The organism is Vibrio mediterranei, assembly GCF_013364395.1.
Lineage (GTDB): Bacteria > Pseudomonadota > Gammaproteobacteria > Enterobacterales > Vibrionaceae > Vibrio > Vibrio mediterranei.
In genome coordinates this window covers 688592-745711 of record NZ_JABXGK010000001.1, presented here as the reverse complement: position 1 = coordinate 745711, position 57120 = coordinate 688592, and the positions used below count along the sequence as shown (strand labels likewise).

Annotated in this window: 61 protein-coding genes, 13 tRNA genes and 1 pseudogene (2 of these 75 only partly in view); 43 read left to right on the top strand and 32 right to left on the bottom strand. The window is 44.6% G+C overall.

The genetic code is table 11. The features are described 5' to 3' along the window. On the top strand, positions 1-59 hold the 3' portion of the coding sequence (locus tag HOP38_RS03705) for a hypothetical protein (RefSeq protein WP_006074295.1). It extends 349 nt beyond the left edge of the window; 59 of the gene's 408 nt are visible here — the last part of the coding sequence; the start codon falls outside the window, past its left edge; the stop codon is at positions 57-59. A gap of 225 nt (positions 60-284) precedes the next feature. On the opposite strand, the gene HOP38_RS03700 is transcribed toward HOP38_RS03705, so the two are convergent. Next, a tRNA-Pro gene (locus HOP38_RS03700) sits at positions 285-361 on the bottom strand. Between the two features lie 255 nt (positions 362-616). On the opposite strand from HOP38_RS03700, the gene HOP38_RS03695 reads away from it, so the two are divergent. The 3 genes and pseudogenes from HOP38_RS03695 to rluF form a co-directional block, all read left to right on the top strand. Further along, complete coding sequence (locus tag HOP38_RS03695; protein WP_038229728.1) at positions 617-757, top strand: DUF3149 domain-containing protein; 141 nt, start codon at positions 617-619, stop codon at positions 755-757. Between the two features lie 139 nt (positions 758-896). Further along, positions 897-1478: a DNA endonuclease SmrA gene (gene smrA, locus HOP38_RS03690; protein ID WP_006075558.1), complete on the top strand. Its 582-nt coding sequence runs from the start codon at positions 897-899 to the stop codon at positions 1476-1478. Positions 1479-1554: 76 nt separating this feature from the next. Next, positions 1555-2421: pseudogene (gene rluF, locus HOP38_RS03685) on the top strand (23S rRNA pseudouridine(2604) synthase RluF); the annotation flags it as partial. A 182-nt stretch (positions 2422-2603) separates the two neighbouring features. Here rluF and ybaK read toward each other — a convergent pair. The 8 genes from ybaK to hemA form a co-directional block, all read right to left on the bottom strand. Further along, on the bottom strand, positions 2604-3080 hold the full coding sequence (gene ybaK, locus HOP38_RS03680; protein ID WP_006075556.1) for a Cys-tRNA(Pro) deacylase: 477 nt from the start codon (positions 3078-3080) through the stop codon (positions 2604-2606). Between the two features lie 117 nt (positions 3081-3197). Further along, the gene (gene ushA, locus HOP38_RS03675; RefSeq protein ID WP_038223381.1) at positions 3198-4862 is read right to left on the bottom strand and encodes a bifunctional UDP-sugar hydrolase/5'-nucleotidase UshA; all 1665 of its coding nucleotides are present in this window, start codon (positions 4860-4862) and stop codon (positions 3198-3200) included. Between the two features lie 373 nt (positions 4863-5235). Next, complete coding sequence (gene kdsA, locus HOP38_RS03670) at positions 5236-6087, bottom strand: 3-deoxy-8-phosphooctulonate synthase (protein WP_096993838.1); 852 nt, start codon at positions 6085-6087, stop codon at positions 5236-5238. Positions 6088-6104: 17 nt separating this feature from the next. Beyond that, complete coding sequence (locus HOP38_RS03665; RefSeq protein ID WP_006075552.1) at positions 6105-6914, bottom strand: SirB1 family protein; 810 nt, start codon at positions 6912-6914, stop codon at positions 6105-6107. A 3-nt stretch (positions 6915-6917) separates the two neighbouring features. Beyond that, the gene (locus tag HOP38_RS03660; protein ID WP_006075551.1) at positions 6918-7301 is read right to left on the bottom strand and encodes a SirB2 family protein; all 384 of its coding nucleotides are present in this window, start codon (positions 7299-7301) and stop codon (positions 6918-6920) included. Between the two features lie 33 nt (positions 7302-7334). Beyond that, positions 7335-8183, bottom strand: a complete 849-nt coding sequence (prmC, locus tag HOP38_RS03655) for a peptide chain release factor N(5)-glutamine methyltransferase (RefSeq protein ID WP_198558244.1) — start codon at positions 8181-8183, stop codon at positions 7335-7337. Between the two features lie 9 nt (positions 8184-8192). Beyond that, entirely contained in the window at positions 8193-9281 is a 1089-nt protein-coding gene (prfA, locus tag HOP38_RS03650) for a peptide chain release factor 1 (RefSeq protein WP_038229716.1), read from the bottom strand. A 27-nt stretch (positions 9282-9308) separates the two neighbouring features. Continuing rightward, positions 9309-10568: a glutamyl-tRNA reductase gene (gene hemA / locus HOP38_RS03645; protein WP_198557432.1), complete on the bottom strand. Its 1260-nt coding sequence runs from the start codon at positions 10566-10568 to the stop codon at positions 9309-9311. A 172-nt stretch (positions 10569-10740) separates the two neighbouring features. Here hemA and lolB point away from each other — a divergent pair, with 172 nt between their 5' ends. From lolB to HOP38_RS03560, 17 genes are all read left to right on the top strand, one after another. Further along, positions 10741-11361: a lipoprotein insertase outer membrane protein LolB gene (gene lolB, locus HOP38_RS03640; RefSeq protein WP_198557431.1), complete on the top strand. Its 621-nt coding sequence runs from the start codon at positions 10741-10743 to the stop codon at positions 11359-11361. 11 nt (positions 11362-11372) lie between these two features. After that, the gene (gene ispE, locus HOP38_RS03635) at positions 11373-12245 is read left to right on the top strand and encodes a 4-(cytidine 5'-diphospho)-2-C-methyl-D-erythritol kinase (protein WP_198558243.1); all 873 of its coding nucleotides are present in this window, start codon (positions 11373-11375) and stop codon (positions 12243-12245) included. A gap of 27 nt (positions 12246-12272) precedes the next feature. Then, the gene (locus HOP38_RS03630) at positions 12273-13223 is read left to right on the top strand and encodes a ribose-phosphate pyrophosphokinase (protein ID WP_031495558.1); all 951 of its coding nucleotides are present in this window, start codon (positions 12273-12275) and stop codon (positions 13221-13223) included. A 121-nt stretch (positions 13224-13344) separates the two neighbouring features. Next, entirely contained in the window at positions 13345-13935 is a 591-nt protein-coding gene (gene pth / locus HOP38_RS03625) for an aminoacyl-tRNA hydrolase (protein WP_038229709.1), read from the top strand. A gap of 10 nt (positions 13936-13945) precedes the next feature. Beyond that, on the top strand, positions 13946-15037 hold the full coding sequence (ychF, locus tag HOP38_RS03620; RefSeq protein ID WP_031495560.1) for a redox-regulated ATPase YchF: 1092 nt from the start codon (positions 13946-13948) through the stop codon (positions 15035-15037). Between the two features lie 293 nt (positions 15038-15330). Beyond that, positions 15331-15407 (top strand) — tRNA-Met (locus HOP38_RS03615). A gap of 38 nt (positions 15408-15445) precedes the next feature. Beyond that, positions 15446-15530: transfer RNA gene (locus HOP38_RS03610), tRNA-Leu, on the top strand. Positions 15531-15564: 34 nt separating this feature from the next. Further along, a tRNA-Gln gene (locus tag HOP38_RS03605) sits at positions 15565-15639 on the top strand. An 82-nt stretch (positions 15640-15721) separates the two neighbouring features. After that, a tRNA-Met gene (locus HOP38_RS03600) sits at positions 15722-15798 on the top strand. Between the two features lie 83 nt (positions 15799-15881). Beyond that, positions 15882-15966: transfer RNA gene (locus tag HOP38_RS03595), tRNA-Leu, on the top strand. A gap of 35 nt (positions 15967-16001) precedes the next feature. Further along, a tRNA-Gln gene (locus HOP38_RS03590) sits at positions 16002-16076 on the top strand. Between the two features lie 51 nt (positions 16077-16127). Continuing rightward, positions 16128-16212, top strand: a tRNA-Leu gene (locus HOP38_RS03585). A gap of 35 nt (positions 16213-16247) precedes the next feature. After that, a tRNA-Gln gene (locus HOP38_RS03580) sits at positions 16248-16322 on the top strand. A gap of 51 nt (positions 16323-16373) precedes the next feature. Further along, positions 16374-16458 (top strand) — tRNA-Leu (locus HOP38_RS03575). Between the two features lie 41 nt (positions 16459-16499). Then, positions 16500-16576 (top strand) — tRNA-Met (locus HOP38_RS03570). A 58-nt stretch (positions 16577-16634) separates the two neighbouring features. Continuing rightward, positions 16635-16719, top strand: a tRNA-Leu gene (locus tag HOP38_RS03565). 194 nt (positions 16720-16913) lie between these two features. Then, a complete protein-coding gene (locus HOP38_RS03560) occupies positions 16914-17936 on the top strand; it encodes a lactonase family protein (protein WP_198557430.1) in 1023 nt (340 codons plus the stop codon). 1 nt (position 17937) lies between these two features. On the opposite strand, the gene HOP38_RS03555 is transcribed toward HOP38_RS03560, so the two are convergent. Continuing rightward, positions 17938-19092 carry a 2-octaprenyl-3-methyl-6-methoxy-1,4-benzoquinol hydroxylase gene (locus tag HOP38_RS03555; protein WP_124940732.1) on the bottom strand — a complete coding sequence of 385 codons (1155 nt, stop codon included), beginning with the start codon at positions 19090-19092 and terminating at the stop codon, positions 17938-17940. Positions 19093-19386: 294 nt separating this feature from the next. Between HOP38_RS03555 and miaB the strand changes: the two genes are divergently transcribed. From miaB to crr, 9 genes are all read left to right on the top strand, one after another. Beyond that, positions 19387-20811 carry a tRNA (N6-isopentenyl adenosine(37)-C2)-methylthiotransferase MiaB gene (gene miaB / locus HOP38_RS03550; RefSeq protein WP_006075471.1) on the top strand — a complete coding sequence of 475 codons (1425 nt, stop codon included), beginning with the start codon at positions 19387-19389 and terminating at the stop codon, positions 20809-20811. A gap of 117 nt (positions 20812-20928) precedes the next feature. Then, complete coding sequence (locus HOP38_RS03545) at positions 20929-22020, top strand: PhoH family protein (protein ID WP_006075472.1); 1092 nt, start codon at positions 20929-20931, stop codon at positions 22018-22020. Then, positions 22020-22484 (top strand): rRNA maturation RNase YbeY, encoded by a 465-nt coding sequence (gene ybeY, locus HOP38_RS03540; protein ID WP_006075473.1) that lies wholly within the window; start codon positions 22020-22022, stop codon positions 22482-22484. Before HOP38_RS03545 ends, ybeY begins: the two co-directional genes overlap by 1 nt. Before the next feature lie 87 nt (positions 22485-22571). Then, on the top strand, positions 22572-23468 hold the full coding sequence (gene corC, locus HOP38_RS03535; protein WP_006075474.1) for a CNNM family magnesium/cobalt transport protein CorC: 897 nt from the start codon (positions 22572-22574) through the stop codon (positions 23466-23468). A 43-nt stretch (positions 23469-23511) separates the two neighbouring features. Next, the gene (gene lnt / locus HOP38_RS03530) at positions 23512-25017 is read left to right on the top strand and encodes an apolipoprotein N-acyltransferase (RefSeq protein ID WP_198557429.1); all 1506 of its coding nucleotides are present in this window, start codon (positions 23512-23514) and stop codon (positions 25015-25017) included. A gap of 202 nt (positions 25018-25219) precedes the next feature. Beyond that, positions 25220-26188 carry a cysteine synthase A gene (gene cysK / locus HOP38_RS03525; RefSeq protein WP_006075477.1) on the top strand — a complete coding sequence of 323 codons (969 nt, stop codon included), beginning with the start codon at positions 25220-25222 and terminating at the stop codon, positions 26186-26188. Between the two features lie 298 nt (positions 26189-26486). Further along, entirely contained in the window at positions 26487-26744 is a 258-nt protein-coding gene (locus tag HOP38_RS03520) for an HPr family phosphocarrier protein (RefSeq protein WP_006075478.1), read from the top strand. Between the two features lie 136 nt (positions 26745-26880). Then, positions 26881-28608 (top strand): phosphoenolpyruvate-protein phosphotransferase PtsI, encoded by a 1728-nt coding sequence (gene ptsI / locus HOP38_RS03515; protein WP_038225348.1) that lies wholly within the window; start codon positions 26881-26883, stop codon positions 28606-28608. Positions 28609-28649: 41 nt separating this feature from the next. Then, the gene (gene crr / locus HOP38_RS03510) at positions 28650-29159 is read left to right on the top strand and encodes a PTS glucose transporter subunit IIA (protein ID WP_031494205.1); all 510 of its coding nucleotides are present in this window, start codon (positions 28650-28652) and stop codon (positions 29157-29159) included. Between the two features lie 92 nt (positions 29160-29251). Here the strand turns inward: crr and yfcE are convergent, their stop codons facing one another. The 5 genes from yfcE to HOP38_RS03485 form a co-directional block, all read right to left on the bottom strand. Further along, positions 29252-29803: a phosphodiesterase gene (gene yfcE, locus HOP38_RS03505; protein ID WP_006075628.1), complete on the bottom strand. Its 552-nt coding sequence runs from the start codon at positions 29801-29803 to the stop codon at positions 29252-29254. Positions 29804-29866: 63 nt separating this feature from the next. Further along, positions 29867-30271, bottom strand: a complete 405-nt coding sequence (locus tag HOP38_RS03500) for a CBS domain-containing protein (protein WP_006075627.1) — start codon at positions 30269-30271, stop codon at positions 29867-29869. Continuing rightward, complete coding sequence (locus tag HOP38_RS03495; protein WP_006075626.1) at positions 30268-30618, bottom strand: P-II family nitrogen regulator; 351 nt, start codon at positions 30616-30618, stop codon at positions 30268-30270. The genes HOP38_RS03500 and HOP38_RS03495 overlap by 4 nt, the downstream gene beginning before the upstream one ends. Then, positions 30608-31417 (bottom strand): DUF1538 domain-containing protein, encoded by an 810-nt coding sequence (locus HOP38_RS03490; RefSeq protein ID WP_006075625.1) that lies wholly within the window; start codon positions 31415-31417, stop codon positions 30608-30610. The genes HOP38_RS03495 and HOP38_RS03490 overlap by 11 nt, the downstream gene beginning before the upstream one ends. Continuing rightward, positions 31414-32148 (bottom strand): DUF1538 domain-containing protein, encoded by a 735-nt coding sequence (locus tag HOP38_RS03485; protein ID WP_124940727.1) that lies wholly within the window; start codon positions 32146-32148, stop codon positions 31414-31416. Before HOP38_RS03485 ends, HOP38_RS03490 begins: the two co-directional genes overlap by 4 nt. Before the next feature lie 234 nt (positions 32149-32382). Between HOP38_RS03485 and HOP38_RS03480 the strand changes: the two genes are divergently transcribed. The 5 genes from HOP38_RS03480 (at position 32383) to HOP38_RS03460 (ending at position 37026) form a co-directional block, all read left to right on the top strand. Beyond that, positions 32383-33297, top strand: a complete 915-nt coding sequence (locus HOP38_RS03480; protein WP_198557428.1) for a TIGR01777 family oxidoreductase — start codon at positions 32383-32385, stop codon at positions 33295-33297. A gap of 63 nt (positions 33298-33360) precedes the next feature. Next, positions 33361-34188, top strand: a complete 828-nt coding sequence (locus HOP38_RS03475) for an SDR family oxidoreductase (RefSeq protein WP_006075622.1) — start codon at positions 33361-33363, stop codon at positions 34186-34188. Between the two features lie 376 nt (positions 34189-34564). Then, the gene (locus tag HOP38_RS03470; protein WP_124940725.1) at positions 34565-35419 is read left to right on the top strand and encodes a co-chaperone YbbN; all 855 of its coding nucleotides are present in this window, start codon (positions 34565-34567) and stop codon (positions 35417-35419) included. Positions 35420-35641: 222 nt separating this feature from the next. Beyond that, on the top strand, positions 35642-36577 hold the full coding sequence (locus tag HOP38_RS03465) for an SPFH domain-containing protein (protein WP_006075698.1): 936 nt from the start codon (positions 35642-35644) through the stop codon (positions 36575-36577). After that, the gene (locus HOP38_RS03460) at positions 36574-37026 is read left to right on the top strand and encodes an NfeD family protein (RefSeq protein ID WP_198557427.1); all 453 of its coding nucleotides are present in this window, start codon (positions 36574-36576) and stop codon (positions 37024-37026) included. The genes HOP38_RS03465 and HOP38_RS03460 overlap by 4 nt, the downstream gene beginning before the upstream one ends. A gap of 27 nt (positions 37027-37053) precedes the next feature. Here HOP38_RS03460 and HOP38_RS03455 read toward each other — a convergent pair whose 3' ends face one another. From HOP38_RS03455 to HOP38_RS03445, 3 genes are all read right to left on the bottom strand, one after another. Further along, a complete protein-coding gene (locus HOP38_RS03455) occupies positions 37054-37377 on the bottom strand; it encodes a hypothetical protein (RefSeq protein WP_164491450.1) in 324 nt (107 codons plus the stop codon). A gap of 88 nt (positions 37378-37465) precedes the next feature. Next, positions 37466-38659, bottom strand: a complete 1194-nt coding sequence (locus tag HOP38_RS03450) for a DEAD/DEAH box helicase (RefSeq protein ID WP_006075679.1) — start codon at positions 38657-38659, stop codon at positions 37466-37468. Between the two features lie 103 nt (positions 38660-38762). After that, a tRNA-Arg gene (locus HOP38_RS03445) sits at positions 38763-38839 on the bottom strand. A gap of 205 nt (positions 38840-39044) precedes the next feature. Between HOP38_RS03445 and folD the strand changes: the two genes are divergently transcribed. Next, positions 39045-39908 (top strand): bifunctional methylenetetrahydrofolate dehydrogenase/methenyltetrahydrofolate cyclohydrolase FolD, encoded by an 864-nt coding sequence (gene folD, locus HOP38_RS03440; RefSeq protein WP_038225364.1) that lies wholly within the window; start codon positions 39045-39047, stop codon positions 39906-39908. Positions 39909-39963: 55 nt separating this feature from the next. On the opposite strand, the gene HOP38_RS03435 is transcribed toward folD, so the two are convergent. Continuing rightward, positions 39964-40941 carry a lytic murein transglycosylase gene (locus HOP38_RS03435; protein WP_031494242.1) on the bottom strand — a complete coding sequence of 326 codons (978 nt, stop codon included), beginning with the start codon at positions 40939-40941 and terminating at the stop codon, positions 39964-39966. Positions 40942-40965: 24 nt separating this feature from the next. After that, the gene (locus HOP38_RS03430) at positions 40966-41241 is read right to left on the bottom strand and encodes a YcgL domain-containing protein (protein ID WP_006075752.1); all 276 of its coding nucleotides are present in this window, start codon (positions 41239-41241) and stop codon (positions 40966-40968) included. Between the two features lie 180 nt (positions 41242-41421). Between HOP38_RS03430 and minC the strand changes: the two genes are divergently transcribed. The 3 genes from minC to minE are packed head-to-tail and all read left to right on the top strand — an operon-like array spanning position 41422 to position 43185. Further along, positions 41422-42084: a septum site-determining protein MinC gene (minC, locus tag HOP38_RS03425; protein ID WP_031494241.1), complete on the top strand. Its 663-nt coding sequence runs from the start codon at positions 41422-41424 to the stop codon at positions 42082-42084. A gap of 21 nt (positions 42085-42105) precedes the next feature. Then, positions 42106-42918: a septum site-determining protein MinD gene (minD, locus tag HOP38_RS03420; RefSeq protein WP_062463132.1), complete on the top strand. Its 813-nt coding sequence runs from the start codon at positions 42106-42108 to the stop codon at positions 42916-42918. A 3-nt stretch (positions 42919-42921) separates the two neighbouring features. Further along, positions 42922-43185 carry a cell division topological specificity factor MinE gene (gene minE, locus HOP38_RS03415; RefSeq protein ID WP_031494240.1) on the top strand — a complete coding sequence of 88 codons (264 nt, stop codon included), beginning with the start codon at positions 42922-42924 and terminating at the stop codon, positions 43183-43185. A 45-nt stretch (positions 43186-43230) separates the two neighbouring features. Here the strand turns inward: minE and rnd are convergent, their stop codons facing one another. The 8 genes from rnd to HOP38_RS03375 form a co-directional block, all read right to left on the bottom strand. Beyond that, entirely contained in the window at positions 43231-44349 is a 1119-nt protein-coding gene (gene rnd, locus HOP38_RS03410) for a ribonuclease D (protein WP_031494239.1), read from the bottom strand. A 74-nt stretch (positions 44350-44423) separates the two neighbouring features. Next, positions 44424-46124, bottom strand: coding sequence for a long-chain-fatty-acid--CoA ligase FadD (gene fadD / locus HOP38_RS03405; RefSeq protein ID WP_006074292.1), 1701 nt, complete (start codon positions 46122-46124; stop codon positions 44424-44426). A gap of 168 nt (positions 46125-46292) precedes the next feature. Further along, on the bottom strand, positions 46293-47159 hold the full coding sequence (locus HOP38_RS03400; RefSeq protein WP_198557426.1) for an alpha/beta fold hydrolase: 867 nt from the start codon (positions 47157-47159) through the stop codon (positions 46293-46295). 2 nt (positions 47160-47161) lie between these two features. Beyond that, positions 47162-47710: a Slp family lipoprotein gene (locus HOP38_RS03395; RefSeq protein ID WP_006074290.1), complete on the bottom strand. Its 549-nt coding sequence runs from the start codon at positions 47708-47710 to the stop codon at positions 47162-47164. Between the two features lie 34 nt (positions 47711-47744). Continuing rightward, a complete protein-coding gene (locus HOP38_RS03390) occupies positions 47745-48062 on the bottom strand; it encodes a hypothetical protein (protein ID WP_006074289.1) in 318 nt (105 codons plus the stop codon). Positions 48063-48107: 45 nt separating this feature from the next. Then, a complete protein-coding gene (gene tsaB / locus HOP38_RS03385; RefSeq protein WP_006074288.1) occupies positions 48108-48809 on the bottom strand; it encodes a tRNA (adenosine(37)-N6)-threonylcarbamoyltransferase complex dimerization subunit type 1 TsaB in 702 nt (233 codons plus the stop codon). Then, positions 48799-50769, bottom strand: coding sequence for a DNA repair helicase YoaA (locus HOP38_RS03380; RefSeq protein ID WP_198557425.1), 1971 nt, complete (start codon positions 50767-50769; stop codon positions 48799-48801). The genes tsaB and HOP38_RS03380 overlap by 11 nt, the downstream gene beginning before the upstream one ends. A gap of 146 nt (positions 50770-50915) precedes the next feature. Beyond that, positions 50916-51113 (bottom strand): hypothetical protein, encoded by a 198-nt coding sequence (locus HOP38_RS03375; RefSeq protein WP_031494254.1) that lies wholly within the window; start codon positions 51111-51113, stop codon positions 50916-50918. Positions 51114-51383: 270 nt separating this feature from the next. Here HOP38_RS03375 and purU point away from each other — a divergent pair, with 270 nt between their 5' ends. Next, on the top strand, positions 51384-52217 hold the full coding sequence (gene purU, locus HOP38_RS03370) for a formyltetrahydrofolate deformylase (protein WP_006074285.1): 834 nt from the start codon (positions 51384-51386) through the stop codon (positions 52215-52217). Between the two features lie 108 nt (positions 52218-52325). Here the strand turns inward: purU and HOP38_RS03365 are convergent, their stop codons facing one another. The 3 genes from HOP38_RS03365 to HOP38_RS26135 all read right to left on the bottom strand — a co-directional run bounded on the left by HOP38_RS03365 (position 52326) and on the right by HOP38_RS26135 (position 54035). Next, complete coding sequence (locus HOP38_RS03365; protein ID WP_051647398.1) at positions 52326-53135, bottom strand: hypothetical protein; 810 nt, start codon at positions 53133-53135, stop codon at positions 52326-52328. A 162-nt stretch (positions 53136-53297) separates the two neighbouring features. Beyond that, on the bottom strand, positions 53298-53900 hold the full coding sequence (locus HOP38_RS03360) for a VOC family protein (RefSeq protein WP_038225376.1): 603 nt from the start codon (positions 53898-53900) through the stop codon (positions 53298-53300). A 3-nt stretch (positions 53901-53903) separates the two neighbouring features. Next, positions 53904-54035 carry a hypothetical protein gene (locus HOP38_RS26135; RefSeq protein WP_256200724.1) on the bottom strand — a complete coding sequence of 44 codons (132 nt, stop codon included), beginning with the start codon at positions 54033-54035 and terminating at the stop codon, positions 53904-53906. A 42-nt stretch (positions 54036-54077) separates the two neighbouring features. On the opposite strand from HOP38_RS26135, the gene argS reads away from it, so the two are divergent. The 3 genes from argS to HOP38_RS03345 all read left to right on the top strand — a co-directional run bounded on the left by argS (position 54078) and on the right by HOP38_RS03345 (position 57023). Further along, positions 54078-55811, top strand: coding sequence for an arginine--tRNA ligase (gene argS / locus HOP38_RS03355; protein WP_198557424.1), 1734 nt, complete (start codon positions 54078-54080; stop codon positions 55809-55811). Between the two features lie 110 nt (positions 55812-55921). Next, positions 55922-56350 (top strand): HIT family protein, encoded by a 429-nt coding sequence (locus HOP38_RS03350; protein WP_038225377.1) that lies wholly within the window; start codon positions 55922-55924, stop codon positions 56348-56350. A gap of 169 nt (positions 56351-56519) precedes the next feature. Then, positions 56520-57023, top strand: coding sequence for a YqhA family protein (locus HOP38_RS03345; protein WP_198557423.1), 504 nt, complete (start codon positions 56520-56522; stop codon positions 57021-57023). Between the two features lie 50 nt (positions 57024-57073). Here HOP38_RS03345 and HOP38_RS03340 read toward each other — a convergent pair whose 3' ends face one another. Further along, positions 57074-57120: the 3' end of a FeoC-like transcriptional regulator gene (locus HOP38_RS03340; RefSeq protein WP_006074279.1), read on the bottom strand. It continues 184 nt past the right edge of the window; the window shows 47 of its 231 coding nt (coding positions 185-231); its start codon lies beyond the right edge, outside the window — the gene reads right to left on this strand; the stop codon is at positions 57074-57076.

Genomic DNA, 57120 nt, shown 5'->3' with positions numbered 1-57120 from the left:
CCGTGCTGGGCTTGGAAGGCGTCGTAGCAAAACTCGGCAGCAAAGCTAGACTAGCTTAAAGAAGTTTTTGATACTCAGAAATGCAAAAAACCTCGCTAAAAAGCGAGGTTCTTTTGAAAGTAAAAAGCCCCGCTATGAAAGCGAGGCTTTTTGAAAAATGGTCGGTGAAGAGGGATTCGATGGGACTGGCCATCCAGCCCCTGACCCGCATGGGTTCTTCTCCACTACTAAAATTATGCTTAGAAAGTAAAAAGCCCCGCTTTGAAAGCGAGGCTTTTTGAAAGTGGTCGGTGAAGAGGGATTCGAACCCCCGACCCTCTGGTCCCAAACCAGATGCGCTACCAAGCTGCGCTATTCACCGAGATTGTTGTCTTGAGTTTTGCTCAACAACGGATGCGTATATTAATGATAAATTCATTTGAAGCAAGGCTTTTATAACAACTTTCTTTGCATTTGAGTTTGATTGCTCATCATATCGCCAGAAGCACGAAAAATGTGACCAAATACACACAGTGACATACAGGTTATTAACACTCAAAGTACAATTGATCCAGATCAGTGTTCATTTTAACACCAAAAGTTAACTTATCCCTGTCGTCAATACTTTGGAGGAAACATGGACTTTTGGCTTGATCTCCTATTTGGTAATGCAGTGGGCTTATCTTCAATGCTAGTTATCTTTGCAGCGCTGGGCTTGATGCTGTTTTACGGTGGTTTCTTCATCTACAAAGTAATGAATGACAAATCTCCTCACTAGAATCGCTTAGCTTCTATTTCGAATAGAAAACCGCTATGCACCGGAGTGGATCGCCTGTTCACTCCGGTTTTTTATTGCTCTCACCTATTGCTAATATTCGTATATACTCCAGTTAAAATGGCTTATCCGAGATGAAGTTATGTCTCAAGACGATGATCTGGATCTATTCCAACAGATGATGGGCGATGTGAAGCCGATTCACAGCGACACCGTTGAACTTAAAAAGACCCACCAAGTGTCTGACGCGCATTTGGCCAAGCGAGAAGCAGCACTCTGGCTTTCTGAGCAAGACCCTGAGTACCTTTCAATTGATTACGCTCCGATGATCAAACCAGACGACTTAATTGAGTTTAAGCGTGATGGCATGCAGGAAGGTGTTTACCGCAAACTGAGACTGGGTAAGTATCCGCTGCAAGCAAAACTCGACTTACACCGGAGAACGCTTAAAGAAGCACGCGATGAAGTGGTGAAGTTTCTGCAACAGTGTATGCGTATGGACATCCGCACTGTGCTTATTGTACATGGGCGCGGCGAACGCTCTAACCCACCAGCATTAATGAAGAGTTATCTTGCACATTGGCTAACTCAGATAAAAGATGTTCAGTGCGTTCATAGTGCGCAGCGGTTCCATGGAGGAAGTGGTGCGGTCTACGTTATGCTAAGAAAGAGCCAAGAAAAGAAGCTTGAGAATCGAGAGCGTCATCAAAAACGTACGAGTTAAGTGACTTACCGCTCAGTTGAGTATAAAATACGCGACCTTAATTTTGTGTCTGACCAATATAGAGTGAATACTGCGCATGCCTAACGCTGCTGAAGGAAAACGCCTTAACAAATACATTAGTGAAACTGGCTTTTGTTCTCGTCGTGAAGCTGACAAGCTGATCGAACAACAACGTGTCACTATTAATGGCAAAATTCCTGAGATGGGAACCAAAGTGTTGTCAGGAGACAATGTTGAAATCGACGGTAAACCAGTTCGCAGCAAAGAGAAACCAGTCTATATTGCGTTGAACAAACCAACGGGTATCACATGTACAACCGAACGTGATGTTCCGGGCAACATCGTTGATTTCGTTGGCCATCACAAACGTATCTTCCCAATTGGTCGACTAGATAAACCGTCCGATGGTCTTATCTTTTTGACTAACGATGGCGACATCGTTAACAAGATTCTCCGTGCGGGTAACAATCACGAGAAAGAGTATGTAGTACGTGTCGACAAACCTGTAACTCGTGATTTCTTGAAAAAGATGGGCTCAGGTGTTGCGATTCTGGACACAGTAACTCTGCCTTGTCGTGTCGAGCAGGAAACCAAATTTTCTTTCCGTATTACCCTAACTCAAGGGTTAAACCGTCAAATTCGCCGTATGTGTGAAGCACTGGGTTTCGAAGTGTTAAAACTTCGCCGAGTCCGCATTATGAACATCTCTATTGATGGAATTCCCAATGGCAAATGGCGCTACTTAACTGATCAGGAAGTGGCTGAGATTCACCGCCTTTGTGAAGGTTCAGTGAGTACGGAAGAAGCATCACGCAAAGATGCTAAAGGTCGTCATATCACTAAGGCTACCGATGCTAAGCTGCATGACGCTCGAGCAGAAGCAAAGCGTGAAAAAATGAAAACCTTCTCAGGACACGGTGCAGATGAGTTTCGTCGTAGCCCGAATAAAAACAAACGTCACAAGCAAGAGCAAGGACGTTCAGATAAGGCTCGTAATCACCACGGTAAGACGCAAAACCGTAAACCGGTCGCTGCTAAACCAGATTCATCTAAGCCAAGTAAGCCGAGAACGCGCGTTGGCGGTACCCTATCTCTCAAGAAATAGTCAGTGTAAATGAGGCCTGCTTAGGCCTCACATAAATTGACAAACTTCGCTCGCGTTAGCATCGCCAAATCACTCGGTGCTAACTCAATCTCCAAACCTCTTTTTCCAGCACTGACGCACATTTGCACTCTCGCTTCCGCTGAGATATGAATAAAGGTCGGTAACAACTTCTTTTGACCAAGAGGGCTGATGCCCCCCAACACATAACCCGTGGTTTTTTGTGCGATATCTTTATCTGCCATCTCTGCTTTTTTCCCACCAGCCGCCTTTGCTGCGAGTTTTAGGTTTAGCTTTTCTTCAACAGGTATCACCGCTACAGCGAGGTTTTTCGGTTCTCCATTAATGGCGAACAGTAGAGTTTTAAATACGGATTCAGGATCTTGTCCTAACGCTTCGACCGCCTCTAAACCATAACTTTCATGCCTTGGGTCATGGTCATATTGATGAACGGTATGAGTGATTTTTTTCTTTTTGGCAAGGTTAATAGCCGGTGTCATAACGTATCCTTGGTAGTCGCTACCGTTAACGTCGACTCTTGAGATTAGAGTCGTCAATATAGAAAAGCGGCGCCGAATGGCGCCGCTCTATTTTATCTACTAAACCGGAATAAAAGTCTAGTTCTTATAGATGATTTCGCCTTTAGGCTGATACTTGTTCACATCGATTGGGCTGTTTGCTTCTAGGTACTCTTTAAGTACTTCCGCATCCACAAAACCAGTGTTTACGTGACCAGGGTGACCTGTAAGCTTCGGATAACCGTCACCACCAGCTGCGTTAAAGCTTGGTACAGTGAAACGGTATGTTGCTTTAGGGTCTAGAGGCTTACCATTGATAACAACATTCGATACTGCATCTTTACCCACTGTCATTGAAATGCCAGCGAATTGAGCGTAAGCACCAGAATCTACAGGTTTCGTTGCTACTACGTTCAAGTAATCGACAACTTCAGCACCTGTCATATCGGTGTAAGTAATAATGTTGCCAAATGGCTGTACGATAAGTACATCTTTGTAAGTCACATCACCTTCAGCGATAGAGTCACGTACACCACCAGAGTTCATGACGGCAAAGTCAGCTTTAGCACGTTCCATGTGAGCCGTACCAATTAGACGACCTAGGTTAGTTTGCTGGAAGCGAACAACATTACGGTCACCCTCTAGCTTGCCGTTCGTTTCGGCAATTTTCGCACCTAGTTGCTCTTGGCCTTTTTCCTGGAATGGCGTTAAGAATGCCACCATTTCTGCATCTTTCTTGATTTCATCTTCAACAAGAACACGTTGCTTCTTGCCATCGATCTTAACTTTCTTCTTAAGGTTTACAGGGATAAGGTCATAGCTGACCATATCTAGCTCACCATTTTTGAACTCGTAGTCGGCACGGCCAACGTACTTACCCCACTCGTACGCTTGCACAATCCAAGTGCCGTTTTGGATGTCAGGCTTACATTCATCACTTGGCTTGAAGTTCTTCTTAACGACGTTAGGACCTTCCATACAAACCGGCTCTTGTGAGTGACCACCCACAATCATGTCTAAGTCGCCTTCATCAAGGTAACGAGCAAGCGCAACATCACCTGGGGCGTTTACACCACGCTTACCATTTTCGTAGTGACCCATGTGGGTAACTGCGAAAATTAGATCAGGTTTCTCTGTCTCTTTTAGCTCAGCGATCAGTTTCTTTGCTTCTACTTTCGGATCGCGGAACTCGATACCACCGATGTACTCAGGGTTACCGATCTTCGCTGTGTCTTCCGTTGTTAGACCAATAACAGCGATCTTAATGCCCTGCTTGTTGAAAATGTGGTATGCATCAAACAGGCGTTCACCTGTTTTCTTGTCATAAATGTTTGCAGACAGCATTGGGAAGTTAGCCCACTCTTTTTGCTTAAATAGCACTTCTAGCGGGTTGTCGAATTCATGGTTACCAAGTGCCATAGCATCGTAACCAATCATGCTCATACCTTTAAAGTCAGGCTCAGCATCTTGTAAGTCAGACTCTGGAACCCCAGTGTTGATATCACCGCCAGATAGAAGCAGTACGCTGCCACCATCCGCTTCAACGTCAGCACGAATTTGGTCAATCAGCGTCTTACGCGCTGCCATACCGTACTCACCATATTTGTTTTCCCAGAAGCGACCGTGGTGATCGTTAGTATGAAGAATAGTGAGCTTATAAGTCTCATCAGCATTCCATTCTTGCTCTGGTTGGGTTGCGCATCCTGCTAGTGACGCGATGATAGCCGCACTTAGTACGGACTTAAACATAAGGCTTTTTTTCATTTTCATACCTTTGAATTTTGGGGATCCACTGCCTATAGCGTTGTATAAACGCCACACATTTGCCGATTTGTAACGAATAGACATAAAGAGAAACATCGACAAAATATGCGATAGTTTAAATTAACCCTACGAACATAACATTCTCATTTCACTTTTATGTAATCTATGTCACAAGTTGCTGAGTATCAGGTTATAAACTCATCAGAATAAATTTGTGATTCTACATAAGGTTAATTAAAGCACTGATGTATGGCGAGGGATTCAGCTGTTACGAGATTGTAATTCTGAGAAGAAACGATTGCTCAACATATTTAGTGAACATAAAAAAGAAGCCAGTCTAAATGACTGGCTTCTATATCAGAAATAAGCACGCTTATTTAATGTCGATGTGCTCAAAACCTTTGATAAGATCATCCAACGCTTTCATTTGCGCTAAGAATGGTTCTAGCTTATCTAAAGGCAGTGCTGACGGACCGTCACATAGTGCTTTATCTGGATTCGGGTGCGCTTCAATAAATAGACCCGCAATTCCCGTCGCAAGTCCCGCTTTTGCAAGCTCGACCGTTTGTTCACGACGACCACCAGATGCCGCACCCGATGGATCACGCATTTGTAGTGAGTGCGTCACATCGAAAATGATTGGGCTACCGTTAGAAGCTTTTTTCATCACGCCAAAGCCAAGCATGTCGACCACAAGGTTATCGTAACCATGACATGAGCCACGTTCACAAAGAATGATTTTATCGTTACCACACTCAGCGAACTTATCAACAATGTTACCTACTTGTCCAGGGCTCATAAACTGAGGCTTCTTAACGTTGATAACCGCATTTGTTTTTGCCATCGCTTCAACAAGGTCAGTCTGACGAGCTAAGAAGGCTGGTAGCTGAATAACATCTACCACGTCAGCAACAGGTTGTGCTTGCTCTTCTGTATGAACATCCGTAATGATTTTCACGCCAAAGGTGTCTTTTAGCTCTTGGAAAATCTTCATGCCTTCTTCAAGGCCAGGGCCACGATAAGAATGCACTGAGCTACGGTTCGCTTTATCAAACGACGCTTTAAATACGTATGGAATACCTAGCTTTTCTGTCACCTTCACATAGTGCTCACAGATTTGCATCGCTAAATCACGTGATTCCAGCACATTCATTCCAGCAAAAAGCGTGAACGGCTTATCATTTGCTACCGGGATATCGCCTACGTGTACCGTTTTCATTTCCATGTTTGTTATCTCAATATTTAGTGAAGAGTGACAGGTGAGCGACTGATCGCCGAAACCTGCGTTTTCAGTAATTCTATTGCCGGATCATCTGGGCACTGATCGATGAAATACTGAAAATCAGTTGCCGCGATTTGATGACAATCCAGTTGTTGATAAATATAGCCTCTATCCCGAATCTCATAAGGGTCATCGGGAACAAAAGTCAAAGCCAGATCGGTACATTGCAATGCAAGCGTGTACTTCTCTTCTCGCAATAGTGCGCTTTTAAGTAAAGCTAGCCAGCGACCAATTACCGTTGGGTTATCAACTGTCGCTAAATGTTTTGCCTCTAACTTCACCAACGGACCATCGTTGCCAATTAGCCAAGCGTGTAGACGCTTCTTGCTAACATATTCCCCATCGTAAGGGTTGATGTAGCTGGGTGCTTCATTTGGCCAACAGACTTTAATCAAAAACTGCGTTGGAAATGTTACAGCTTCTAATGGAAGACCGAGCTTTCTCCCTAAGTAAAGCAAGATAGCTCCTAGACTAACCGGTATGCCTTTGCGTCGCTCAAGGACTTTATCGATAAACGCATTTTCAGAGGAAAAATACGCATCATGGTCCCCACTAAACTGCCACTCGGTGTAAAACAGTCTTAACAGCGAGTCTAGGCGCTGCTTATCATCGCGCAAATGGAACAATTGCTGCTCAGCTTCTTCCAATAAACGAGCTAGCTCTAACTCCGCCCAATGATCTTGAGTATTTGGATCCACCGCTTTGTTTAAGATCAGTGCTCCTTCAACCAACTCAATAGCATCAAAATCTTCGTCAAACAGTTCAATCATTGCTTACCCCATAAGGAATGGCGTTTTCAGCATGGCAATCTTAGCTGCCATCATTAACCATCCCAATGCGCCTAAAAACGCACATGTTCTTAATAAGTTGTTCTTTGCTAATTTAATCGTGAAAAACGCCAACGCAAAATAAGCCATAATGCAGGTGACTTTTTCGGTCATCCACGGCGCTGCAGCCGTAAATGGGACAAAACCTGTGATTGCAATCAAACCAAAGCCTGATAGCAACAGTAGTGAATCATTAATGTGAGGGAAGCGCTTCAAAAACGGATGATTCACCTTCGGGGAGTTAGCGACCAGTAAGCCAAATCGTACTGATAGCAACACCACTGATATGGCGATGGTCATCAAGTGAAAATGCTTTAATCCTTCATACATGCTGCTTCTCTCTTTCTCTTTATTGTATTTCTGTTATGGGTTCCATTGCCCAAGAGTCACACGATCATTGCCGGCGTAATCTTGTTCAGTGACTACATGACAAAAGCCATTGTTTACCAAGATTTCTCTTACAGCTTGCCCTTGCTCAAAGCCATGCTCAAACAACAGCCAGCCGCCCTCAAGCAAATGAGTGGGCGCTTTAGCCGTGATGGTCTCAATATCCGCCAGCCCATTATTCTCAGCGACTAATGCCGTTGATGGTTCAAATCGAACATCACCTTGAGATAGATGGGGATCATTTTCGTCAATGTAAGGGGGATTGGAAACAATTACGCTAAATTTGTGCACAAGATCGACAGGTTCGAACCAACTTCCCTGGGCAAACTGACAATTGGTAATATTGAGTTTTGTCGCGTTGCTTCGAGCGACCTCTACCGCTTCCGTTTGAAAATCAACTCCCATTACTGAGCGTGTTTTCAGCTCTGAAGCCAGTGCCAACGCGATTGCTCCGGTGCCCGTACCTAAGTCTAAAATATCACCATCATTCACAAGGGCCTTATCAAGTGCGAGCTCAACTAAGCGTTCTGTATCAGGTCTTGGGATTAGCGTGCTTGGAGCGACATTTAAAGGCAGCGACCAAAACTCTCGTTCACCAAGAATATACGCTACGGGTTCGCCTGCGATACGACGATTTAACAACGCCTCGAACTGCTCTGCTTCATTAGACGTTAATGCTTTTTCAGGCCAGGTAAGTAGATAACTACGCGGTTTTTCAAGAACATGACACAGCAGGACCGCCGCATCTAATGAAGGTGATTCGCTACCAGACCCAGAAAGAACAAGCGATGCTCGTTTGAGCACCGCTTCAATAGACATATCCAATGACATGGATTAGTTGTGCTCCGCTAGAGCCGCAAGTTGGTCAGCTTGGTGTTCTTGCAGTACCGGATCAACAAGAGACTGCAAGTCACCTTCCATGACCTCAGACAGACGATATAACGTCAAGTTGATGCGATGGTCTGATACACGACCTTGTGGGTAGTTATAAGTACGAATACGGTCACTACGATCACCTGAACCCAATAGGTTACGACGGGTATCGGACACTTCAGCGGCACGCTTTGCTTCTTCTGCGGCAATAATACGCGCGGCAAGAACAGACATCGCTTTCGCTTTGTTCTTATGTTGAGAACGCTCGTCTTGACACTCAACCACAGTCCCTGTTGGTAAGTGAGTAATACGAATAGCTGAGTCAGTAGTGTTAACGTGCTGACCACCAGCGCCTGATGCACGGAACGTATCGATTTTAAGATCAGCCGCTTTGATCTCTGGGATCTCTGCTTCAGGAATTTCAGCCATAACCGCAACAGTACATGCTGAAGTGTGAACACGACCTTGAGATTCTGTTGCTGGAACTCGTTGAACACGGTGGCCGCCAGATTCAAACTTAAGCACGCCATAAGCACCATCACCAGACACTTTAGCGATCATTTCTTTATAGCCGCCTTGCTCTGATTCATTTGAGCTCATCACTTCGATACGCCAGCCTTTCTTCTCCGCGTATTTGCTGTACATACGGAATAAGTCACCTGCGAAAATACCTGCTTCATCACCACCTGCACCAGCGCGGATTTCTAAGAAGCAGTTACGCTCATCGTTTGGATCTTTCGGTAGAAGAAGTACCTGCAGTTCATCCGCAAGACGCTCAATAGTCGCCTTCGCTTCTTTGATTTCTTCTTGCGCCATTTCACGCATTTCTGCGTCATCTTCGTTTGCCATATCTTCAGCCGCTTCAAGATCTTCTTGTGCTTGCTGATAGGCTTGGAAACACTTGGTCACTTCTTCAAGTTGCGAGTACTCTCTTGAAAGAGCGCGGAATTTGTCTTGGTCTCCAATGATTTCTGGATCGCCAAGTAGATGCTGAACTTCTTCATATCGTTCAACAAGAGTTTCCAATTTAACTAAAATGGAGGCTTTCATAATTGCAGTCTTTTCTCAGGGTAAGGCTTATTTAGTTTGGTCTAAACCCAAACTTTGTCGGATGACCATCAGTTTAGCAGGATCTCCCTGCTCAGCGGCATCTTGTAGCGCTTTTGTCGGCGCATGAATAAGCTTGTTTGTTAATTTATTACTCAGCTCTAGCAGAACTTTCTCAGGGTCTCCCCCTGCTGCTAACGCTTGTAAACTTTTTGACAGTATATCTTGTCGGGTGTCATTTGCGTGTTTTCGGTATTGTCTGATGCTATCAACCGCTTGCAGTGAACGCATCCATGTCATGAATTGCGCACTTTCTTCACTCACAATCGCTTCTGCTTGAATCGCTTCGACTTTACGTTGCTCAATATTGCTATCGACGATAGATTGCAAATCATCAACCGTATATAGATACGCGTCACTCAACTCGCCCACTTGCGATTCAATATCTCGTGGGACGGCGATGTCGATAAGCAGCATAGGTTGATAGCGACGTTGTTTTATCGCTGATTCAACCATCCCTTTGCCTATAATAGGCAGTGGGCTCGCAGTTGAGCTAATGACAATATCCGCTTTAGGTAGTACATCAGGTATTTCATTAAGTGCAATAACTTGTGCGCCAAACTGACTCGCTAATATTTCCGCTCGCTCTTTGGTTCGGTTAGCCACAATCATGTTCTTGCAACCGTGACCTTCCAAATGCTTGGCCACCAGTTCAATGGTTTCGCCTGCACCAACTAAAAGCACCGTTGAGTCAGCAATTGATTCGAAGATTTGTCGAGCTAGGGTACAAGCCGCGTAAGCGACAGAAACGGCACTACCACCAATTTCGGTTTCAGTACGCACTCGCTTAGCAACAGAGAACGTCTTTTGAAAGAGTTTCTCAATGCCGCCCTCTACAGATTGATGCTCGCGGGCATCACTGTAGGCTTGCTTTACTTGTCCAAGTATTTGTGGTTCACCAAGGACGAGTGAATCTAAACCACATGAAACGCGCATCAGGTGTTTTATTGCCGCTTGTTCTTCATAAACATACAGAGAAGGCTTCAACTCTTCTGCTGCTACATCGTGGAAACGAACAAGCCAGTCTATTAATTGTGATTTGTTGGAATCTCCAGTATCACAGTAAATTTCGGTGCGGTTACACGTCGACAGAATCACAGAGCCATTAACTTTGGTATTTTCTCTTAGCTCATTCAGGGCTCTGTTGAGTTTTTCAGGTGGAAACGCCACCTTCTCCCTCAGATCCACTGACGCCGTATTGTGGTTTATACCAATAGCAAGCAATGACATGTAACGCGAATTCTCTGATACAGATTTGACAAATAGGCCAGAATTTTACTTGATGGCACCATTTATTGAAAGTCTCTTACCAATATGTTTTCCTGAGTTTGTGGGATTGATGCTATAGTCTCTCAATATTGTATTGAATTTGCACAATAAACCATCACGTAAGTTGTTTCCTATGTACAAACTCCATCGACGTCTTTTTTATTTTTTTACGGCATTATTTCTGTTTGGGTGCAGTAGTTTGCCTCCAGAGCCAGAAAGTGTTGAATGGCAAGCACATAAAACCGAGCTTGAGTCTCTTACTCAATATACGGCCAATGGCAAACTCGGTTATATTTCCCCAGACCAGCGCCAAACTCTCAACTTTCATTGGAGTCATTCCGATAATTTCACCCAAGTCCGTCTGACTACCTTTCTTGGCCAAACCGTGTTTAATCTTACTTCAACACCAAACGGTTCTTTTATCGAAACGTATGATGGACAAAAATTGTCAGGGAAAGATGTGAATGCGCTCATTGAGCAATTAACCGGGCTAGATATCCCAATCGAACAATTGAGCGATTGGCTGATTGGCCTACCGGCGACTGCCGATACCTATAAGCTAAACCAATTTAATACCGTCGGCAGTTTACAAAAACGTATTGCCAGTAAAACCTGGAACCTTGATTACAATGAGTACCGCAGCTTTACACTTGAAGGCACAGAGCATTCATTGCCCATGCCGACTAGGATGCAATTAGTGCAAGGCGATACCAAACTCAATCTTGTCGTTTCAAAATGGACAGTAACACAGTGACCCAGCATAAAATGATCACCGACACTACTTCGTGGCCTAGCCCTGCCAAACTCAACCTGTTTTTATACATCACTGGTCGTCAATCTAATGGCTACCATGAATTGCAAACCTTGTTTCAATTCATTGATTTATGCGATGAATTGACTATTACCGCCAATACCAGTGGTCAAATTACTCTATCCCCAGATATTAAAGGTGTCGCCACCGAAGATAACCTAATCTGGAAAGCAGCATCGGCGCTTCAAAACCGAGCTAAATGTACTTATGGTGCTCATATAGAGCTTAACAAGATTCTTCCCATGGGTGGCGGGATTGGTGGTGGTTCATCCAATGCGGCTACCGCACTAGTAGCATTGAACTTTCTTTGGCAAACCCGACTGACAACGGATGAGCTAGCGGAAATAGGTTTGGCATTAGGTGCTGATGTGCCTGTGTTCGTTCGCGGCTTCGCAGCTTTCGCTGAAGGTGTCGGCGAAAAACTGTCTGAAGCTACCCCTAAAGAACAGTATTACCTAGTTATTAAACCTGAAGTTAGTATTGCTACCGTCGATATATTCACACATCCTGATTTAACCAGAAACACGCCAAAGCGAGCATTATCAATGCTTTTGGACTCACCTTACGTAAACGATTGCGAAAAAATTGTCCGAATGCTGTATCCAGAGGTTGATAACCAACTTTCATGGCTGCTACAATACGCGCCGTCAAGATTGACGGGGACTGGATCTTGCGTATTTTCTGAATTTAACAACGAGGAAGAGGCAGAAAAAGTCCTTGAAATGCTTCCTGACAATGTCTCCGCTTTTGTAGCAAAAGGATGCAATCGCTCTCCTTTACTAGAGACTTTGGCTAAGTATGAATTAGCCCTATTACAATCTGTTTAAACTGGACGCAACCCTGAGGTTTCCACCGTGCCTGATATGAAGCTATTTGCTGGTAACGCTACACCTGAACTAGCCCAACGTATTGCTGATCGTCTATACATCTCTCTAGGAGATGCTACTGTTGACCGTTTCTCTGATGGCGAAGTCGCTGTTCAAATCAATGAAAACGTTCGTGGTAGCGATGTATTCATCATTCAGTCAACATGTGCGCCAACTAACGACAACCTAATGGAGTTAGTGGTAATGATTGATGCAATGCGCCGCGCTTCAGCAGGCCGTATTACTGCTGTTATTCCTTACTTTGGTTATGCTCGTCAAGACCGTCGTGTACGCTCTGCTCGTGTGCCAATCACTGCAAAAGTTGTTGCAGACTTCCTGTCTAACGTTGGTGTTGACCGCGTTCTTACTATCGACCTACACGCAGAGCAAATTCAAGGCTTCTTCGATGTACCTGTAGATAACATCTTCGGTACTCCAGTGCTTCTTGAAGATATGGCTGACCGTGGTCTAGAAGATCCTGTTGTTGTTTCTCCAGACCTTGGTGGTGTTGTCCGAGCTCGTGCAACAGCGAAAGCACTAGGTGATATCGACATCGCGATCGTAGATAAGCGTCGTCCACGTGCTAACGTTTCTGAAGTAATGAACCTAATCGGCGACGTTGAAGGTCGTGACTGTGTTATCGTTGATGACATGATCGACACTGGCGGTACGCTATGTAAAGCAGCAGAAGCGCTTAAAGAGCGTGGTGCTAAGCGTGTATTCGCATACGCAACTCACGCAGTATTCTCTGGTAACGCAGCGAAGAACATCAAAAACTCGGTTCTAGACCAAGTTATCGTGACTGACTCAATTACGCTTTCTAAAGAAATGGCTGCAACAGGTAAAGTAACGCAACTTACTCTATCTAGCATGCTTGCAGAAGCTATTCGTCGCATCAGCAACGAAGAGTCAATCTCAGCAATGTTTACTAGCAAGTAACATTCGCACCTAATTTGAAAAAACCACTTCCTTATGAAGTGGTTTTTTTGTCTTCGCGTTTTTTGTACAGATTTAGTGTGCTATCATACCGCGCTTTTGAGATTCAAGAGAGATCTTAACGTTGACTCAGCAGATAAAATTGCTTGTAGGCCTTGCTAACCCAGGTCCTGAATATGTGAGAACTCGTCACAATGCAGGTGCATGGGTGGTAGAGGAACTTGCTCGTATCCACAATGTTACGCTAAAAAACGAAGCTAAGTTCTTCGGTCTCACTGGAAGAATTTTAGTGAACGGCAGTGATTTAAGACTGTTAATTCCAACCACATTCATGAACTTATCTGGCAAGGCCATCGCAGCCTTAGCAAAGTTCTACCAGATAAAACCTGAAGAGATCATGGTCGCTCACGATGAGCTAGACTTACCTCCAGGCGTTGCAAAGTTCAAGAAAGGCGGCGGTCACGGTGGTCATAATGGTTTGAAAGATACCATTAGCAAGCTGGGCAACAACAAAGAATTCTATCGTCTTCGGATTGGCATTGGTCATCCGGGGCACAAAGACAAAGTGGCGGGTTATGTCCTTGGAAAAGCGCCAGCAAAAGAGCAAGAATGCCTTGATGCTGTCGTTGACGAATCTGTCCGTAGTTTAGACATCTTACTAAAAGATGGACTAACAAAAGCACAAAATCGCTTACACACCTTCAAAGCTGAATAAGGTTACAATCATGGGTTTTAAATGTGGCATCGTTGGTCTACCAAACGTTGGTAAATCAACTCTGTTTAACGCACTGACTAAAGCAGGCATCGAAGCGGCTAACTTCCCGTTTTGTACTATCGAGCCAAACACAGGCGTAGTACCTGTGCCAGATCTACGTCTAGATGCACTAGCGAAAATTGTTAATCCACAGAAAATTTTACCAACAACGATGGAATTCGTTGATATCGCAGGCCTAGTAGCTGGTGCGTCAAAAGGTGAAGGTCTTGGTAACAAATTCCTAGCTAACATCCGTGAAACTGACGCGATCGGTCACGTTGTTCGTTGTTTTGAGAACGAAAACATTGTTCACGTAGCAGGTAAAGTATCACCAATCGAAGACATCGAAGTGATCAACCTTGAACTAGCTCTAGCCGACCTTGATTCTTGTGAGCGCGCAATTCAGCGTAACGCTAAGAAAGCAAAAGGTGGCGATAAAGACGCGAAGTTTGAGCTAACCGTACTTGAAAAACTACTTCCAGTTCTAACGGAAGGTGGTATGGCACGTACTGTTGATCTAGCGAAAGAAGAACTCGCAGCTATTGGCTACTTAAACTTCCTAACGCTAAAACCAACCATGTACATCGCAAACGTTAATGAAGATGGTTTTGAAGATAACCCATATTTAGACGCTGTTCGTGAGTACGCAGAGAAAGAAAACAACGTTGTTGTAGCCGTATGTGCAGCTATCGAATCAGAGCTTTCTGAGCTTGATGACGAAGATCGTGAAGAGTTCCTTGCTGATATGGGCATTGAAGAGCCGGGCCTAAACCGCGTAATTCGTTCTGGTTATGAGCTACTTACTCTTCAAACTTACTTCACCGCTGGTGTGAAAGAAGTACGCGCATGGACTATTCCTGTTGGTGCAACTGCGCCTCAAGCTGCAGGTAAAATCCACACAGACTTCGAAAAAGGCTTCATCCGTGCAGAAGTTGTTGGTTATGACGACTTCATTCAATACAACGGTGAATCTGGTGCAAAAGATGCGGGTAAATGGCGTCTAGAAGGGAAAGAATACATTGTTAAAGATGGCGATGTTATTCACTTCCGCTTTAACGTATAAGTTACCGAACATCTAAAGTGATTAAAAAGCCAGCAACTGCTGGCTTTTGTTGTTTTATAAGGTCTGCCATTGTTCTGTCACTTTGCAAAAACGCATTAACTTTCCGGTAGAGCGATGATAATTGAACAACAGATTTAGATCAGAAACAGAGCGGTTTGATTAAAAAAAGTTCGAACGGCACTTTTTCGCAAATTTCTTCGCAAAAAAAGTTGACGCATCAAATTCAACTCCGCATAATGCGCCCCGTTCTCAGCGATAAGGCAACTTTCGAAGAGAATCAACAATATGGAAATGGCTACGTAGCTCAGCTGGTTAGAGCACATCACTCATAATGATGGGGTCACAGGTTCGAATCCCGTCGTAGCCACCATTTCCTAAGCACTCTTGTTTAGAGTATTTAGGAAATATGCGGAAGTGGCGGAATTGGTAGACGCACCAGATTTAGGTTCTGGCGCCGCAAGGTGTGAGAGTTCAAGTCTCTCCTTCCGCACCATATTTAGTGTGATTGACACTTTAATCAACCTTGTTGGGCTATCGCCAAGCGGTAAGGCAGCGGCTTTTGATGCCGCCATTCCCTGGTTCGAATCCAGGTAGCCCAGCCACAATTTAAGTGATAACGTTTTTTTTAGAAAAACAGTTGGCACTAGAGCGCAGTTTGTATTATATTCTCTCGCTCTCAAGAGTGGCTACGTAGCTCAGCTGGTTAGAGCACATCACTCATAATGATGGGGTCACAGGTTCGAATCCCGTCGTAGCCACCATTTATTTGAACTTGTAGGTTCGCCTTCAAGTACAACGTTAAGATTGAGTTTTACCAATTACTCTCTTAACTATAAGTTTTGTTGCGGAAGTGGCGGAATTGGTAGACGCACCAGATTTAGGTTCTGGCGCCGCAAGGTGTGAGAGTTCAAGTCTCTCCTTCCGCACCATATTTTAGTGTGATTGACACTTTAAACAATCCTGTTGGGCTATCGCCAAGCGGTAAGGCAGCGGCTTTTGATGCCGCCATTCCCTGGTTCGAATCCAGGTAGCCCAGCCACGACAACGTCTAGTTGATTCACCAATCGTCAGCTAAGACTATAAAATTGATGCGGAAGTGGCGGAATTGGTAGACGCACCAGATTTAGGTTCTGGCGCCGCAAGGTGTGAGAGTTCAAGTCTCTCCTTCCGCACCATCTTTTAGTGTGATTGACACTTTAAACAATCCTGTTGGGCTATCGCCAAGCGGTAAGGCAGCGGCTTTTGATGCCGCCATTCCCTGGTTCGAATCCAGGTAGCCCAGCCATTACAACGTCTAGTTGATTCACCAATCATCAGCTAAGACTACAAAATTGATGCGGAAGTGGCGGAATTGGTAGACGCACCAGATTTAGGTTCTGGCGCCGCAAGGTGTGAGAGTTCAAGTCTCTCCTTCCGCACCATTATTTCTCTTGAAATATAGAGCGAAGTGAAAACTTCAAATGGCTACGTAGCTCAGCTGGTTAGAGCACATCACTCATAATGATGGGGTCACAGGTTCGAATCCCGTCGTAGCCACCATTAATTACAACGTTAAGATCGAGTTTTACCAATTACTCTCTTAACTACAAGTTTTGTTGCGGAAGTGGCGGAATTGGTAGACGCACCAGATTTAGGTTCTGGCGCCGCAAGGTGTGAGAGTTCAAGTCTCTCCTTCCGCACCATTATTAAGAAAGCTCGTCATTTGACGAGCTTTTTTTCTATCTATTCCTCTCTGACAATTACGTTAGTTGAATCTTTGAAAGTTTCTTCAATATTGTTAATTTCTTCTATTAGCTCACAGAAAAGTATTTTGCTACTGTTCATTCTAGGATAGACAGGCAACCTTAGTTCAATACACTGATCTTCAAGGATATTTATGACTTTCCAAGATTACTCCGTTGCTATTGGACAGTATTCAAAAGGCGATGATTTAGGTTTCAAGACGGCGCATTTCAACACTCCTCATGACCTTACAATATCTTCAGCGATAACAAATGCTTTCAACCCTTCTTATCTTCTGCATACAGAGCAAGGACATTATCTAATTTCCGAATGTTCTCAACAGGAAGGATCGGCCCTTATATTCGTGCCTACAAACAGTGAAGATCATCAAGTAAGATTGCTTGATGGTGATTACCCATGCCACCTTGCAATATCTCCGAATAAAGAATTATTAGGCGTCGCGCATTATGGGACAGGTAACTTCGAGATATTTGCCCTACGGGCACATGGCATTATTGGAGAACGTATAGCTTTACTGGCTAATGAAGGCTCTAGCGTTCATCCTACTCGCCAGCAAGCCCCCCATGGGCACCAGTTACAGTTTATCCCCAATAGCCAACAGTTCGTCACGGTAGACTTAGGCATCGACACATTGAGCTTTTACGAATATAACAAAGCTGATGCGGTTCTATCTCAGTCTTTGGTAATGCCGCTGGGAAGTGGTCCTCGACATGTAGACTTCTCTCAAGATGGTAAATTTGGGTATGTGTTGTGTGAACTCGATGAATCACTGCATGTTATCAAGCGTAGCGATCATGGGATTTGGCAGCTAATTTACTCTACTTCAGGGTTTCCTGAACATATTAGTCATGAAGCAGCGGCGGCTGTTAAGCTTTCACCGAACAATCGCTTTGTTTATTTAACAGGTCGCGGAGAGTCTATCGTCTCTTGGTTTGAATTAAGTGACCCTGCAGTACCTGCTTATCAGGGCTTTGTCAGTTCAGGGGGACAGTTCCCACGAGATTTGTGTCTTTCTCCGGATGGAAAGTATCTTATGACAGCAAACCAGCATTCTGACAATTTAGCTTTGTTTACCGTCGATGAAGCAACTGGGGCACCAACGCTAGAATCAGTATCAGATCCTATCACTGCCCCAGTATGTCTAGTCATTTATTAAGTTACTTAAGGCCAATCGCGTATTTTAAGACTTGCTCTTTAATCGGCCCAGAATGCTCTGCCACTTTCAGTAGAGCATTTCGAGCAAATGCCAGCGGTGGTAAGGCACTACTGAACCCTTTATAGAATACATCCATGCCCGTTTGCATTAACAGGTTATCTGGACGACGCTCTAGCTCATAACGACGCAATGCCTCAATAGAAACCCCTTTATCTTCAAACGCTTTCAACAAGGCTTCTACATCTTTAAAGCCAAGATTAACGCCCTGACCAGCCAACGGATTTATCGTGTGTGCTGAATCCCCTACTAATACACAACCGTGTTTATAATATCGCTGTGCATGTCGACGTGTAAGTGGGAATGAACCGTGCTGTAATACGCTAACCTTACCCAGTTCAGCTGGAAAGTACTCAACAATCTCCTGCTCTAACTGGGCGTGACTCATATTCTTTAACTGCTTAATCCGTTTAGGGGAGTCGTACCAAACTAATGAGCCTTGGTTTCCACATAGTGGTAAAAATGAACGAGGCCCTGACGTGGTAAACCACTGCCACGTGATGTCTTGTTGAGGGAGTTCCGTCTCAACATTAATCAGCATGCACTCTTGACGATAATCCCATGCTGTCACCCCAATGCCACTGGCTTGTCGTACTCTTGAATTCGCACCATCCGCACCAACGACCAGAGTCGCAGCAATTTCACGCCCGGATTCTAAGATGATAGTTGAGCCTTCATCGTCAAGCGTTAAGCTTTCAACACCATCACCTTCAATCACTTTCAAGTTGTCGAAACGATGAAACTGCTGCCATAACCCTAGTTGGATCACTCGGTTTTCAACAATGTAGCCCAATTGCTCTAGATGCAGAGATTCGGCATTGAAACGAATTCGACAGTTTTCCGCTTCCCATGTTTCAAGACGTGCATAAGGGCACACACGCATCGCCTCTATGGCGCTCCAAGCATCGAGATATGTCAGTAAATCAACAGAACGATGAGAAATAGCAGAAACACGCAGGTCCATTGGCTGCGAATTTTCGAAAGCTTGAGGGGTGAATTTTTCGATAACAGCGACTGAGCGCCCTTGTTTAGCAAGACCCAGCGCCATCGCTGCTCCCACCATGCCACCACCAACAACTGCAATTTCAAACTGTTCCATCGTCTTCTTACTACCCTAAATTCAATGTGTGTTCATTGTACGTAGCCCGCTCTAAAAGCGCGAGCGAATTCCTTCGAAAAACCCTGCTTTTGTGAGGCCTAATAACCGCTTACAGCAATTGAAATATAAGCTCTCAAAGAGATTTTACACTACCCCTAGTCAGGCGGTTTTTAAAGCAGTACAATACGCCGCTTACCGCCAAGATGGTGGTCATAATTTAAGCAGCCGCTGTGTTGTTTTCGCAATACAGCGCCTGTGCAAGAAAAAGATTTAAATAACTGACGAGCGATAGTGATGAGTAAGAAACTGCTAATTAAAACCTGGGGCTGCCAGATGAACGAATACGATTCATCAAAAATGGCCGATCTGCTTAATGCGGCAAATGGCTATGAGCTAACAGAAGATCCAGAGGAAGCAGACGTACTACTTTTGAACACTTGCTCTATCCGTGAAAAAGCGCAAGAGAAAGTGTTCCACCAACTTGGTCGTTGGAAAACCCTAAAAGACAAAAAAGATGGCGTTGTTATCGGTGTGGGTGGCTGTGTAGCGACTCAAGAAGGTGACCATATTCGTGAACGTGCGCCATTTGTTGACGTTATCTTTGGCCCACAAACTCTTCACCGTTTGCCTGAGATGATCAAGCAATCACAAAGCGATGAAGCGCCAGTAATGGATATCTCTTTCCCAGAGATCGAGAAGTTTGACCGTCTGCCGGAACCACGTGCGGAAGGCGCAACAGCGTTTGTTTCAATCATGGAAGGCTGCAGTAAGTACTGTACTTACTGTGTTGTTCCGTATACTCGTGGTGAAGAAGTAAGCCGTCCAATGGATGACGTATTGTTTGAAATTGCTCAGCTTGCCGATCAAGGCGTTCGTGAAGTAAACCTACTTGGCCAAAACGTGAATGCTTATCGTGGTCCAATGCACGATGGTGATATCTGTTCTTTTGCCGAGCTACTACGTCTGGTTGCTTCTATTGATGGTATTGATCGTATCCGCTTTACGACAAGTCACCCACTAGAGTTCACTGATGACATCATTGCTGTTTACGAAGACACACCTGAGCTTGTTAGCTTCCTGCACTTGCCAGTACAAAGTGGTTCAGACCGTGTATTGACTATGATGAAACGTCCACACACAGCGATTGAATACAAGTCTATCATTCGTAAACTTCGCAAAGCACGTCCTGATATTCAAATCAGTTCAGACTTCATTGTTGGTTTCCCAGGTGAAACTGACAAAGATTTCCAAGACACGATGAAACTGATCAAGGACGTAGATTTTGATATGAGCTTTAGCTTTATCTTCTCTCCTCGTCCAGGTACGCCAGCAGCAGATTACCCATGTGATCTTCCTGAGCAAACTAAGAAAGACCGCTTATACGAGCTACAACAAACTGTAAACTCGCAGGCAATGCGTTATTCACGTCAGATGCTAGACACTGAGCAACGTGTTTTAGTTGAAGGTCCATCTAAGAAGAACCTGATGGAGCTTCGTGCGCGCACCGAAAACAACCGTGTGGTTAACTTCGAAGGTGGTGCAGAGCTAATCGGCCAGTTTGTTGACGTGAAAATCACAGACGTGTTCGCAAACTCCCTACGTGGTGAGCTAGTAAGAACAGAAAAAGATATGGATCTTCGCAGTGTTATTTCTCCAACACAAATGATGGCAAAAACCAAACGCGAAGATGAGCTAGGTGTAGCGACCTTTACGCCTTAGCGCCTATACCCAAACAGCTTCAATGTGCTATTTTGGAGTTAATTGGGTAAAAATATGCGAAGTCCGGTCACAGTCGGGCTTCATACATCGCCCTTAAGGGCAAAATGTGAGGCAACATTGAGTAATCAAATCGTAACTCTAGAAATTCATCTAGAACCTTCAGACAACCGCCGTCTATCTAGCTTGTGCGGTCCTTTCGATGACAATATCAAACATTTAGAACGCCGCTTAGGTGTCGAGATCAACCACAGAAGCAACTTCTTTACGATCGTGGGCAAGCCGCACACTAGCGCCGCAGCTCTAGATATCATCAAAACGCTTTATGTCGACACAGCACCTGTGCGTGGCCAGATCCCTGATATTGAGCCAGAGCAAATTCACTTAGCCGTTAAAGAATCTGGTGTACTTGAGCAAAATACCGAATCAGAAATCGCTCACGGAAAAGAAGTCTTCGTAAAGACCAAGAAAGGCATCATCAAACCGCGTACACCTAATCAAGCTCAGTACCTAGTGAATATGGTCACTCATGATATTAGCTTCGGTATTGGGCCAGCTGGTACAGGTAAAACTTACCTAGCAGTAGCTGCTGCAGTAGACGCACTGGAGCGCCAAGAGATTCGCCGTATCCTACTGACTCGTCCAGCAGTAGAAGCGGGTGAAAAACTAGGCTTCCTGCCAGGTGATTTAAGTCAGAAGGTCGATCCGTACCTTCGACCTCTATACGATGCGTTATTTGAAATGCTTGGTTTTGAGCGCGTAGAGAAACTCATTGAACGCAATGTTATTGAGGTTGCTCCCCTCGCCTACATGCGCGGCCGCACACTTAACGATGCCTTCATTATTCTCGATGAGAGCCAGAACACCACCGTTGAACAAATGAAGATGTTCCTGACGCGTATCGGCTTTAACTCGCGCGCAGTTATCACTGGTGACGTCACACAAATCGACTTGCCGCGTGGCGCAAAATCTGGCCTTCGTCATGCGATTGAAGTGCTGAGTGAAGTTGACGAAATCAGCTTTAACTTCTTCCAGTCAGATGATGTCGTTCGTCACCCTGTCGTCGCTCGCATAGTAAACGCTTACGAGAAATGGGAAGCGAAAGATGCCAAAGAACGTAAAGAAATTGAGCGTAAGCGACGTGAAGAACGTGAAGCGGCGCAAAAGCTGCTTGATGCAGCATCTGCTAGCGCAACGGTGGATGGAAAGTAATGGCGATTGAACTCGATCTTCAAATTGCAGTCGAATCAGAACAAGGGTTACCAAGTGCTGACGAATTTCAAGGCTGGTTGGACAAAACCATTACTCCGTTTCAACAAGATGCTGAGTTGACGATTCGTATAGTCGATGAAGAAGAGAGCCAACAGCTTAACCGCGACTACCGTGGTAAAGATAAACCAACCAATGTGCTCTCCTTTCCTTTTGAAGCTCCTCCAGGTGTAGAAATGGATCTGCTTGGTGACATGATCATTTGTCGTCAAGTTGTCGAAAAAGAGGCCATTGAGCAATCCAAGCCTTTGATTGCACACTGGGCACATATGGTTGTACATGGGAGTCTTCATCTGCTAGGTTATGATCATATTGAGGATGACGAAGCAGAAGAAATGGAAGCTTTGGAAACCGAAATCATGCTTGATATGGGCTTTGATGACCCATATTTAGTAGAAAAGGAGTAAGCACATTTCGCTGGCGTTCGCGCTAAAAAGAATCTGTTTACGCATGTGCGCTATCACACATCTGATAGCATTCTGAATTGAGAAGTCATGAACGAAGAGTCTTCTCCCTCTCAACCAGAGGGAAACAGTAAAAAGTCGGAAGGTCCGAGTAGAAAGTCCTTCTTTGAGCGCCTAGGTCAAATTTTTCAAGGCGAACCAAAAGACCGCCAAGAGCTTGTAGATGTTATCCGCGACTCTGAAGAAAACGACCTAATTGACCACGATACCCGCGATATGCTCGAAGGTGTCATGGAAATTTCTGAAATGCGAGTGCGCGACATTATGCTGCCACGCTCGCAAATGGTTACTATCGAGCGTTCCGATAACCTCGATAAGCTAATCGAACTGATGACAGATGCACAGCATTCTCGCTACCCTGTTATCAGTGAAGATAAAGACCATGTAGAAGGCATCCTCTTAGCTAAGGACCTCCTCCGTTATTTGGGCTCAGAAAGCGCCCCGTTTGATATTGAAGAAGTGATTCGCCCAGCGGTTGTAGTTCCTGAAAGTAAGCGCGTTGATCGCCTACTGAAGGAGTTCCGTGAAGAGCGTTATCACATGGCCATTGTCGTCGATGAATTTGGTGGAGTATCAGGTCTAGTGACCATCGAAGATATTCTCGAAGAAATCGTTGGCGAAATCGAAGATGAATTCGATGACGATGATGAGCTTGATATCAGAAAACTGAGTAAGCACACATTTGCGGTGAAAGCGCTCACTACTATTGAAGAGTTCAATGAAACATTCGGCTCTAACTTTAGTGATGAGGAAGTCGACACTGTAGGTGGCCTAGTCATGACTGCATTCGGTCACTTACCTTCACGTGGTGAAGTGGTTGAAATAGAAAATTACAACTTTAAGGTGACAGCGGCGGATAATCGTCGTGTGGTTCAGGTCCAAGTCACAATACCTGACCAAGAAACGGCTTCAAGTGTCGAGGAGTAACCTCACCACTTGCTGCTCACCAAAAAAGTGAGATGATATTTAAATGAAGAAAAATCTTCGCATATTGCGGCCCATCGGGGCCGCTTTTGTTGGTGCTAGCACCACTCTCGCATTTGCTCCCTATCAGCTATGGCCCTTGGCTATTCTGAGCCCATTTCTCCTTCTCCTCCTTATCAGAGGTCGCAGCACAAAAAATGCACTTTGGACAGGTTATGCATGGGGAATAGGTCAATTTGCCACTGGCATCAGTTGGGTTCACGTCAGTATCGATACCTTTGGTGGTATGCCGAAGATTGCCAGCGTGCTCTTAATGGCACTCTTAGTCGGCTACCTATCCATTTACTCAGCTCTGTTTGCTTGGTCTCTAAACCGATTCTTCCCGTCAGACAATAAAACTCGTTATTTTGTCGCAGCGCCAGCACTCTGGTTAATCTTTGATTGGGCTCGCGGTTGGGTGATGACGGGTTTCCCTTGGCTGTGGTTAGGGTACAGTCAAATTGATTCACCGTTAGCGAGCTTTGCACCTATTGGTGGCGTTGAACTCATTACCTTGCTACTGATCGTAATGGCTGCCAGCCTAACTTACTTAACCGTAACTAAGCAGTGGCAACTCGCTATCATCCCTCTAGTCATATTCGCCACTGGATTCGGCCTACGTAACTACGACTGGGTCACGTCCGCTCCAAGTCGCACCAAATCGGTCGCATTGATTCAAGGTAATATCGATCAAGCCATGAAGTGGATGCCCAATCACCGATGGCCAACAATAATGAAATATACCGATCTAAGTCGTGAAAACTGGGATGCGGACATTATCATTTGGCCAGAAGCTGCAATTCCCGCAATGGAATTCGAATTACCTTCATTTCTACGTAACTTGGACTCTGCGGCTAAAATGAATGATTCTGCGATCATCACTGGAGTCATCAACAAAACGGAGTCCGGTGAGTATTACAACAGCATATTGGTTGTAGGGCAGACACCTTACGGTGATTACGAAATGGATCTCGATGAACGTTATCACAAGCACCATTTGCTACCATTCGGTGAATTCGTGCCATTTGGAGATCTATTAAGACCTATCGCCCCGTTTTTTAACTTGCCTATGTCTTCATTCAGCCGTGGTGCCTACGTACAGCCTAATATTGTGGCTAACGGTATGCATCTAGCGCCAGCATTATGTTATGAGATTATTTTTGGGGAACAAGTTAGGCAGAACGTTACTGACGACACCGATTACCTGTTAACGCTGTCCAATGATGCTTGGTTTGGGCGCTCTATTGGGCCATTGCAGCATATGGAAATAGCACGAATGCGCGCATTAGAGCTTGGCTTACCACTTATTCGTTCGACCAATAATGGTGTGACTGCCGTTACCGACCACAAAGGTAAGATTACTGCTCAAATCCCTCAGTTTGAAACCGCTGTGCTTAAAACTGACGTCACCCCAACCGACGGAACAACTTGGTATCGTGAAGTAGGAACTTGGCCTTTATATGCGTGGGTAGTACTTTGCCTAGGCTTTGGCATCATTAGACGCAACAAGTAATCACCTCTTATACACTGGCCATTGAACTCCTTTAGTATCAATGGCCGAGCTGTTCTTCTTACCGAGAAAATCCCATCGAAAAGCGCGCTTCATAAACTTTCTTCCATAATATATAACTATTTGGTTCTTTTCCCTTGCCAAACAAAATCATATTCTTATCTGGTAATCAATAACCACCACGGTTGAATGAAGGAACATTATAATGAGCAAGATTTACGAAGATAATTCACTGACAATTGGTAACACCCCTCTAGTTCGCCTAAACAAAGTAAGTAATGGTAACGTGCTTGCTAAAGTTGAGGCACGCAACCCAAGCTTCAGCGTTAAGTGCCGTATCGGTGCAAACATGATCTGGGAAGCGGAAAAAGACGGTCGTCTAAAAGCAGGCGTAGAGCTAGTTGAGCCAACCAGTGGTAACACAGGTATTGCTCTTGCTTTCGTTGCAGCTGCACGTGGCTACAAACTCACACTTACTATGCCTGAATCTATGAGTCTTGAGCGTCGTAAGCTTCTCAAGGCACTAGGTGCTAACCTTGAACTCACAGAAGCAGCGAAAGGCATGAAAGGGGCTATCGCTAAAGCAGAAGAGATTGTCGCTTCAAATCCAGAAAAGTATCTGCTACTTCAACAGTTCAACAACCCAGCAAACCCAGCCATTCATGAAAAGACAACGGGTCCAGAGATCTGGGAAGCAACGGATGGTGAGATCGATGTATTTGTCGCTGGTGTAGGTACAGGTGGTACTATCACAGGTACTAGCCGCTATATTAAGGGCGAAAAAGGTAAAGCAATTGTTTCAGTTGCCGTTGAGCCAGCAGAATCACCTGTCATTTCTCAAGTGCTAGCAGGTCAAGAGATCCAACCAGCTCCTCACAAAATCCAAGGCATCGGTGCAGGATTTATCCCAGAGAACTTGGATCTTGAGCTTGTTGACCGTGTCGAACTGGTTACTTCTGAAGAAGCCATCGAAATGGCGCGTCGCCTAATGGAAGAAGAAGGTATCCTAGCTGGTATCTCATCAGGCGCAGCTGTTGTAGCGGCTAACAAGCTTGCTGAACTCCCTGAATTCAAAGGTAAAACCATTGTCACCGTACTCCCAAGTTCAGGTGAACGCTACCTAAGCTCTGCATTGTTTGCCGGTATATTTACTGACAAAGAGATTCAGCAGTAATATGTTGCCAAATCAATTTTTGCACGAAAAAAGCCCCTTTAAGGGGCTTTTTTGTTGAAACTCTGTCAGCCTTTGGTAATATCAGGTCAGTTTTATTTTAAGCCAAAAAATAAATAGGCTAATTACAGAATTTCGTAAGACAGGTATACAGCGAAGACTGCAATCATGTCCTACAATTCTAGACCGACACAATTCTTAACAGTTATGACTTTCGTACTATAGCGAGGCGTAACATTTAACGATAAGCTTTGTTTGGTTTAGAAACTAAACATAAAATAAATCAATTGGGGTATAAAAAATGTACGAGAAGCAAGTAGAAATCACAGCAGAAAACGGCCTTCACACTCGTCCGGCTGCTCAGTTCGTTAAAGAAGCAAAAGCATTTGACGCTGACATCACTGTGGCTACTAACGGCAAAAGCGCTAGCGCAAAAAGCCTATTCAAACTACAAACTCTAGGTCTAGTTAAAGGCACTACTATCACAATCTCTGCTGAAGGCCCACAAGCTCAACAAGCAGTTGACCACCTAGTAGCTCTAATCCCTGAGCTTCACTAAGAACCCAGTTCTCCTTAAAGCCATTTTGTGAAAACAGAATGGCTTTATTGGAAATAGCTCTAGCTATCAGCTACACATAATAAGTAGCTAATAACTATCCAATCTTTAATACATTAGACCAAATAAAGGTAAAGCTATGATTTCAGGCATCCTAGCATCTCCTGGTATTGCTATTGGTAAAGCACTACTACTTCAAGAAGACGAGATTGTTCTAAACACGTCGACTATTTCAGATGACCAAGTTGAAGCAGAAGTTGCGCGTTTCTTTGACGCTCGCAACAAGTCAGCTCAACAACTAGAAGTCGTTAAGCAAAAAGCGCTTGAGACTTTTGGTGAAGAGAAAGAGGCTATCTTCGAAGGCCATATCATGCTTCTTGAAGATGAAGAGCTAGAAGAAGAAATCCTAGCACTCATCAAGAAAGACAAACTATCTGCAGACAACGCGATTCACACAGTAATCGAAGAGCAAGCGACTGCACTAGAATCTCTAGATGACGAATACCTTAAAGAACGTGCAACTGATATCCGTGATATCGGTACTCGTTTCGTTAAGAACGCACTAGGCATCAACATCGTTTCACTAGGTGATATCGATGAAGAAGTTATCCTAGTGGCTTACGACCTAACTCCATCTGAAACTGCGCAAATCAACCTTGATTACGTACTAGGTTTCGCATGTGACATCGGCGGTCGTACTTCGCACACTTCTATCATGGCACGTTCACTAGAACTTCCTGCGATTGTTGGTACTAACGACATCACTAAGAAAGTGAACAACGGCGACATGTTGGTTCTTGACGCGATGAACAACAAGATCATCGTAAACCCAACTCAAGCTGAGATTGACGAAGCTAAAGCGGTACGTGAAGCGTTCCTTGCAGAAAAAGAGGAACTAGCAAAACTTAAAGACCTACCAGCAGAAACTCTAGACGGCCACCGTGTAGAAGTTTGCGGTAACATCGGTACAGTGAAAGACTGCGATGGCATCAACCGTAACGGCGGTGAAGGTGTTGGTCTGTATCGTACAGAATTCCTATTCATGGACCGTACTGCTCTTCCTACTGAAGAAGAACAGTATCAAGCTTACAAAGAAGTTGCGGAAGCAATGCACGGTCACGCGGTAATTATCCGTACTATGGATATCGGTGGTGATAAAGATCTACCTTACCTAGACCTTCCAGAAGAGATGAACCCATTCCTTGGCTGGCGTGCAGTTCGTATTAGCTTGGATCGTCGTGAAATCCTTCGTGACCAGCTACGTGGTATCCTACGTGCATCAGCACACGGTAAGCTGCGCATCATGTTCCCAATGATCATCTCTGTAGAAGAGATTCGTGAACTGAAAGCTGCTATCGAAGAGTACAAAGCAGAACTTCGTGCTGAAGGTCTAGCATTTGACGAAAACATCGAAATCGGTGTAATGGTTGAAACTCCTGCTGCGGCAGCGATTGCTCACCACCTAGCGAAAGAAGTTTCGTTCTTTAGTATTGGTACTAACGACTTAACTCAGTATACTCTAGCAGTAGACCGTGGTAATGAGCTTATTTCTCACCTATACAACCCACTTTCACCTGCTGTACTTACAGTAATTAAGCAAGTGATCGACGCTTCGCATAAAGAAGGTAAGTGGACTGGTATGTGTGGTGAGCTTGCTGGCGACGAGCGTGCGACTCTACTTCTACTGGGCATGGGCCTAGATGAGTTTAGTATGAGCGGTATTTCAATTCCTAAGGTTAAGAAAGTAATCCGCAACGCTAACTTCGCAGAAGTAAAAGCAATGGCTGATGAAGCGCTAGAAATGGCGACTGCTGCAGAAATTGAGGCACACGTCGAAAAATTTATCGCAGAAAAGACAAACTGCTAATATAATTGAGCAGAACAAAATCAAACCTTTAGGAGCACAACATGGGTCTGTTTGACAAACTGAAGAAGCTAGTATCTGACGACAGCGCTGACACTGGTGCAATCGAAATTATCGCACCTCTTTCTGGTGAAATTGTAAACATCGAAGATGTGCCAGACGTCGTATTTGCTGAGAAAATCGTTGGTGACGGTATTGCAATCAAGCCAGCTGGTGACAAGATGGTAGCTCCTGTTAACGGTACTATCGGTAAGATCTTTGAGACGAACCACGCGTTCTCTATCGAGTCTGACGACGGCATCGAGCTATTTGTTCACTTCGGTATCGACACTGTTGAACTGAAAGGTGAAGGCTTCAAGCGTATCGCTGAAGAAGGCCAATCAGTAAAAGCAGGTGACACTATCATCGAATTCGACCTAGCACTTCTAGAAGAGAAAGCTAAGTCAACGCTAACTCCTGTTGTTATCTCTAACATGGACGAAATCAAAGAGCTGAACAAGCTTGCTGGTTCTGTAACTGTTGGTGAAACGCCAGTACTACGCGTAACTAAGTAATTAGTTAATCTCGACGTAGAAAAAACGCAGCCTTGGCTGCGTTTTTTTATGTCTGCGACTTGTCTGAACAAGTTAATTGCCTTGTTATCTACTCACCTTGATAGCGAGATTGATGCTAAAACGTCTCCAGCAAATGTTTTTACACTGAGAGTATTATCTTCAAACAATCCATAGCTCGCAGCATAGCCATCTCGTGGGAATGTGATAGAGCCTGGGTTGAAGATAATTTGCTCTCCTTGCCACTCGGCTACTGGTATATGTGTATGTCCATGAGCAATCACGTCTCCTTGCTTTAACGCAGGTCGTTTATCTGTGTTATAAAGATGCCCATGAGTTAAGAACAATCGCTGTCCATTTGCCAACATTACCCATGCATAGTCACTCATCATAGGGAAGTCTAAGAGCATCTGGTCGACTTCACTATCGCAATTGCCTCGTACCGCAATAATACTGGTGCTGAGCTCATTAAGCCGTTCAGCTACTTTAGGTGGGTTATAGCTCTCTGGTACTGGATTTCTCGGCCCATGGTTAAGCACATCACCTAAAATCACTAAATGCTCCGCACCTGAGCGATGATACTCTGCTAGAACCTGTTCAGTGGCATCAAGACTGCCATGCAAATCAGAAGCGAAAAATAGTTTCACTGGTTTATCTCCACCATTACTAATGGGAGGTATTGTAACTCAGCTAAACCCAGTTCGCCTGTCTCATTCCTCTTTAGCCATACCATTCACAACAATGTTATTGTAACTGACCATGCCAATCACCTTACCGTGTTCAATGACAGGCGCACGACTAATCCCAAACCGCTCGAATAAGCGAGCGCAATATTTCACATTCATATTAGGGTCAACAGACAGTGCAGGCTTAGTCATAATCTCATAGATGTTTGTTCGCTCGGCTGAGCGGTTTTTCGCCAGCACCTTTTTGGCAATGTCATTCATCAATACGATCCCGTATTCATCATCATCATGACGCTTTTCGACAACCAGTGCTTTTACCCGATGCTCACGAGCTAAAACGATACCCTCATGCACTGTCTTTAACCCATCCACCATCACATAACTGTTTGCCATGACATCACGCACACAAACTTTCTCATGTCGGCTCATAGCTCATCCTCTACTACTTTAGTTAATGTCTCAACTTGGTGAGCGACACCTACCGCATCCTCTATATCGATCTGCACCGCAATCCCCTGTCCCGAAGTTTGGTCAAACTCTCCGACCTTATTAATGGTCTCTAATATCTGCCGCGATAAGTGCTCTTCTACTACAAACAACAGCACATCTTTTTGAACCTCTAAGGTAAGTCCAAAGAAGGTTTGCTTTTTGTTAAGCCCTTCCCCTCTCGCGTTATTAATTACCGTTGCTCCTGTGGCTCCCGCTGTACGAGCCGCATCAAGAACGGAGTCTGTTTTACTGTCTTCAACAAATGCCAGAATGAGCTTAAAGCGCATTGTTCTTCTCCTTTGAAGCTAGATCGCGATGCTTTGAACGTTGACTCAAAAATTGAATCAACTGTGCATACGCCATCACGGAAATAATAGGAAATAAGCTAGCAAACGCGATCAAACCAAACCCATCAATCATAGGGTTTCGTCCCGGTACGGTGGAAGCTAGCCCCAACCCCAACGCCGTCACCAAAGGGACCGTGACCGTTGAGGTGGTCACCCCGCCAGAGTCATACGCTAACGGAATAATAAATTTGGGAGCAAAATAGGTTTGAATCACCACCAAGATGTAGCCTGCGATGATGTAATAGTGAATGGGGTCTCCGACAACAATACGATAGCTGCCAAGGGAGATACCAACAGCCACCCCCAGCGCCACTGCGATTCTTAACCCATTTACTGAAATCGAACCAGCAGAAACTTGATTCGCTTTGATAGCAACCGCCAATAACGATGGTTCAGCAATCGTGGTACTAAACCCTATACAGAAAGCAAACAGGTAAACCCAATAATAGTCGATCCACTCCAATGACTGGCCTACCGTCACCTTAAATTCTTGTAAGAATTCAGGTGCCGTTAACTGCATCGCCATGGTTTCGCCTAACGGGAACAGAGCAAGTTCTAATCCCACTAAAAACAAACTAAGCCCGAGAATCACATAGCCAAAACCAAGTAGAACTTTTAACGGGTTAGTAATAGGTTTCTTTAAGATGGCAAACTGGAATCCGAAAATGATCACCATGATCGGTGTAACGTCACGAACCGTGAGCAACAGTGTGGTGAGAAAATCCAAGATGATAGTCATACTGCAATCATCCCGTAAACCATAACGAACATCATTGGTAACAGCGACGCAAAGGCGATGAGACCAAAACCATCTAGCATAGGGTTACGCCCCCTAATGGTACTGGCTAGCCCTACCCCCAGAGCGGTGACTAATGGTACTGTTATTGTTGATGTCGTTACACCACCTGAATCGTAAGCCACACCGATAATGTACTCCGGTGCGAACCCTGTCAGTATCACTACACCGACATAACCGCCAATAATCATCCACTGGATAGGCCAACCTTTAAGTATGCGCAGCACACCTAATACAATGGCAAGCCCAACTGAAATGGCAACGGCCAAGCGCAAGCCATCCGCATAGTCTTGCATGGCCTCTTCCGTCATCGGAATTTTCCCTCCTTCCGCCGCCACTTCAGCTGCTTCAGCAGATACCGCTGTTAGCGCAGGCTCGGCAATGGTAGTCCCAAAACCTAGACAGAACGAAAACACCATCAGCCAGAAGACGCTGCCCTTTCGTGCAAACGACTGAGCCATGGACTCACCGATGGGAAATAACCCCATTTCTAACCCAAATACAAAAAAGGTCAGCCCTAGGACTACAAGCAATAGGCCAAATAAGATAGAGAGAACATTAGGAAGCGGCTCTTGCAGTACAACCAATTGGAAAAACAGCACGACCAAAACGATGGGCAGTAGATCTTTGAAACTACTGGCCATTGAATGAAGAAGCGCTTTCAATCCCTGCATCGCTTTCCCCCGCTTCCATACGATAGTTTTATGATGGCACACATTAAATGTAAGAAGATGTGACAATAATGGCAATATTGCGCAATGCTCGCGTCAATCCCCAAGAGTGTGACTAGTACAACATGTGCTACAACCACAACAACGTTAGTTAATCCTCTGATTCATTGCTATATTTACTTATTCAGCAACTGAGTCATATCGGTAAGTTGTCAATTACTGAGGAGAAGGACAGAGATGAATTTGCTTGTAACAGGTGGCACAGGGTTTATTGGTCGAGAGTTACTGAAACACCTAACCACCTACTCCATCACTCTGCTGACCCGTGATGAACAAACAGCAAGACAAACGCTACATCACACTGACTGTGGCAATATTCACTATGTCGATTCATTAGATAGCTTTAACGACCTCAATGAATTTGATGCCATCATAAATCTCGCTGGAGAACCGATTGCAGATAAACGTTGGAGCGAGGCTCAAAAAAAACGTATTTGTGACAGCCGCTGGAAGACCACCGAAACTCTTGTGGAATTGATTCACGCCAGCACGAAACCTCCTGCAATTTTTATTAGTGGCTCAGCTGTCGGTTATTACGGAGATCAACAAGATCATCCTTTCGACGAGAGTCTGCATGTCAGTCAGGATACCTTTGCTCACAACGTCTGTGAACGTTGGGAACACATCGCCTTGCGAGCACAGTCCGATCAAACAAGAGTGTGTCTATTGCGCACTGGTGTTGTGCTTGGCGAAGGTGGCGGAGCATTGGCTAAGATGCTGCTGCCCTATAAACTGGGGCTCGGTGGACCGATTGGTAACGGAAAACAATATATTCCTTGGATACATATACTAGATATGGTGCGAGCGATTGTTTGTTTACTGGAAACTGAACACGCTAGCGGGCCATATAATTTCTGTGCACCTCATGCCGTCACTAACGCAGTTTTCAGTAAAACACTGGCAAATTCATTGGGCCGCCCTCATTTTTTATTTACTCCTAAGTGGGCGATTAAACTCGCTATGGGAGAATCTTCATGCTTACTGCTTGATAGCACGAGAGCAAAACCTAAAAAGCTCACAGAGATCGGCTTTAACTTCTCCTTCCCTCATATCGACTCAGCGCTAAAAAACATCGTCGCAAACTCGCGCTAGACCTCGTCTACCATTAGCGTTAACCTTTACTGAAAGGGAATAAATCATAGGGTTAGCGCAAAAATGGGAAAGGCCATTCTTATCACAGGTTGTTCTACGGGAATCGGTTACGTTGCAGCACATGAGTTGCAGAATAAAGGCTACAAGGTCATTGCGTCGTGCCGCGACCCAAAAGATGTGGATAGGCTCAACCAAGAAGGACTGACTTGTATTCAACTCGACCTGACCGATAGCAAGAGCATTAAATTGGGAGTCCAAAAAGCACTCGCTTTATGTGAGGGGAGCCTTTATGCCTTGTTTAACAATGGTGCCTACGGCCAACCCGGAGCCCTAGAAGACCTGCCAACCGATGCACTAAGAGAACAATTTGAGGCAAACTTCTTTGGTTGGCATGAACTGACGAAACAAGTACTACCGGTAATGCGAAAACAAGGCGACGGTCGTATTATTCAAAACAGCTCTGTCCTCGGGTTTGCTGCGATGAAATACCGTGGAGCGTATAATGCCTCTAAATTTGCCCTCGAGGGATGGACCGACACTCTCAGACTTGAGTTATACCAAACAAACATCAAAGTATCACTCATAGAACCAGGGCCTATTGAGACACAATTTAGAGCCAATGCCAAGGCCGCGTTTTTAAAATGGATTGATATTGATGCAAGCGTACATAAAACGCATTACCAGCAACAACTAAGCCGATTATCAGCGGAAGGCTCCAATAATCAATTCGTGCTGCCGCCGGAATCTTGCGTTGTGCCACTTTTACATGCTCTCGAGTCAGACAAACCCAAGTTACGCTATCGAGTCACCACACCAACGAAGATATTTGCGGTACTAAAACGTCTACTTCCAAGCAAATGGTTAGATCCGATTCTGCGAAAAGCCGCATAAAAAATGATCATTTGTAATTTTAGTGTCACATATGAAGGATATATTGCTCAACGTAGTTAAATACAAGAGACGAAACCATACCCTACACAAGTTGGAATCATCTCTCTAACACCTTGCTCACAGCGATATCAATTTGGAATTCTAAAAATGACGCTAAATCAGCTAAACTGGCTGGCTGTGGGTGTAACACTTGCATACTTTGTAATGTTTTAAACACCTTCGCTTGCTGCATTTCTGAAATCCATAAACGCCGCGCTTCATAGTGCGGCGTTTTGGCATCTAAATTCTGTAATCTCTTCGACAAACCTTGATTTTTGGTTCACCAATACCAATCTTGAAAATAGAACAATGCGAATCACTTAATAAGGATAATTCAATGCAACCAGCGTACATTGTTGATTTAAATGAGCAAAATTTCCGCGAAGTCCTCGAAGGCTCAATGACAGCTCCCGTGCTGATCCACTTTTGGGCACCTATGAGTGAAGAAAGCGCTCAGTTAATTCCTGCTTTAAAGGCATTAACAGAACAATACGCCGGCGCCTATACACTGGCATTGCTGAACTGTGAAGAGCAACAAGCGATTGCTGGACAGTTTGGTGTTCAAGCACTTCCTACGATTGCGTTATTCGTGAATGGTCAACCTGTAGACGGACTAGGTGGTCCACAACCAATTGAAGCGGTCAAAGCTATGCTGACCAAACATCTTCCAAGTGAAGATGAACTTAACGCTCGCAAAGCGCTAGAGCTATCACAACAAGGTGAGTTTGAAGCTGCTATTTCTGCATTTGGGACCCTTTCCGAAGAGTATCAAAATAAAGGTGAAATCAAATTGGCAGTTGCCAACTGCTTGCTTGAGACCAATCAATTTGAACGTGCAGAACAAGTACTCAACACTATTCCAATGGAATACAAAGACAACCACTATAAGAGCTTAGTGGCGAAATTAGAACTGCACAAACAAGCTGCTGATAGCCCTGAGATTCAATCTTTAGAAGCGGCATTACAAGCAAACCCTGACGATCTTAAACTGGTCGCAGAACTGGGTCTTCAATACCACCAAGTGAATCGTGATGAAGAAGCACTTGCTCTGATATGGACGCCTCTGAGCCGTAATTTGAATGCGCTTGATGGAGACCTGAAAAAAGCCTTTATGGATATCTTGTCTGCGCTAGGTCAAGGTAACCCTATCGCCGCTAAGTATCGCCGTCAGTTGTATTCTCTGCTCTACTAATAACTTAGTCACACTCTATTCTAAGGGAAGCGCAGGCTTCCCTTTTTTCTTATTACGCCAATTTATTTCGTCGAACCGCTCATCCTACCTATCAGTAGTAAGTTTAACTCCATGATAAATTTAATGATTACTCGTCGAAAAAATACATACCTTTACACAGTATTGTCTTAACAACGCTGTATACTGTTTAGGATTGTACATTTTTAATACAAGGATAGACTCATGGATATTGATGCAATGGTCACCATAGGTGGTTTCATTCTGGTCGCAATTGTTTTTATTGTGGCCGGGGTCAAAACCGTACCACAAGCCAACAACTGGACCGTAGAAAGATTCGGTCGCTATACCCATACGCTTAGACCTGGGCTGAACTTGATTATCCCTTTCATTGATTCTATTGGCAGTAAAATCAATATGATGGAAAGAGTTCTAGATATTCCGCCACAAGAGGTCATCTCCAAAGATAACGCTAACGTGGTCATTGATGCAGTATGTTTCGTTCAAGTCATCGATGCGGCAAAAGCTGCGTATGAAGTGAACGATCTTGAGCATGCTATTCGTAACCTAACATTGACCAATATGCGTACCGTGCTTGGCTCAATGGAACTGGATGAAATGTTAAGCCAACGTGACTCTATCAATACCAAACTGCTTGCGATTGTCGATGAAGCAACTAACGCATGGGGCGTTAAAGTGACTCGTATTGAGATCCGCGACGTACAACCACCAGCAGACCTAACCGCAGCGATGAATGCTCAGATGAAAGCAGAACGTAATAAACGTGCCGACATTCTAGAAGCAGAAGGTGTGCGACAAGCAGAGATCCTTAAAGCCGAGGGTCATAAGCAATCTGAAATCCTCAAAGCCGAAGGTGAGAAACAGGCTGCTATACTTCAAGCAGAAGCACGTGAACGTGCCGCAGAAGCGGAAGCTAAAGCAACTGAGATGGTTTCAACTGCCATTGCACAGGGCGACATGCAAGCAGTGAATTACTTTATTGCTCAAGGCTATACTGAGGCTTTGAAATCGATTGGTCAGGCGGAGAATGGTAAAATTATCATGTTGCCGATAGAAGCAACTGGACTCATGGGGTCTGTAGCTGGTATTGCAGAAATGTTTAATCAGTCAAAGCCTCAACAAAAGAAGGATAACGCGTGATAGAACTGCTTAGCCAAGTCAATTACTGGCACTGGTTGGCTCTAGGATTATTACTGCTATGTGGCGAGTTACTCGGTACCGCTGGCTACATGTTGTGGATTGGCATCGCAGCAATGTTGGTGGGTATTGTGCTCGCCTTTATTCCTATCAGTTGGCAACTGCAATGGATTAGCTTTGGGGTGTTTGCGTTGGCATTGACTTGGCTATGGTGGCGTAAACAACATCGAGTTGATAAGCAATCAGATAAGCAGCGAAGCCTAAATCAGAAGGACAAACAGCTCATAGGTCAAACGTCGGTGTTGGAGCAAGATATTACCAGGGGAAAATGTCGAATCAAACTTGGCGATACTTCCTGGTCCGCTTACTCTGACTCTGACTTACCTAGTGGTACCTTGGTCAGAGTGATAGATGTCGATGGAATAACCCTACTGATTGAGAAAGCAGAATAAAACAAAATAGACACCTCAAGTAGGTGTCTATTTTGTTTCAAAAGGCGTAAAGGAGTAGACCATTCCTTTACTTATTAGCGCACTTAATGTTTTACCTACACAACTATTTCGACTTGAGCGCCCCACTGCAGAAACCAGTCCTTTCTTATCAAGCTTCACCACGTGTGTACCGTCTAAACTTCGATAAAAAACAGTTTTACGCTCGTCTTGATAATCCACCAGTAGAACGATAGCACCCGCACGGTAAGGCTTACCGACCTCACACACTAACGCATCTGGAAAACCATCGAACACCTCCGACAGCGAAGGTGCAGAGAATGTTAGCAAAATTACCAATAAAATCCTTTTCACGGTTCAGCTCACTCTACGTTTTGTTAAAAGTAAACTAGTAAATAGCGAGCAAGAGTCCTTTTAATTTCATTGGTATTTCTAAATGAGATTATCGCTGCTCGTCACGTTTATGCTTAGGTACATAATTGAGGATAGAAATCGGCACCGGTTTTCTTGGTACAAAGCCTTCAATTTCAACTCGCTCAAGCAAATGGCCTAATCGGCTTTCTATCATACACAGGTTTTTGAAGTTATCTTTTGATACCAACGATAACGCCTCACCCGCAGCATCGGCACGACCAGTACGTCCAATTCGGTGAACATATTCATCTGCTGGATAAGGTAAGTCGTAGTTAATCACTACTGGCAAGTTTTCAATATCAATACCGCGTGCAGCTACACCAGTTGCCACCAAGTATTGAATCTCACCCGCTTTGAATGACTCGATAAGTTGCTGACGAACTTTTTGGTTACGACCACTATGGAACGCTTCAGCAGCAATGCCACGTTTTTCTAATTGGCTGACAAGCTTAGCTGCACCATGCTTGGTTTCAATAAAAATAAGCGCTTGCTTCCATTGATTCTGCTGCAATAGATGACTTAAAAGTGAGGACTTCATGTCTTTATCGACAGTGACTATCCACTGCTTAATATTGCTCTTAGAAGCACTGTGCTTAGTGATAGCAATTTCTTCTGGGTTGTCTATCGCAGATTTAGCAAGATCGCGGACAGGATTAGACAATGTCGCTGAAAACAACAAACTTTGAGCATCTTCTGGTACACGAGCAATAATCTTGTTGATCGCTTCGATAAAGCCCATATCCAGCATTTTGTCAGCTTCATCCAACACCAAAGTCTCGACTTCATCAAAGTGAATTGCACGCTGACCGTATAGGTCTATCAAACGACCTGGAGTTGCTACAACAATATCCACACCATCAATTAAAGCTTGCTTCTGCGGTGCGTAATCAACGCCACCAAACATCGCCATAGATTTTATTGACGTAAACTGTGCATAAGCTTCAATGCTCTGGTTCACCTGAAGAGCCAGTTCACGAGTTGGCGTTAAGATGATCGCACGTGCACGCTTTTTACGTTCAGTTTGACCTGCACTAAGTCTCTCTAAAATAGGCAAAACAAAACTCGCTGTTTTACCCGTTCCAGTTTGCGCCGCAGCGATAAGATTGCTGCCTTTCAAAACAATAGGAATCGCCTTAGTCTGGATAGTTGTTGGTTTTTGATAACCAACCTCTTTGATAGCATCTAGTAATGGTTGGCTTAACCCTAGTTTAGAAAAGGACATGGTGAACTCTCTTGAAGGTGAAATTGCAGATAGTGTAGCAGACATACGTCCATAAAACGCAAAACCCCTGACAACTCAAAGAGCTATCAGGGGTCTTAAATAATGGCACGCCCTGTAGGATTCGAACCTACGACCACATCCTTAGAAGGGACGTGCTCTATCCAGCTGAGCTAAGGGCGCGCTACAGGGAAAGGATTATACGAGATGAGAGAGGTAAATCAATGGCTTTCTTAGCGTTACTGGTTTAAATGCCCAAAAAAAAGTCAACATATAGATAAAAGCTGAAAAACACACCAATGCAAACGTTTGCGTTGTAGCTTTTGAAATAATTTTCTGGGACAATGCACACAAAAATAACAGCCAATTAACTTTCTCAAGGAAAATTATGTCTGCTCAAAACATTGACGGGAAACTTATTTCTCAAACCGTACGCTCTGAAGTCGCTGCTCGTGTTAAAGCGAGAACGGATGCAGGGTTAAGAGCGCCGGGACTGGCGGTCGTTTTAGTCGGTGAAGATCCTGCGTCACAGGTTTATGTGGGTAGTAAGCGCCGTGCTTGTGAGGAAGTTGGTTTTGTTTCCAAATCCTTCGACCTGCCAGCTAATGCCAGTGAAGCTCAACTACTCGCTCTCGTTGATGAGTTAAACGAAGACCCAGAAGTCGATGGCATTTTGGTTCAGTTGCCTCTACCGGCTGGAATCGATACTACACACGTTTTGGAACGTATTACTCCAGAAAAAGATGTTGATGGATTCCATCCATATAATGTCGGCCGTCTAGCGCAACGTATCCCCAAGCTACGCTCATGTACGCCTAAAGGCATTATTACGCTGCTAGACCGTTACAATATACCAACGAGAGGCAAGCACGCCGTTATCGTTGGTGCATCTAACATTGTTGGTCGTCCAATGACATTAGAATTGCTACTTGCCGGGTGCACCACCACCACGTGTCATCGTTTCACCAAAGATCTTGAAAGCCATGTGCGTCAAGCTGATATCGTTGTCGTAGCCGTAGGTAAACCAAACTTTGTTCCAGGTAATTGGATCAAGAAAGGGGCTGTTGTAGTCGATGTAGGTATCAACCGCTTAGAGAACGGTACTTTAGTGGGTGACGTAGAATATGATGTGGCCAGAGAAAACGCTAGCTTCATTACCCCTGTCCCAGGTGGTGTCGGCCCTATGACGGTTGCTAGCTTGATTGAAAATACGATGATTGCCTGCGAACAGTTCCACACTGCAAAAAAATAATCGGTTGTTCGATTTCTAAAAAAGGACTGACGCCAGAGACGCCAGTCCTTTTTATTTAATCCATAGCAATACGATCTGCTAGATGACTCACAGCGAGGGCGAAGTAATATGAGCGATTCCACTTCATCAGGACATTGTAGTTGTTATATACCAAGTACACACGGCCATTTTCGTCATCGGGCATAATAAGCCATGCTTTGATATCTTCGTCCAACTGAGGCAATGGTCGACCATCGTAACGAGTGACTCCGAGCTTACTCCACTCCTTAAGATACTTACCTTTTTCAGCTTCACGCCCTTGTAAATCTGGTGAAATACCATGTGGTACTTTGACCTGACGACCCCAAGTATATTTATCGTCCCAACCAGATTTCGCTAGGTAATTCGCTGTCGAAGCAAACACATCGGCTTCACTATCCCAAATGTCTTTTTTCCCGTCACCATTACCGTCAGCGGCAAAGTTCAAAAACGAACTCGGCATGAACTGGCTTTGACCCATTGCACCCGCCCATGAACCTTTCATATCATCGGGAGCAATATGCCCTTGTTGAAGAATCGTTAGTGCCGCTAGTGCTTCTTTACGGAAGAAGGCTTCACGGCGTCCTTCATAAGCTAAAGTCGATAAGGCATCGATTACACGATAATTACCAGTAAAGCGTCCGAAATTACTTTCTACGCCCCAAAGCGCGACAATAAACCTTGGTTGAACACCGTATTCATCACCGATACGTTTTAGCTCAGCATAATACTTGTTGTGCAATTCTTTGGCCTGCTTCACTTTCCAATCAGGCACCGCTCTTGGAATATATTCGTCCAGCGTTAGCTTCTTTTCAGGTTGGTTACGGTCAGCAGTGACAGCTCTCGGCTTATACTCGACACCTTTAAATGCCTCTGTCAGAATTTGTTCAGAGATACCTTGTTGGCGAGCTTCTTCTTTAAGCCCAGCAACGTACTCTTCAAACGTTCCTTTCTCTTGCGCAAATGCGCTCGTGGCTAGGCTTGCTCCTAGCATAACTGACAATAATCTCTTCACCGTGCCCTCCCCTGAGCATCTAGGCTATTTTTGCTGAGCTTTTTGCTCTTTATATTTCTCTAATAGATTTTCTGGTGGTGGAGGTAGCTGTAAGAAAAAGCCCTCATTCTCAATAGAAGCTTTTACTTTCTCTACATCCACTTGAGCCAGTGTACGTTTTGCAAGGTTGACCACCATGACCATAGTTGGTTTTCCAAACATCTGCATCAGCGCATCTGGAACTGGTGAAAAGTCATCCTTCTTGGCGATGTATAGGTACGCCCCTTCCTTTTTCGTGCTTTTATAGATAGAACAAAGCATTGATATATCTCTTTTTGTCGCCAATCTTCTCATCCGGAAGAAAGTATTTGGTTAGTTTATGGAAAATTGAGAGTTAATTATCCATTTGAGCGCAAGATAGCTTGCTGTATGTAGTGTTGAAATATAACATGATTATCCTATTTAAAAAGCAATGTCATTGGCACAAGGATTTGATCAGCAATGTCTCAATCCCCAGATCTGAAAGGCAGTAGCTTCACCTTATCGGTGTTGCATCTTTCTGACAACGATGTTTCTAAAGCAGTTCATTTTTTGCAAGAAAAAGTCTCACAAGCACCGACATTTTTTGCATCGGCTCCTGTGGTTCTAAACATCAGTAAAGTTGACGGCGATATCAACTTCCTAGACCTAAAACTTGGCGTAGAAGAACTTGGTATGATCCCAGTAGGTATCACCGGTTGCCAAGATAAACGCACTCAGAATCTCGCTATTGAAGCTGGCTTTGCTGTAATGACCGCAAGTAAAGCCCCTTCTCAAGCACCCGCGAAGATGGAACCGACTATGATAGTCCGAACCCCAGTGCGTTCCGGTCAACAAATCTATGCAAAAAACAGAGACCTTGTGGTGTTAAATCATGTGAGTGCAGGTGCTGAAGTAATAGCTGACGGTACTATCCATATCCATGGCACGCTTAGAGGACGCGCGATTGCCGGAGCTAGTGGCTCCAGTGAAGCTAAGATCCTATGTAACGACTTACAAGCTGAGCTGGTTTCTATCGCAGGAAATTACTGGCTCAGTGATCAAATTGAACGTGAATATTGGGGCAAAAAGGTAATGTTTGGTATGACCAACGACCAACTCGATTTCGAAATCCTCACGATATAATAATTTTAAGGAAAACAGATAATGGCACGCATTATTGTTGTAACGTCAGGTAAAGGCGGCGTTGGCAAAACCACTTCCAGTGCAGCAATCGCTTCTGGCCTTGCCCTTAAAGGCAAGAAAACCGCAGTCATCGACTTTGATATCGGTTTGCGTAACCTAGACTTGATCATGGGCTGTGAACGTCGCGTCGTTTACGACTTTGTTAACGTGATCAACGGTGAAGCGACACTAAACCAAGCACTCATCAAAGATAAGCGTTCTGACAACCTGTTCATCCTGCCTGCATCACAAACTCGCGATAAAGACGCACTGACTAAAGAAGGCGTTCGTCGAGTGTTAGATGACCTCGATGAAATGGGCTTTGACTTTGTTATCTGTGACTCACCGGCAGGTATCGAGCAAGGCGCATTAATGGCGCTGTATTTTGCCGATGAAGCCATTGTTACCACAAACCCAGAAGTTTCTTCAGTACGTGACTCTGACCGTATCCTTGGTATCTTGGACTCTAAATCACGTCGAGCAGAAGAGAGCTTAGAACCAGTTAAGCAACATCTACTGCTGACACGCTATAACCCAGCTCGTGTGACACAAGGTGAAATGCTGTCTGTCGAAGATGTGGAAGAGATTCTGCACATCTCTCTACTTGGAGTGATTCCAGAAAGCCAAGCGGTTCTTAATGCTTCGAACAAAGGCGTCCCTGTCATTTTTGACGATGAATCAGATGCAGGTCTTGCTTACGCAGATACAGTAAATCGCCTACTTGGTGAACAAGTTGATTTCCGCTTCTTAACGGAGCAGAAGAAAGGCATCTTCAAACGTCTATTCGGGGGTTAATTCATGTCATTACTCGAGTTTTTCCGCCCGCAAAAAAAGAGCTCAGCGAACTTAGCGAAAGAGCGCCTGCAAATTATCGTCGCAGAGCGTCGCAGTGAAGGTTCACCTTCGCCATCGTATCTGCCGCAGTTGAAAGAAGACATTCTTAAAGTTATCGCCAAATACGTTGAAGTTGATCCATCCATGGTGGACTTGTCGTTTGAGCACAAAGACGATGACATCTCGGTGCTTGAACTAAACGTTCAGCTACCAGAAGATGAAAAGTGAGTGAATAACGAATAGAAAAATGGCCCGCAACTGCGAGCCATTTTTTTAATCCATAACTTTATCTAAGTTTTGACCGAACAACTCCAGTCGCCACCCTTGCATCACATCTGGCAATCTTGCCGGATCTCGGTCGTACTTCCATATCCATGAAAGGTACTGATTAAGTTGCTTTTTAGATGCTAAAAACTCAGTCGCTAAGCCACTATGCTGCGCCGCTTTTTTCACTTCATCTTTGAGTTTCTTAAAGACCTGTTTGTAACCCGGAAAATCCATTAGGCGCTCGATTTTATCTGGGTACTCTTCTTCTGGTGTTTGTTGGGCGCGTTTGACGATGGCAGCAATGCGCTCACCATGACGACGAATAGCACGTGGATCCACGCCCTCTTCTTCCATCTGCTTAGGCTTCTTAAGCGCAAAGCGCGCAATGCTCCACAGCTCTTGCTCTTTGATGACGAAGTTTAGTGCAAGATCACGCTTGAGTGCTTCATTCATTCGCCACGTGGCTAAAGGTTTGAGAATGGCCAATTGCTTGCGCTTCAATTGCCAGGCACCTTTAATGTCGAGATAAGCACTGTCTGGATTTGGCGTTTTACCACGTTTTTGCATTAACAAGTCAGATTCTTGCTGTGCGGCATCCCACCAATCCTTTGCTTCCACTTGAGCAAACAGTTTGAAATACAGAGGCCATAGGTAATAAACATCAGCCGCTGCATAATCCAGTTGCTTATCTGTCAGTGGACGCGCAACCCAATCAGCTCGGGATTCACTCTTATCGAGCTCTACACCAAGGTATTCGTCAACCAATGCGGCAAACCCCGTCGATAGTCCGTGACCTAAGAAGGCTGCCATGATTTGCGTATCGACCATTGGGAATGGCATGCATCCGAAACTGTTGACGAACACTTCCAAATCTTCTCCGCAGGCATGGAGGACTTTGAGTACAGAGGCGTCTTGAAGCAGTTCAATAAAAGGTGTGAAATCACTAATAGTCAACGGATCGATAAGTGACAGCTGCTCACCATCGTATAGCTGGATGAGACCCAGTTTAGGGTAGAAGGTACGGATACGTACAAACTCGGTATCCAACATGACTACATCGGATTCACGAGCCTTGTTACATACCGACTCTAGTTCGGCCAACTCGGTTACTATTTGATATTCCACTCAGTCTCTCTTAAAAAAACAATGCCAGCTTCGAGGGCTGGCATTCTAGCATTGATTGTAATTAAAGGTTAACGTTAAACCGTTTTTTCTGAGGTTTTGGTCAACTTGGCGTCGTTCTCTTCACGAAGTACACGGCGCAAAATCTTACCCACATTAGTCTTTGGCAAGTCCTCTCTAAACTCCACGCGCTTAGGAATCTTATAGCCTGTTAAGTGCTTACGACAGTGTTCAATGATCTCTTCTTTAGTTAATGAAGAGTCTTTCTTAACTACAAACACTTTCACAATCTCACCGGATGCTTCGTTGGCCTCACCGATTGCCGCCACTTCAAGCACCTTATCATTCAGTGCAATCACATCTTCGATCTCGTTTGGATAAACGTTAAAGCCAGAGACCAAAATCATGTCTTTCTTACGGTCAACGATATGCAAGAAGCCGTCTTCATCGAACTGAACGATATCTCCAGTCGATAACCAACCCTCTTGGTTGATAACTTCTTTCGTTGCTTCTGCACGCTGCCAGTAACCTTGCATCACTTGTGGGCCACGAACTTGCAACTCACCTTTCGAGTCATCCGTCACCGGGTTACCATCTTCATCAACAATGCGCACTTCCGTTGATGGTACTGGCAGACCAATCGAGCCGTTGTATTGCTCTAAATCGTGCGGATAAGCAGCAACAAGAGGAGAACACTCAGTTAGGCCATAACCTTCAAGTAGCAAACAACCAGTGGTCTTTTTCCATTGCTCTGCAACGGCGCGCTGAACGGCCATACCACCACCAACAGACAACCTTAAACCACGGAAATCCAACTCATGGAAGTCTTCGTTATTGATCAGGGCATTAAATAGCGTGTTAACACCAGTAATAGCGGTAAACGGATACTTTTGGAGCTCTTTAACAAACCCTGGAATATCACGTGGGTTGGTGATCAACAGGTTTTGACCGCCCATTTCAATGAACAGTAAACAGTTAACCGTCAACGCAAAAACGTGATACAGCGGCAGCGCTGTCACCACCAGCTCGCGACCTTCATTCAAGACCGGCGCATACATGCCCTTAGCTTGCATCACATTGGCAATCATATTGCGATGAGTCAAAATCGCGCCTTTTGCTACGCCAGTCGTACCACCGGTGTACTGTAAGAACGCAATGTCATCGCCCGTCATAAACGGCTTCACATATTGCAAGCGGCGGCCTTTATGCAGCGCTTTTCGGAATGAAATTGCACCTGGCAAATCATACTTAGGTACCATACCTTTGACGTATTTCACGACAAAGTCGACTACCGTCCCTTTTGCTCTTGGCAACATTTGGCCAAGGCTGGTTAGTACCACGTGCTTGATTGGCGTGTTCTCGACCACTTGCTCAAGCGTGCTAGCAAAGTTGGAGACGATAACTATAGCTTTAGCATCAGCGTCGTTTAACTGGTGCTCTAGCTCACGCGGTGTATACAGTGGGTTAACGTTTACGGCTATCAAGCCAGCACGTAAGACACCAAACAAGGCAACCGGATATTGCAGCAAGTTAGGCATCATGATCGCGACACGATCACCCTTTTTCAGCTTTAACTCATTTTGTAAGTAAGCTGCAAAAGCGCGACTGCGCTCTTCCAACTTACGAAATGTCATCACCGATCCCATATTAACGAAGGCTGGTTGGTCAGCGAATTTATGTACTGACTGTTCAAACATTTCTACTAAAGAAGGATACTGGTCCGGATTAATCTGTTCCGGCACATCACTTGGGTATCGCGAAAGCCAAGGTTTATCCACAATTATACTCCTTGCGTGTAAGGTCACTCTTTCGTATTCATAGACTGGCAGTTAAATCAGTGTAGAGTTTAAAAACTTGTTAACACTTAGAATCTCTATGAATGTTTTATTATTCCTGCTATTACAACACAGCAGACCAGTTTGCGCACGAAAGACTCAAACACTTGTTTAATTTTTGTTAACTAGTCCAAGTATTAGCTCAAATACCTTTTTTGGCGACTCTAAATGGCAATGGTGATCGCCTTCGACCTTTTCTATCTGAGCATCGACAAGAAGAGATAAGACTTGAGGGTTCTGTAAATAGTGATAACCACGCTGCCCTAAAATCACCAAATGAGGAACAGTAATCGCAGACATAATGGCCTCTGCGTGCTCTTGCGTCATACGATAGACCGACTCACATTTAAGCTTACTGTCATGACGCCAAAACCACTGACCATCGATCAATTGCAGGTCACGTTCAACAATCGGGAGGACTGTTTCTTCCCGCAACTTTGTTGCTCGCATCCTCATTTTGATCGCATCTTGTTTGGATGGAATGGCACGTGGTGATTTTTCTCGCCAATGCTCACGACTTTCAATGCCGTTTCTTAGTCGCTCTGCGCTCTGCTCTGGGGATTCAGATAGAGGGACATGCGCTTCAATTTGAACTAATCCTGCGACTTTTTCAGGAAAGGCCGCACTATAGCAACTCGCGATTAATGCACCAAGTGAATGTCCCACTAGGTATACATCAACTGCTTCAAGTTTGAGCAAAATGCGGTGAAGATCATCGATGTAGTCGTGAAAGTTGTAAAAATGGTGCGCAGACTTATGTGTTGAATGACCATGCCCTGGCAAATCAATCGCAATAACTCGCCAAGGTACCTGATGTGCAGCAGCCTGCTCGATTAAAGATTGGAAACTGGCGGCATTATCCATCCAACCATGAATAAAAACGACCGTCTTAGCGGCCGTTAGTTTGGGGTTCAATTCAAGATAGGTCACGTACCTGTCATCTATCTTGACTGATTTTTCTTCTATTTTTGCAAGCAATGCTACTTCACCTCTTTGATAACTCTTCCCTGTGTTGGTCCGTAGTAGAAGTCGTCACAGTAATAACCCCAGCAGGAATGAAAAGAACTTGGGTTACGATTTATGATCAAGCGCTCTTCTACTCGCCAAAGATACTGCCCATATACTTTGATAACAGGAAAGTCCGCTTCGAACTCACCTACTTTACCACGCTCCACACCACCTTTATGACCACCAACGGTAATTAAGCGACCACGTGAGTACGTTACAGGGTCGACAAATCCATCAACATAAGCAATAAAACGGCCATTGGGTTCTTGGTCTAAGTCAGGCTTACCATACTTATCGATCGGAAGATTGACGATCTCAATGCGAGTTTGGCTTGGCAAGTTTTTAACCGTATCAATCACACCACCAAGGCGAACTTCAGTTCCATCCTTAGCATCAACCACCTGTTGATATTGGGAAACAACGTTTTCATTCGTTGTGGCAAGTTGCTCCGGCAAACTACCACACGCCGACAACATTATACTCAAACCAATCAGGCTAACGATTTTCGTCACCAAATTCATACTTCTTATCCTTAAATGAAAAATACTCTTATTATCATATAAAAATATCGACACCAAGTAACTGTTCAAGTTCCTCTCGTTTGGCTCGATTCATCACATCCATATAGGCTTCTAATGCCTTTTTGGAGCGTCCTTCAGGTAAATCATATTGGACTTGAGCACGCGCTACGTCAGCGTCTGATAAATGTTTTACCGAATGAGCAACAGCTTGAGCCACTTTAGTGACTTGTGTGGTTTGATTAGTTGCGTTAGTACTTGAAGGCGTCGACGCTTTCGACACAGCCTTATTCGTTTTGGCTTTCTGTGTCTTGCGTTGGTTGGGGATAGAAGGAAGGCCGTTAATCGAGACCATGAGTTAATTAAGCTAGCGCGTTATTCGCGCACTAGCTTTCTCCCGTTATTCGCGGCCTGGTAGCTTTTTCCAAGCTACCGTATCGCGAAGATAAACTGGACTTGCCTCTTCCGCTGGCACAGTATTACCGCGCTCTAGTTCGAATTTAGCAAGAAATGCGATATCTTGCGCCTGCGGATATTTGACTTCAGAAGCGATGGTATCGATAGCCAATGTGTTCATTGTGTCCACGTAAGCTTCCCAACCCGTTCCGGCTTGCGTCCACTGCATGCCATCAGCAGACAGATTCTCCGCTAAGATGCTCGGTGGGATCACTTGTTCTTGGTCAACGTCTTGCCAATCGCCATTGTCTTGCTGTTCGAAACGCCCCCAATACACTTCGTTCATGCGTGCATCGATAGCACTAGCCACACGAGTGGCACCATTCATACGATATGAGCCTTGCGCCATTGCTTTGAGTGTTGAAATTCCAATCATTGGTAAGTCGGCACCAAACCCTAGCCCTTGAGCAATCCCGATACAAATACGTACACCCGTAAAACTGCCCGGACCACGTGCAAACGCTAAGGCATCCAGTTCTGCAAGTGTCAATCCTGCCTCTTTTAACAGCTCATCGACCATAGGAAGTACTTTCTTCGTATGATCGCGAGGAGCAAGTTCACTGCGAGTATGAATCGTATCACCAACCAACAGAGCCACTGAGCAGTTCTCTGTTGCAGTATCGATAGCTAGAATTTTATAAGTCATTTATTTCTCGATTTTTTTCTTCTTTAGCATCCGACTCTGTGTCGAGTGCTAGAAACTGTCTTATCGTTCCAAGGTCGCGCGTTCGAGGAATAGGCGGCAAGCTGGCTAAGAACGTCGCTCCATACTCTCTGGTCACCAATCGATTGTCGCAAATAATCAGTGCGCCACGATCTTTCTGATCTCGAATCAATCGGCCCACACCTTGTTTTAACGTAATTACGGCATCAGGCAGTTGTACCTGTTGGAACGGGTCACCACCTTGTAATTTACAATCTTCGATCCGTGCTTTAAGCAGTGGATCATCGGGGGCTGTAAACGGTAATTTGTCGATGATAACACAGCTCAGCGTATCACCTCTAACATCTATTCCTTCCCAAAATGCCCCTGTCGCCACCAGCAAAGCGTTACCAAGTTCCATAAACTCTGCGAGCGTTTTTTGTTTGCTGGTTTCACCTTGAAGTAATACGGGCAGTGACAAGCTTTCACGAAACTTTTCACCCAGCTCGCGCATCATGCTGTGTGAGGTGCATAGGAAAAAGCAGCGCCCTTGGTTTTCTTCAATGACCGGAGACAACATGTTCACTAGCTTTTGAGCTAATCCTTGGCTATTTGGTTCAGGCAAATAACGTGGTACACACAATCTAGCCTGAGTGGGATAATCAAACGGACTTGGTAGAGAAAACTGCTGCTTCGGAATCAGACCTAATCGAGAGGTAAAGTGACCAAAGTCATCGGAAACCGCTAAAGTTGCAGAGGTAAAAATCCATGCACCGCCCTTCATCTCCACTTGCTCATGGAACTTATCGGCAACGGTTAACGGGGTGATATGCAGACTAAAATGACGAGGCGACGTATCGTACCAATAGGAGTAACCGGTAATAGTGACATCGCACACTCGTTCAATACGACCTTTAATAAGATTAGCCCGCTCAAATGCGGTATCTAATAGCTGACTTCGACCTAAAGCGAGTTTAAGTACATCAATCACCAAGTTGATGGCATCCAGCAGTCGGTCTAATTCACGTTTGATACTTGGTGAGGCAACGGCATCGCGCCAGTTTCCCCTAAAACCTGTATCGCCTAGCACAATACGCATATCCATCGCTGATTGGGAGAGTCTATCACCTGCTTTTTGCAATTGATGCATGTCTCTGGCTTCAGTGCGATAACCAATCTCAATATCTTTCGCGAGATCTTGGATCTGACGGCTTGAAATAGATTGCCCGAAATACTGACTGGCAATATCTGGTATTTGGTGTGCTTCATCAAAGATAAACACTTCCGCTTCTGGAATCAGCTCCCCAAAGCCAGTCTCCTTGATAGCAAGATCCGCCATAAATAAGTGGTGGTTTACCACCACGACATCAGAGTCCAACGCTCGCTTACGAGCCTTCAATACAAAGCAATCTTGGTAGCTTGGACACTCTTTTCCTAAGCAGTTGTCATTAGTGGACGTAATGGTGGGTATAATTGGGCTATCTTCAGCAATCGCATCACATTCACCCAAGTCTCCAGACTTGGTTTCCGAGGACCAAGATCGCACTTTGACCAACTGTGACAACAAATCCGTTTGCGTTTCTGTGGTGTGACTTTCCACCATTTGGCGGCTCAGTCTATCTAGACACAAATAGTTGGAACGCCCTTTTAACAACGAAACTTGCCCATGAAAACCTAACGCTTCAACCATCAAAGGTAAATCACGATGAAAGAGCTGTTCTTGTAAGTTTTTCGATCCGGTACTGATAATGGTTTTCTTACCGCTTAACAGCGCAGGGACTAAATAAGCAAAGGTTTTGCCAGTACCCGTACCCGCTTCCACCACAAGCTGATCTTCATTATGAATAGCTTCTTCAACGGCATCAGCCATATCAAGTTGTGGTTGTCTGGGCTGAAAACCGGGGATAACCCTTCCCAATGCGCCATCAGAGGCGAACGCCTTTTTAATTGTTCGTGAAACCATTTATTGTTGAAACCACTGATTGCCGCTACCTAATATTAATCGGCCTAGTGTATACCTAATCGCTTGGCAGTTGAAAATTGAATTGAGCGCTCTTGCTCGTAGAACAGAGAATAAGAGCGCTTAAACCAGGGAAGAATTTAAAGTGGCTAGTGCTTATTCAGGTAACGTGTAAGCCATCCTGGGGCGATGACATTGTCCGATTGCTTTAATTGTTCTGCTGCTTGTGAAGGCGAGACTTTACTGTTCCAAAGCTCATCAAGCTCATGCTGGTCAATGGCCGAATCTCCAACCAATTCTGAGACTCTTTGGTCGTAGAGTTTGCGCGCGAGTAGTTCTTTATCCATAACACTCTCCTAAAGCCAAATTGAGGATGCTCCAACAAATCGAGACAAGCCGGAATGCCGTCGTGGCGGACTTCTTTTGTTGAAACCTTGCCCAGAATAGATTAATAATGTTGATTAGATTGCGTACTACCTCAACAAACGCACCATTTTAAATCCTCAAATTCGTAAATTTAGATTCACATCAATATGTTGTGCTCCTTCCGGACCATAAATATCGAGTTTCAGAATAACGAAGAGGTCAAAGTTTAAATTTCACGGAAGCAGTAAATCATGGAAAAGAAAACGTTATTGACGCATTGCAACGATGCGCCTGGTCTCATTTCAAAAATCACCAACATTTGTTACAAGCACCAGCTGAACATTATTCACAACAATGAATTTGTAGATAACACCAGTGGTCACTTCTTTATGCGCACTGAGTTGGAAGGTTACTTCAACGATGAAACCTTTTTAGCGGATTTAGACCAAGCACTCCCACAAGGCACAAAACGTAAGTTAGTCGATTCATCACGTAAGCGCATCGTTATTCTGGTCACCAAAGAAGCGCACTGCCTAGGTGATATCCTGATGAAAAACTTTGATGGTAGTCTAGATGTAGAGATCGCCGCAGTCATCGGTAATTACGATATACTTCAAGGACTAACCGAGAAGTTTGATATCCCATACCACTGCGTTTCTCATGACGGACTAAGCCGAGAGGAGCATGAAACGAAAATGTTGGAAGTGATCGACCAATATGAGGCCGATTATTTAGTGCTGGCAAAATATATGCGCGTTCTAACGCCAACGTTCGTGGAACAATATCATCATAAAATCATCAACATTCACCACAGTTTCTTGCCTGCATTTATCGGCGCTAAACCATACCAGCAAGCGTATGATCGCGGCGTGAAGATTATCGGCGCGACAGCCCACTTCGTCACCAATGATCTGGATGAAGGCCCAATCATCAAACAAGACGTTATCCCAGTGGATCACAACTTTAGTGCCGCAGACATGGCTCAAGCTGGACGAGATGTTGAGAAAAACGTACTTTCCAAAGCGTTAAACAAGGTCATTAATGACCATGTGTTTGTTTACGGCAATAAGACCGTCATTCTGTAGCCTTTATAACTCGCTACCATTGTTGAATCATCATTGAGCAATGGTAACGAGTGACTTTCGCTAACTCTAATCAGATAGACGCAGACTCGGTTTATTCAGGAACTAGCGTTAATTTGAGTAACGATCCCCTTTCGAATAGTCCACCTGATAGCCCAAGTCATCTAATAGACCTAATGTCACTGGTCCAATCAAAGTACCATTTGCCATCAACTCTTGACTCATGTCTGGTACTGGAACGCCGTTTTTATCGTAGCGCTTTTTGTCTTCACTCCACTTTGAGTCATATAAATGACCACCATCGTCACTTATTGGCAGTTCGCGATAGTTTACCTGATATTGTCGATTAAACCGTTTTACCGCTTGGCTATCATTGACTAAAAATACTTTACCCAGTTGTCCGTCATGACGCGTATAGTCGGTAGAATACGCCCCCACCCCGAACACATGACCCATTTCGTGCAGAATATTGGCGTTGAATTCAACTTGATCAAATCCAGGCTCATAGGTATGGCTGCCGATAAAGACCGACCCTTTTGTAGGAATCAGACGCCAACTGATATCAATTTCATCTTCAGGCCCCGCCATGCCATTGGCATCTTCGAGCGGTACCACATAGAAGTTAATGTCTAGTGTATGTTTGTCAGCGCCATCGACGGCGGTAAGCACTTCAAGCCATCGCTTAGCCGCGCGCTCATAAGGAGCTATGTAAGATTTGCTCCATGGTGCTTTTTTACCATCATCAAGAACTAGTTGATTGCAAAAATGTAGATTGAGATCGAGGCGACCGTTAGAGACTTGCCGACTCGTGCTGGTTTCACAGGTGGGATTATCAATATCAAAACCAGCGGCGGAGGTTAGAAAAGAGGTGCTTGATAGGAGCAGCACTACTCCCCATTTATTTATCGTAGCTGTTATCACTTGCCGTTTCCTTACAGACTAGGTTTACAGCTACAAGTTTAGTCGTTGACGATAAATTGATCGGTAAGAGCCTGTCGAGGCTTTGTGAAGTTAGCCCTTATTCAGGTAATGATATTTCACTTAATGTCATTACCCGAATAACTATAACTCACACCATTTACTCTAGATATCGGCTTGCTCAGAAGCAACAATGTTTTTTAGGCTATGCGGATGAAGTTTGACGCAGATGTTATCGTGCTTAAATGCCACCGTCGGGTTAGCTAAGCGCTCTCCTTCGCCTTTCGGACTGGATAGCTTCATTTTAATGTTAAGAGCATCCAACTGCTCCAAACGATGAGCCAACGCTGGAAAAATGATACATAAATCAGCTAAATATTCGTCCGCTGTTGTTGCCTTTGAAGGCACAACGAACTCAACGTGCTCCCAGTGTTCAATAGGGTGTGTCTTCCCTATTGCTGGATAAGGCAATTCCAGACATTCAATCGACCAACCACGACTTGTTATTGCTTGGTCAAATTGCAAAACGATAATTGGACGACCGTTTATGTGCGCCTCAGAAATGACCTTGCCATATTCTAGCCACGCGGTATGAGCCGCTTTCGCCACGTCCGAATCATTGATTCGCAAAGCAATATGATCGGCTTGGTAATCTGCTAAATCTATAGATAACTTGCTGCATAATGCCTGAACTTTATCGAGAAAGGCATCAGTTTCACTCAACATTTGAGAAGGTACTAGACCTTTTTGTAGCAGGGTTTGTTCCATTTTTTAGCGCTCATTTTGTACTTCAAACGCCAGATAGTAGCAGGATTCGGCCAGAATCAGAAAAAATACAAACTTCCCCTCTAGGTCACTGGCGTTAAAGTTGCTATTATGTGCGCCAAATTGCCACAGTTTCATGAACAACATGAAATCCAATTCCAAGAATTGAAGGAAACGCGTGTGAATATCCAAGCACTGATCAACGACAAAGTATCTCAGGCTCTAGAAGCCGCTGGCGCACCTGCAGGCAGTCCTGCTGCTGTTCGCCAATCTGCGAAACCACAGTTTGGTGACTACCAAGCAAATGGCGTAATGGGCGTTGCTAAGAAATTGGGTACAAATCCACGAGAATTCGCACAGAAAGTTCTGGACGTTTTGGACCTAGATGGAATTGCAAGCAAAACTGAAATTGCTGGTCCTGGCTTTATTAACATCTTCCTAAGCGAAGAATTTCTTGCAAAGCAAGCTGACGAAGCACTGACGGATGCACGCCTAGGTGTGGCTTCTCAAGAGCAACAAACCATCGTTGCTGACTACTCTGCACCAAACGTAGCAAAAGAAATGCACGTTGGTCACCTTCGTTCAACCATCATCGGTGATGCGGTTGTTCGTACTCTAGAGTTTTTGGGTCATAACGTTATCCGTGCTAACCACATCGGTGACTGGGGTACTCAGTTCGGTATGCTTATCGCTAACCTAGAGCGTGTTCAACAAGAGTCTGGTGAAGTTTCAATGGAACTCTCTGACCTTGAAGCTTTCTACCGCGAATCTAAAAAGCTGTATGACGAAGATGCTGAATTTGCAGAGCGCGCACGTGGCTACGTAGTGAAACTGCAAGGTGGTGATGAGTTCTGCGCTGAAATGTGGAAGAAGCTTGTTGACGTTACTATGATCCAGAACCAACGCAACTACGATCGCCTAAATGTATCGTTAACGCGTGACGATGTGATGGGTGAGAGTAAGTATAACGACATGCTACCTGGCATTGTGCAAGACCTGAAAGAAAAAGGTCTAGCAGTTGAAGATGACGGCGCACAAGTGGTATTCCTTGACGAATATAAGAATAAAGATGGCGAGCCAATGGGTGTTATCATCCAAAAACGAGATGGCGGCTTCCTATACACCACGACTGACATCGCTTGTGCGAAATATCGCTACGAGAAACTTGGTGCAGACCGCGTTCTTTACTTCATCGATTCACGTCAGCACCAACACCTACAGCAAGCTTGGACTATCGTTCGCAAGGCAGGTTATGTACCAGAATCAACCAGCCTTGAGCACCATGCATTTGGTATGATGCTAGGTAAAGATGGTCGTCCGTTCAAGACTCGCGCAGGCGGTACGGTTCGCCTTGCTGATCTTCTAGACGAAGCAGTAGAGCGCGCTACAGCGTTAATCGAGTCGAAAAACCCAGAGCTAGATGCTGAAGAGAAAGCAAATATCGCTAACACGGTAGCAATGGCAGCGGTTAAGTATGCTGACCTTTCTAAGCACCGTACTACAGACTACGTGTTTGATTGGGACAACATGCTAGCGTTTGAAGGTAACACTGCTCCTTACATGCAGTACGCTTACACTCGTGTAGCATCTATCTTTGCAAAAGCTGGCGTATCAATGGACGAGCTTTCTGGTGACATTAAGATCACTGATGAGAAAGAGAAAGCGTTAGTTGCTAAACTACTGCAATTCGAGGAAGCCGTACAATCTGTTGCTCGTGAAGGTCAGCCTCACATTATGTGTAGCTACTTATTTGAGCTTGCTGGTCAATTCTCTAGCTTCTACGAAGCATGTCCAATTCTTATTGCTGAAGATGAAAGCGTTAAGCAAAGCCGCCTAAAACTCGCGGCATTAACAGCGAAGACTATCCAGCAAGGTCTAGAACTGCTTGGTATCGAAACGCTAGAACGCATGTAATTACCACTCCGTAAATGGTAATGAATACACAAAGGTTGACGTGAAAGCGTCAACCTTTTGTTTTATCTGACGTATACTAAGTCCCTCATTATGACAACGGAATTAACACCATGAGCTTTGAACTGCACCCTCAACTCGCCAAAGACACTACTGTCATCGGTCACTTTCCACTTTGCGTTGCCCTCCTGAGCAAGGACAGTGCAGTTCCTTGGGTAATCTTGGTTCCGAAGCGTGAAAACTTAAAAGAACTTCATCACTTACCAATGAAGGAACAGCAGCAATTTTTGCTAGAGTCTCAAGCCGTCGCTCAAGCACTCGAAGCGACTTTTCGACCTGACAAGCTCAACCTTGGCGCATTAGGAAATATGGTGCCGCAACTGCATATCCATCATATTGCTCGATTCAAAGACGACATCGCGTGGCCAGGTCCTGTATGGGGCAATACCAAAGGCGAGCAACGCAGCGATGAAGAACAAGCGGACATCATGACACGCATCGGTAATGTCCTTTCCTTAAGCAGCTTGTTTACACGCGGTTAATGTCGCCCTTTTAACAGCGAGTGACCATTGGCCTACCTACCCAAGATCTCCGCTCGAATAAAGATCTTGGGTACTATTACGTATTCGTAATAATCTTTAAAAAAATCCTATTATTATCACGAATCCAATTTCTCTATAAACTTGCCCCATTGAAATATAGGAGCAAGTCATGACCAAAAGATTATTAGTTCAATTCCGTTATGTCAGCTGGATTGCCATCATTGGCTCTATGGCTGGCTCTGTCTTATTGTTCCTAATTGGTGCCACAAAGACTTACAATGCGTTTGGTGTGTTCTTGTCGAACGCCGAGCCACCTTCCGAGTTACTGCACCTAGACCGCGCAGATATAGCCATCAGCTACCTTATTAAATCTTTGGATACCTTCTTAGTCGCTTTAGTGCTGTTTATTTTTTCACATGGGGTGTACACCTTATTTATCAAGAATAAAACCTCCGAAGAGACAGATTCAACTCTGAGCTGGATTAAAACACCAAACATCGGTCACTTAAAAAACAAACTGGCCGAGGTCATTATCATCATCCTCTTCGTCAAATTTCTTGAACTGGTGTTGATCAACTTTAACCAACTTCAGTGGGAAATGCTGGTCTTGCCAAGTGCAATTGTTTTGCTAAGTGGTGGCCTCAAGTTATTAGGTCTCAATCAACATAAATAAAAAAAGCCGCCCTAATTGGGCGGCTATTTATATAATGACTCAATCACGTTTTACATAGTAACGGTAATCGATAAACCATCGTTACGATTCATGGCAT

Coding starts and splice junctions, on each gene's coding strand:
- HOP38_RS03520 (WP_006075478.1), top strand. CDS start 26,487: ATGTACGAGAAGCAAGTAGAAATCACAGCAGAAAACGGCCTTCACACT.
- crr (WP_031494205.1), top strand. CDS start 28,650: ATGGGTCTGTTTGACAAACTGAAGAAGCTAGTATCTGACGACAGCGCT.
- HOP38_RS03485 (WP_124940727.1), bottom strand. CDS start 32,148: ATGCAGGGATTGAAAGCGCTTCTTCATTCAATGGCCAGTAGTTTCAAA.
- lolB (WP_198557431.1), top strand. CDS start 10,741: ATGTACAAACTCCATCGACGTCTTTTTTATTTTTTTACGGCATTATTT.
- HOP38_RS03660 (WP_006075551.1), bottom strand. CDS start 7,301: ATGTATGAAGGATTAAAGCATTTTCACTTGATGACCATCGCCATATCA.
- ychF (WP_031495560.1), top strand. CDS start 13,946: ATGGGTTTTAAATGTGGCATCGTTGGTCTACCAAACGTTGGTAAATCA.
- HOP38_RS26135 (WP_256200724.1), bottom strand. CDS start 54,035: ATGAAACTGTGGCAATTTGGCGCACATAATAGCAACTTTAACGCCAGT.
- HOP38_RS03360 (WP_038225376.1), bottom strand. CDS start 53,900: ATGGAACAAACCCTGCTACAAAAAGGTCTAGTACCTTCTCAAATGTTG.
- cysK (WP_006075477.1), top strand. CDS start 25,220: ATGAGCAAGATTTACGAAGATAATTCACTGACAATTGGTAACACCCCT.
- miaB (WP_006075471.1), top strand. CDS start 19,387: ATGAGTAAGAAACTGCTAATTAAAACCTGGGGCTGCCAGATGAACGAA.
- kdsA (WP_096993838.1), bottom strand. CDS start 6,087: ATGGAAATGAAAACGGTACACGTAGGCGATATCCCGGTAGCAAATGAT.
- prfA (WP_038229716.1), bottom strand. CDS start 9,281: ATGAAAGCCTCCATTTTAGTTAAATTGGAAACTCTTGTTGAACGATAT.
- HOP38_RS03390 (WP_006074289.1), bottom strand. CDS start 48,062: ATGGTCTCGATTAACGGCCTTCCTTCTATCCCCAACCAACGCAAGACA.
- minC (WP_031494241.1), top strand. CDS start 41,422: ATGTCTCAATCCCCAGATCTGAAAGGCAGTAGCTTCACCTTATCGGTG.
- HOP38_RS03490 (WP_006075625.1), bottom strand. CDS start 31,417: ATGACTATCATCTTGGATTTTCTCACCACACTGTTGCTCACGGTTCGT.
- minE (WP_031494240.1), top strand. CDS start 42,922: ATGTCATTACTCGAGTTTTTCCGCCCGCAAAAAAAGAGCTCAGCGAAC.
- ushA (WP_038223381.1), bottom strand. CDS start 4,862: ATGAAAAAAAGCCTTATGTTTAAGTCCGTACTAAGTGCGGCTATCATC.
- folD (WP_038225364.1), top strand. CDS start 39,045: ATGTCTGCTCAAAACATTGACGGGAAACTTATTTCTCAAACCGTACGC.
- HOP38_RS03500 (WP_006075627.1), bottom strand. CDS start 30,271: ATGAGCCGACATGAGAAAGTTTGTGTGCGTGATGTCATGGCAAACAGT.
- HOP38_RS03465 (WP_006075698.1), top strand. CDS start 35,642: ATGGATATTGATGCAATGGTCACCATAGGTGGTTTCATTCTGGTCGCA.
- HOP38_RS03560 (WP_198557430.1), top strand. CDS start 16,914: ATGACTTTCCAAGATTACTCCGTTGCTATTGGACAGTATTCAAAAGGC.
- ybeY (WP_006075473.1), top strand. CDS start 22,020: ATGGCGATTGAACTCGATCTTCAAATTGCAGTCGAATCAGAACAAGGG.
- ybaK (WP_006075556.1), bottom strand. CDS start 3,080: ATGACACCGGCTATTAACCTTGCCAAAAAGAAAAAAATCACTCATACC.
- minD (WP_062463132.1), top strand. CDS start 42,106: ATGGCACGCATTATTGTTGTAACGTCAGGTAAAGGCGGCGTTGGCAAA.
- HOP38_RS03665 (WP_006075552.1), bottom strand. CDS start 6,914: ATGATTGAACTGTTTGACGAAGATTTTGATGCTATTGAGTTGGTTGAA.
- HOP38_RS03480 (WP_198557428.1), top strand. CDS start 32,383: ATGAATTTGCTTGTAACAGGTGGCACAGGGTTTATTGGTCGAGAGTTA.
- HOP38_RS03395 (WP_006074290.1), bottom strand. CDS start 47,710: ATGAATTTGGTGACGAAAATCGTTAGCCTGATTGGTTTGAGTATAATG.
- lnt (WP_198557429.1), top strand. CDS start 23,512: ATGAAGAAAAATCTTCGCATATTGCGGCCCATCGGGGCCGCTTTTGTT.
- ptsI (WP_038225348.1), top strand. CDS start 26,881: ATGATTTCAGGCATCCTAGCATCTCCTGGTATTGCTATTGGTAAAGCA.
- hemA (WP_198557432.1), bottom strand. CDS start 10,568: ATGTCATTGCTTGCTATTGGTATAAACCACAATACGGCGTCAGTGGAT.
- HOP38_RS03450 (WP_006075679.1), bottom strand. CDS start 38,659: ATGTCCTTTTCTAAACTAGGGTTAAGCCAACCATTACTAGATGCTATC.
- smrA (WP_006075558.1), top strand. CDS start 897: ATGTCTCAAGACGATGATCTGGATCTATTCCAACAGATGATGGGCGAT.
- ispE (WP_198558243.1), top strand. CDS start 11,373: ATGATCACCGACACTACTTCGTGGCCTAGCCCTGCCAAACTCAACCTG.
- HOP38_RS03695 (WP_038229728.1), top strand. CDS start 617: ATGGACTTTTGGCTTGATCTCCTATTTGGTAATGCAGTGGGCTTATCT.
- HOP38_RS03350 (WP_038225377.1), top strand. CDS start 55,922: ATGAGCTTTGAACTGCACCCTCAACTCGCCAAAGACACTACTGTCATC.
- HOP38_RS03380 (WP_198557425.1), bottom strand. CDS start 50,769: ATGGTTTCACGAACAATTAAAAAGGCGTTCGCCTCTGATGGCGCATTG.
- HOP38_RS03475 (WP_006075622.1), top strand. CDS start 33,361: ATGGGAAAGGCCATTCTTATCACAGGTTGTTCTACGGGAATCGGTTAC.
- HOP38_RS03345 (WP_198557423.1), top strand. CDS start 56,520: ATGACCAAAAGATTATTAGTTCAATTCCGTTATGTCAGCTGGATTGCC.
- purU (WP_006074285.1), top strand. CDS start 51,384: ATGGAAAAGAAAACGTTATTGACGCATTGCAACGATGCGCCTGGTCTC.
- HOP38_RS03470 (WP_124940725.1), top strand. CDS start 34,565: ATGCAACCAGCGTACATTGTTGATTTAAATGAGCAAAATTTCCGCGAA.
- HOP38_RS03495 (WP_006075626.1), bottom strand. CDS start 30,618: ATGCGCTTTAAGCTCATTCTGGCATTTGTTGAAGACAGTAAAACAGAC.
- HOP38_RS03555 (WP_124940732.1), bottom strand. CDS start 19,092: ATGGAACAGTTTGAAATTGCAGTTGTTGGTGGTGGCATGGTGGGAGCA.
- HOP38_RS03430 (WP_006075752.1), bottom strand. CDS start 41,241: ATGCTTTGTTCTATCTATAAAAGCACGAAAAAGGAAGGGGCGTACCTA.
- corC (WP_006075474.1), top strand. CDS start 22,572: ATGAACGAAGAGTCTTCTCCCTCTCAACCAGAGGGAAACAGTAAAAAG.
- tsaB (WP_006074288.1), bottom strand. CDS start 48,809: ATGACTTATAAAATTCTAGCTATCGATACTGCAACAGAGAACTGCTCA.
- HOP38_RS03375 (WP_031494254.1), bottom strand. CDS start 51,113: ATGGATAAAGAACTACTCGCGCGCAAACTCTACGACCAAAGAGTCTCA.